Source organism: Paraburkholderia sp. CNPSo 3281, assembly GCF_024206515.1.
In the GTDB taxonomy this organism is placed as follows: Bacteria; Pseudomonadota; Gammaproteobacteria; order Burkholderiales; family Burkholderiaceae; genus Paraburkholderia; species Paraburkholderia nodosa.
Window position 1 is genome coordinate 1 of the sequence record NZ_JAMBPS010000055.1, and the last position, 51365, is coordinate 51365.

A 51365-nucleotide genomic window follows, 5' to 3' on the forward strand; every position below is an offset into this window, starting at 1 on the left:
CCTTCCCGAAAAGCGGTTTCGTCGCCGTACCCGGCATCGGCGAGCACAATGCCCGGTCCAATACCGGATGCGACAGCCTCGCGGAGTTGGGCCAGCGCAATCTGTGGCTTGGTTTCGAAGGCGAGATCGTCGGGGATGCCCGCACGACGCGCTCGCTCCCGGTCTTCAATCCATTCCTTGGGGACATACAGCTGCCAGGCAATTGGCAGGCTGCCGCGTTGCGTCGCGATCGACAGGCTCACGGCGATCTGGCAGTTATCCTGTTTGCCCAATTGCCCGCAGTATTGCCGCGCTACGCCGACCGAATGCTTGCCTTTCTTCGGGAAGCCCGTGTCGTCAATAATCCAGTAATAGCCAGTCTCTTCAGCAGCGTGCAGGCCTAACGCGGGCATCACCCATTCTCGTACCCGCTGCAGGACCGCCCGGTCAGACCATTCTGCCTTGGCCACAAAATGGTGGAGTGACTGATGTTTCGCACTCGCGTGAAGTGGGTCAATATGCGCGGCCATCGGCTCGACGCTCTTGCGTGACAATGGCATCACCAAGCCCGAACAGTAACCCTTGAGGCCGGCATGGCGATCGGCGTGCCCTAACGCCTGCGCCAGATGTTCAGATACTCGTCAAATTCATCGACATCTTCTCTCATCACGATCGCCCGAAATATGTATTATTCAATAATACCAGGTATCGTTTCGCTGCAGATGTTTTTTATGACACAGTAGTACTAGGTCTTGCACGTAGTTCCTACTTCTACCACCGGGCACGACTGCTTGTCGCTGACAAATATGCTGGCGTGCGTCGCGCTATCACAGAGATCTTTGAGCACAATCACCGTTGCTACGGCTATCGCCGGATACGCGCGGCACTGGGCAGGCGGTAGGCCTTCATATCGGAGAAAGTCGTGCGACGTTTGATGAGGCAGGAAGGGCTGGCTGCTGCCATTGCCAAACGGCGTCGTTACGGCTCCTACCTGGGCGAAATAGGCCTTGCGCCCGAGAACATCGTTAATCGTGATTTCCGAGCGGCAGCCCCGAATGAGAAGTGGCTCACCGACATTACCGAGTTCCAGATTCCGGCTGGCAAGGTGTATCTCTCGCCATTGATCGACTGCTTTGATGGGCTCGTTGTCAGTTGGTCTATCGGCACGCGGCCGGACGCCGAACTTGTAAATTCCATGCTGGACGCAGCCATCGAGACAGTGACCGACAGCAACGTCAGACCTGTAGTCCACTCCGATCGTGGTGCGCACTATCGCTGGCCTGGATGGCTCACACGGATGCGCGAGGCAAGGCTGATTCGCTCGATGTCACGTAAAGGATGTTCGCCAGATAACGCGCCTTGCGAAGGCTTCTTCGGGCGGCTGAAAACGGAGTTGTTCTATTCTCGGGACTGGCAGGCCACCACCGTTGAGCAATTCATTGAGGTAGTCGACTCCTACATTCGCTGGTATAACGCAAAGCGCATCAAGGTCTCGCTTGGCTCGCTCAGCCCGCTCGATACCGGGAGAGTCTCGGAATTGGGGCATAAAACCAGTCCAAGAATTTAGCCGCACCCCCTGTGGGTCAGTTTTACATCGGCGCTAACAGAAAAGAGATAACAGGCTTGCCAATCCAACCACTCACGACGCTCCATCGGCCATAGCGAGTTGGACAATCGGAAGCGGTACCATTCGCGCCTGTCGAATCACACACCAAATGAGGCAAACTTCGCTGCGCTGCCTGCGAATAACTTGGCAGCGTGACTGCCTCGGGCGTACCCACCAAGACTGCCCGAGGTAGTGAGGTCACTTCTAGCGGGCTGAATTTCGAGGCCTCGGCCTCGACGCTGGAACACTGCCCATCTCACACGAGCGATTGCCGCTCTCCTGGCACCCGACCGTCGCAGCTATCCCTCTCGTAGCGCAGGCCGGAAAGCGCTCGGAAAGCTCTTGGCAGTCGGTCTAATTAGCAATGCCGGTGTCATGGTGTAAGGACACCCTCATCGATTAAGAATGAGCCATTCCGCATAAGGTCACCCAATCACGGGATGGGTGCAATAGTAAATACAAATGAGAATCACTGTTATTTTCGTTTTGAGATGGCTTACATTATTATTTCCAGCCGATGCGATAACTCTCAGGGGGAAGAGCGGTCACCAAAAGATATGCGGGGCGGCTGGTCTAGGGGTGGCTGTACTTACTGGAATTCGCCCAAACGTGAACTGTTGGAAGCAGCATCCCAAAAAGGGGGGCATAGTGAAGAAGTCAAAATTCACCCAGCAACAAATTATCGCCATATTGGACTCGCGTGCGGCATTCGAATCGATTCCTGCTCTTTGCAAGGAACATGGAATTAGTAGGGCGACATATTATTTATGGATCAGGCGGTATCTCGATGATTCCAGCCATGGGAATTCAAAGGCCCACGAGCTGGAGATGGAGAATATCCAGTTGCGACAAGTTTGCCAAAGACTGGAAATCGAGAATAGGGCGATCCGAAATGCACTGAATTTAAAACCTTAACGCCGTCTGCCAGGCGAGAGGTCGTGGAAAAGCTCCTTGACGTACCAATCACGATTTCTCGAGCCTGTCAAATTGTGGGCCTCTCGCGGGCGGCGTATTACAAGAGGCCACGCAAATCCTCTAGCAGGGATGACGAGATCGCCAACGCATTGCGAAGAATTTTAACCGAGCGTCATGACTGGGGATTTAGGAGATGCTTTGATGAGATGCGCAAGCAGGGATTTTCATGGAACCATAAACGGGTGTACAGAATATATTGTGAAATGGGGCTAAACCGTAGATTTCTCAAAAATTCGGAATCAATTTCCCTGCCGGTTGTGGCAACACACGATGCGGCATCCGATGGGTAGTTGTCGGCCTCGACGGGATAACCCGGAAGGGGAGGGCTTGCCTGCCAGGAGTATGTGCTTGCAACTATTGAATGTACCACTTGGCAATATGATTGTCTGCAAATTTTTTTAAGTTCAAACCAGAGGTCTACGGGAATGAATTGGAAGAATTTTTTAATCTTAAAAGAGACGATGCGTTTGATGTTCATTCAAGAAGTCGGCGCACGCAGGTTTATAGTAATAGGCGCAGGAATTGAACTTGTCACTCAGGCTCTGTTCGTTCTGGGTCCATTTACGTTGAAATTCGCGGTCGACGCGTTGTCGCGACGGGACTCAACTGAAGGCCTTGCGCTCGTAAGCGCTTTTATAATATTTTGGTCCTTGTCGGCGATTGCCTCGATTGCAACGTTAACATATACGACGAGGATTGTTCATGAACTTTGCGGTTATATATTCAAAAAGGTCCTGCGCATAAGAATACCGGACTTGGCAAAAGGCTCGCTAAATGAAAGCGGCAGGGTGACTGGCACTTTGGAACGTCTTCCCTATAGTCTCCAGGTAATTATAGAAGGTTTATTGTGGAAGGTAGTCCCGGTCGTCGCGCAAATCGTAGTTTCCATTGCCCTCATAGCTACGCTCCTTCCAGCGCAGTATTTCGTAGTTATGTTGCTTGTTTTTTTTGCTTTTTTATTCTTCTCTTATATAAATTCGAAGCGATACGAGGAGAGTGCGGCAGAAACCAATGAAACCGCCGGAATTTTATCGGCGACAGTGTCAGACGTTCTTCGAAATTCTCAAAAAATACTTAGCAATGGCGCAATTCCATATGAGATTGACTATATTTCATCGAAAGTCAGGGGGCGCGTTCTCGCGAACTGGAACCGATCAAAATTGCTTGCCAAGGCTGCCGTAGTTCAATATAGCGTAGTATCTATTGGATTATTGGTCCTTTTTGCCATGTGCGTGAAAGATGTGTCTCAAGGTTCGATCACGGTTGGCGACTTTGTACTATTGCAGGCCTACGCTTTTCAATTTGCCATGCCGTTGGGTGCGTTCGGCTTCGTGATCCGCCAATGTGGAAGCGCTTTGGCGAATATTGGTGAAATAATCTCGTCTATTTCTTCGGAGAGTAGTCCGCCTGTCCAGAATTCCGGCGGGAATGACACTCCGTGTTCACTAAAAATATGTAATCTTTCATTTGATCGGGGCAAGCAAAATTTCGCACTGAAAAATATCAACCTGACTGTACAGCGCGGTACGTTCGTCGCAATCGTCGGGCACAATGGTAGTGGCAAATCGACGTTTGCCAAGATTATGGCAGGTTTGCTTGATCCCTGCTGTGGCTTCGTTGCATACGACGGAGTGAAAATTCATGGCGTCGACCCGCTCGAACGGTCGAGGTACGGTTTGTACGTGCCTCAGGAGGCGATGTTGTTGAATCGGACCATTGGGGAGAATGTTAAATACCATCCGTCAAATCTCAACGATGAAGACGCAAAGAAATATCTTAGTGATCTCGATTTTTATAAAAATGGGGCGCCGATAGATCTGACTGTGAGCGTCGGTGAAGGGGGGAGCAAGTTGTCGGGAGGGCAGGTGCAGAAGGTTGAAATATCGCGATTGATGGGAATCAATGTTCCGGTTTTTATTCTTGATGAGACGACGTCCGGGCTAGACGCCGCAAGCGACGCTCGTGCGATAGCTCTGCTACGCGCTCGATTCAGCGGACGATCTACCATTGTTTTGATTACTCATCGGGTTGCTCACGCCGAAATTGCGGACGAGGTCGTTTTCTTGTCTGATGGAGCGGTAGTAGCAAACGGACCGCATGTTGATTTAATGGAAAACTGTGCTCGTTATCGTGAATTCTGGCAGCAGTCGAAGCGATCGGACTTAAACTCAATCGCTGTCTGAGGGGAGCTGGTCTGCGATCTCACTAGATGCTCTTCGCCCCCGCTTCGATCGATGATGCTTGAAGTGCTATTTCCGGTCTCGGCGGCTCGGTAATCGATCAGGCGTGTTGTAGTGACGAATCAGCCTTGACGGGGACGATCCGCGTGATCGAATGAGTAACATACCGCCCGGGACTAGCGCGGGAATTCTGAAAAGTCCACTGGGTAAGGCAACTCGAAGTGTTACACGGCGGATTCGCGTGTAAAACACGTGTAACCCTTTAGTGAGCCATTGTAGATGTGATTGGCCTCGCTGAATCCTCCCCGCGCGCGCCCTGGATCATCCGCTGCGCATTCTGGGATAAAGTGCCGTTGCATGCATCGCGCATTCGCGCGGGCCGTGCGCCATAGGAGGAGTTTGTCATGGCCGAATACGGGCAACATCCCTCGTCCGTGCTGACGCTCAAGAGCGCCCACGACTTCGACACGACGATCGCGCGCCTGAAGACCGCGCTGGCCAAGGCGGGCGCGGATATCTTCGCCGACGTCGACCAGCGCGAAGCCGCCGAGACCGCGGGGCTCAGCCTGCGCCGCACGCGTCTCATCCTGTTCGGCAATCCGAAGGCGGGTACGCCCGTCATGGCGGCCAACCCGCACGCGGCGGTGGAGTTGCCGCTGCGCATGGTGGTCTGGGAAGACAACGAAGGCCACACGCGGCTCGACTATCGCGACGTCTCGCAGACGCTTGGCCCGCTCTATGGCATCGACACTGAAGTGCTCGTGCCGCTGCAGCGCATGGTGGGGCTGCTGCAGACCGCCGTGCAATAAGCGGTAAACCCGCTGCGCGCCTCACACCAGTACCTGCGGCCGGCGCCTGAGCGCCCATCTTCGGCGGGCGCTTAAAAAATTGACAGGTGCGGCGCGCTTCGCTTAACGTAGGTGCCTTGCGACTTCACCCGGCAAGCGGGCGAAGCGCGTAGCCCGCCGCTGCCTCGATCCGCCGATGACCTCCCGCGCAGAAGACCCCGACGATCCGCCACGCGATCGCGCCGGGGTGTCCGATTCGACTTCCGCATCTTCATCGACGCCATCGCCTGCCGTCTCCCGCACGCAGCAAGCGCTACCCGAAAATCCGCACGACGCCGATGTCGAGCAACACTGGCGGCGCAATCTCGCGGTCTGCGTGGTGGGCTCGTTCACGACGCTCGTCGCCATGACGCTGATGCTGCCGTTCCTGCCGCTCTACGTGGAGGAACTGGGCGTGCACGGCCACGCGGCGATCGTGCAGTGGTCGGGTATTGCGTACAGCGCGACGTTTTTCACGGCCGCGCTCGTCGCTCCCGTGTGGGGGCGCCTCGGCGACCGCTACGGCCGCAAGCCCATGCTCGTGCGCGCGAGCCTCGGCATGGCGATCACGATGTCGCTCATCGGCATGTCGCGCAATATCTGGCAGCTCGTCGCGCTGCGTTTGCTCGCGGGTTTCGCGGGCGGTTATTCGTCGGGCTCGACCATCCTCGTCGCCACCCAAACGCCGCGTCACCGTTCGGCGTGGGCGCTCGGCGTGCTGTCGTCGGGCATCATGGCCGGCAATCTCATCGGACCGCTGCTGGGCGGATCGCTGCCGCCGCTCATCGGCCTGCGCGCCACGTTCTGGGTCGCGGGCGCAACGATCTTCGCGGCCTTCATCGCGACCTGCGTGTTCGTGAAGGAAGCGCCGCGCCCCGCGCGCGTCGCGCATGCCGCGCAGAAGGGCGGCTGGTCGGCGCTCCCCGACAAGCGCCCGATCGTCGCCATGCTCGTGACCGGCATGCTGCTGATGCTCGCCAACATGTCGATCGAACCGATCATCACTGTGTACGTGGCGACGCTCGTGCACGACCCCGCGCGTGTGACTTTCGTCGCGGGCCTCGCGATGTCGGCGGCGGCGCTCGGCAGCATCGTCGCGGCGTCGCGGCTCGGGCGCGTTGCGGACCGTGTGGGGCACGCGAAAGTGATCGTCGGGGCGCTCACGGCCTCGGCATTGCTGCTCGTGCCGCAGGCGTTCGTCACGGCGGGCTGGCAACTCGTCGCGCTGCGTTTTCTCATGGGCGTCTCGCTTGCTGCGCTTCTGCCGTGCATCGCGACGGTCATTCGTCACAACGCGCCGGACCATGCCGCGGGCAGCGTGCTCGGCTATTCGGTATCGGCGCAATTCACGGGGCAGGTGCTTGGCCCGCTGATCGGCGGCTTCGTCGGCGGGCATCTGGGCATGCGCGCCGTGTTCCTCGGCACGAGCCTGCTGATGCTGGCGGGCGCGCTGTTTACGTGGCGCGCGGTGGGTTTCGCCCGGCGCGCGTAACGCGGCGGCCAGCCCGCGCGCAGGCATTGAAAGTGTGAGAGGCGAGGGCGGCGGATCTTGCGCGCCGCCGCCTCAGGTTCATCGGCGCTCGCTCACCGGGCGCGGGTCAGTGACCAAAAAACACGTCGCAGTCGGGACGCGGCCAGCACATCTTGCCCGTGCGATGGCCTGAGGCGCTGTGCGTATCGGGCGTGCCGCCATACGACATATCGGTGCTGGCCTGAGCCGAAGCATCGGCGTCGTCGGTCATCGTCTGATGCGCGCGCTCCTGCGAAACGGGTTCGTCCTTCGCGCGCGCCGTGCCGGGCGCAACGGCTGTCACAGCCGCCACGCATGTGGCGATCAATGCCAGGCGTAATGTCATATCAACCTCCTTTCTCGAGTTCGTGAGTGCGCCTTCGCGGCAATGACGAAGTCACTGCGGGATAACGGCGGAGTGGCTCCGCGGCGAAGGTGCGCGCGAGCAAGACGCAAAGCCTTAAGTCGCACACTCATCTGGAAAGTCGGGATGCCTGCGCGCAGCGCACGGCTGCCGAACGTCTTAGCTCACTGCTCACGAAGGAAGCGCGCCCACGCATTCGGGGGCGGCACAGCGCGGCGCGGCGCAAGAAGAAGGGCGCGCGGGCGCAGAGAACATCCGCACTGTGCTTTCAGTTATAGCTCGCGCCCCAAGGAGTGCAATCGGCTCAATCCCGGCCCCTGCGCACGGACCGAATCCAGGGCCGAATCCAGAACCCTGCACACACCGTCCCTCCAGCGATTCTTTCGATTCTGAAAATAACTGAAAGTATTTGGAAATTAAACGGTCGCCGTGTAGTCATCCTGCGATGTTGTAATGCGCTCGCTCTGATGTAAGGCGCATTGGGGCCTGTCGGCAGGATGGATGGGCGCCGTCTGAACGCCGCGGCGGCAGGGCGCACTGGTGCGCGCCGTCGATCTGATCGACGGCCGGCGCGAGGTTCGACCGTCGGCACGCGCAAGTCGCGCGCGTGCAGGACGGCCGGCCTCGCGCCGTTGTCACGTCGTGTGGCTCTCGCCGCGTTGCGCGCCAGCTTCGATGTTCGCTGGGTGCTCGCGGCGTTCGGCTTTTCCTTCTCGTGGTATTACGCAAAGAAAGATCGCATCATGTCCGAGCTTTCCACTTCGCCTACACCGTCTTCACCCAAACCGCGCAGCGCGGCGAGCCCCACGCGGCTCGTCCTGCGCGCCGCCGCCGCCGTGATCGCGGTCGGCGCACTGGGTTTTTGCGCCTACGCCGTGGCGTTTCCGGCCAGCGTGCCCGATGCCGTGGGCGAGGTCGTCGAGAACCTGACGGGCGCGAATCCGCACCCGGTGGTGCTGCAGCGCCCGCCAGTCGCACCGCTTTCGGCGATGGCGCAGCTCGGCAAGCAGCTCTTTTTCGATCCGGCGCTCTCGGGCTCCGGTCAGCAGTCCTGTGCGTCGTGCCATAGCCCTGACCGTTCCTACGGTCCTCCCAATGGGCACGACGTGCAGATTGGCGGCCTCGCGATGAACCAGCAGGGTTATCGTCCGCCGCCTTCGCTCATGTATCTGTACCGTCAACCGAACTTCAGCATCGGGCCCGACCAGGGCGAAGCCGACGACGCGCCGACGGTCGCCCAGCAGGCCACGGCCGCAGCCGACGTCGTGAAGTCGCAGAAGGTGGCGGGCGGCGCATCGACTTCCGTGGAGATGGTGCCGCAGGGCGGCCTGTTCTGGGACGGCCGCGCCGACACGCTGCAGCAGCAGGCGTATGGCCCGCTGCTCAATCCCGTGGAAATGGCGAACACGAGCATCGAACAGGTGGCGACGAAGCTCGAAAAGGCGCCGTATGCGAAGCACTTTACGGAGCTGTTCGGAGACCGGATCTTTGGCGACCCGAAGCTGGCCGTAGCGGAGGCGATGTTCGCCATCTCGCGCTACCAGGTGGAAGATCAGTCGTTCCATCTCTATAACAGCAAGTACGATCGCTGGCTCGAAGGCCATGCGCGCCTCTCGCAAGCCGAGCTGCGCGGCCTGCGCCTCTTCAACGACCCGAACAAGGCGAACTGCGCGGGCTGCCACCTCTCGAAGCCCGGCAAGGACGGCCTGCCGCCCATGTTCACCGACTACCAGTACGAGGCGCTGGGCGTGCCGCGCAACAACAAGCTCGCGCAGAACAAGGACCCGCACTTCTTCGATATGGGCGTATGCGGCCCGTTCCGCTCGGACTTCAAGGACCAGACGCAGTACTGCGGCATGTTCCTCACGCCCACGCTGCGCAATTCGGCCACGCGCACGGTGTTTTTCCATAACGGCGTGTACCACAACCTCGACGACGTAATGGCGTTCTACAACGATCGCAATACGGACCCGGGCAAGTTCTATCCGCACGGCCCCGACGGCAAGATCGACAAGTACGACGATATTCCGCCGCAGTTCCAGAAGAACGTGGACGTGAAAGATGCGCCGTTCGACCGCAAGTTCGGCGACAAGCCGGCGATGACGCAAAGCGACATTCAGGACATCATCGCGTTCCTCAAGACGCTCAACGACGATCCGCAGCCGTCGAAGCAATGAGCGAGGCGGGGCAACCCGTCTTCGACAAGTAAAAGGGCGTGTCCGGCATTCGCCAGGACACGCCCTTTTTTATGGCGGATGCTGCACTAACCCTTACTTGTCCCCATGGGCAAGATGAATCGTGACGATCACGGAGGCGTCGTCGAGCGCTTCCAGCGCGTGCGTTTCGCCGCCACCGAGCAGCAGCATGTCGCCGGCGTGCATGGTGCGCGGGTCGCCGTTCACGAAGAAACGGATCACGCCTTCCACGCACTGCACCGTGATCTCGCCGGGCACGCTGTGCTCGGGAAGGCGCTTGCCCGCGGGCAGCACGATGCGCATGACTTCGAGTTGCTGCGCGCGGATCAGGGTAGTCGACTTCGCGTTCTTGAGCGCGCCGCCTAGCGGACGCACGTCGAAGACCTCACCCGGCGCGGCATGGGGGACGGCCATGACAGCCTCTCAAACGAGCTTGGCGTTGAGCGTGATCTTCGCGTTGTTGGCGAAGAGCTTCGACACCGGGCAGTTCTCCTTGGCGCCCTTCGAAAGCTCGTCGAACTTCGCTTGATCGATGCCCGGAATCTTCGCGGTCATGTCGAGCTGGCAGCTCGTGATGGCGAAGCCTTCGCCCACCTTGTCGAGTGTGACGGTCGATTTTGTCTCGATGCTCTCGGCCGTGAAGCCCGCCTGGGTGAGAAAGAGCGAGAACGCCATCGTGAAGCAGCCCGCGTGCGCCGCGCCGATCAACTCCTCGGGGTTGGTGCCGGGACCGCCTTCGAAGCGCGAGGCGAAGCCATACGGCGCTTCCTTGAGCACGCCGGTTTGCGTGGAGATCGTGCCCTGACCGTCCTTGATGCCGCCGTGCCATTTTGCCGATGCCGTCTTTTGCATGATGTCGCTCCGCGAGGTGGGGTGAGGGACGTGCAGGGCGCGCAATTTGCGTACCGCCGCAAGCCCCGCGTGGTTGGGTTCAGGGTTGCTTCGGCGGCGTTTCGCCCGCGTACCAGGCGGCCGCCGCGTCGATTTCCTCGGGCGTCATGTTGCGCGCGATGTTGCGCATCTGCTCGGAAATGTCGTTATGGCGCGTGCCGTTCGCGAACGCGAGCAACTGCGCCTTGGTGTACGCGGCCGGCAGGCCGTCGAGCCACGGGCTGCCGATCTTGCTGTCCACGCCGCCGTGGCAGGCCGCGCACGCGGGAATATTGCGCAGCGGCGCGCCGTGCGCCACGATGGCGGGTGCGCCGCCATGCAGGTGCGCGATCGGCTGCAGCGAGGCGTAGTAGGCGGCGAGGTCGCGCATGTCCTCGTCGGACAGATCGCGCGCCATGGGCGACATCACCGCGTTCTGGCGGGCGCCGGTCTGGAAGTCGTGCAGTTCCTTGAAGACCACGATGGCGAACTGGCCCGCCAGATTCGGCGAATTGGCCATGCTGATGCCGCGCGGGCCATGGCACATCGTGCAGCGCAAGGCGAGCGTCGCGCCGCGGCCAACCGAGAGCGTCGTCGCGCCGTCGAGCATGTGCGGCGTCAGTTCGACCTGGCTCAGCTGGTAGCCCGGCGGCACCGCCGACCCGACCGGGTGCCACTCGCGCGGCACGCCGGCCGCGCTGCAGATCGCCGTCCAGATGCCCTGAAAATACGGGTCGCTCTTCGCGGAAGGCAGCCAGATGAAGCCGATCAGCACGGAGACGACGAACACGACGATCGCCGTGCCCACGCCCGCGCGAAACCACACATTGCGAAACGAGAACAGGCGTTCGTCGCTCATCGCTGTGCTCCAATCGGGATCGCGGGCACGGCCGTTTCGGGCGTCGCCAGCAGTTGCGCGATCGGGTAGCCATAGTTGGTGATCGTGAGCGCGATCATCAGCACGACCCACAGCCCGAAGCTATTGAGCGCCACCGGCAGCGTGGCCGACTCGTGCACCGGCTTGCTGAAGCGATATTCCTCGGGCGCGGCCGCCTCGCTGCGATGCCCCTGGAGCAGCACGGTGAAGAACAGCACCGCCGAGATCACGAGGATCAGTCCGCCAATGGCCGAGAGCACCACGAGTGCGCCCTGGCCCGCGAGCGCCGGGTCGCTGTAGTCGTAGTAGGCCATGCGCCGCGGCATGCCCATAAGGCCGACCAGGTGCCACGGAAAGGTCGTCACGATCATCCCGATGAACCACAGCCACAACTGCCAGCGCATGAGGCGCCAGTTGTTGAGCGCGCGGCCCGTGATCTGCGGCCACAGGTCGTAGGCGATGGCGAAATACATGATGACGATCGCGCCGCCATAGATCAGGTGAAAGTGGCCCGTGATCCACTGCGTGTTATGGATGGTCTGGTCGAGCTGGTAGCTCATGTTGATGAGGCCGCCCGCGCCGCCAAAGCCGAGCATGACGAACGAGAACGCCACGGCCAGCATTTGCGGGTTCTGCCACGGCAGCTTCGCGATCCAGCCGAACGGGCCCTTGCCGCCGCGCAGCCGCCCGGCGATTTCGACCGACGCGCAGATCGTGAACACGGTGAGCAGCGTGGGCACCGAGACGAGCGCCGTGAACACCGACTGCACGAACTTGAAGCCCGAGCCCACCTGCGGATCGGTGAAGAGGTGGTGCAGGCCGATCGGCATGGCCACCACGAGAAACAGGATGAACGAAATGCGCGCCATCACGTCGCTGTAGAGCCGGCCGCCAATCGCGCGCGGAATGATCGTGTAGTAGGCGATATAGGCGGGCACGAGCCAGAAGTAGACGATGGCGTGCAGGGTCCAGGAGAAGAACACGCGCGCGAGACCCGCGTCGATCGTATTGCGCCAGCCGAAGGCCACGGGCAGGATCTGGAACAGCACTTCGATGGCCGCGCCCACCGCGGTCCAGCCCCAGAGATACGCGCCCGCCGTGGTCGCGAACATGGCGAGCGGCAGGGGTTTGCCGCGATTCTCACGCTTCCATTTCGCGGTGTTTATGCCCATCAGCGCGACCCAGACCCACGAGCCCACCACGACGAGCACGACGCCCAGGTAATAGAACACGTTGCCGATCATCGGCGGGTAGAACGTATAGAGCACGGAGGCGAGGCCGAGCGCCACGGGTACCGAGGCCGTGACGGCGCCGAGCGCGAGCAGGATGAAGCCGAGCCAGGCCCACTTCACGCCCACGAGCGGGCGCTTGAGCGCCAGTTCGCTGACCGCGTAGCCGAAGCCCATGGCGATGAGCGTGGGAAACACGTAACCCATCACGGTGCCGTGTTCCGTGACCGAGCGGTAGTAAAGCTCGGGGTCGTTGAGCCAGGGGTGCAGCGGGCTGCGCACGAACATCTGCCACGCGCCGAGCAGCAGCGCCACGCCAAAGACGATGAACGCGAGCCAGAAGTGGGCGAGTACGAGTCGCTTGTTATTTAACACAGCTGAGTCTCCGCGCTGAATTGCCTGCCTGGTTCGCCATCTGCATGAAGGCGTCCTTGTCGATGACCTTCACGTGGGCCCACATGCCCTGGTGGCCAGTGCCGCAGTATTCGTGACACGGCATGAGGTGGTCGGCGGGTTTGTCGAAGGTCGTGCGGAACGTTGAGATGTAGCCCGGCTCGACCATCGAGTTCAGGTTGGTGTCGGTAACGAGAAAGCCGTGCACGACATCGGCGCTAGTCGCGCGAAACGTAATGGGCGTGTTCGCCGGGACGAGGATGCATTGCGGCGTGAACGAGTATTGCTGGGCGAGAATGCGCACCGTCACGGAGCCGTCGGTTTCCACGGCGCTGCCCAGGTTCGACTCGACGAATTCGCCGGACACGTGCAGCATTTCCGGATTGACGAGTTCCACGCGCGAGGGCGGCATCATGGCCCAGTGCAGGCCCGTAAACACCACCACGGCCACGAGCAGGGAGACGAACGCCACCATGACCGTCGCCCAGCGGCGCTCGACGCGCGCGGCGACTTCGGCACTGGCATGGTTATCGAGCGGATTCGACATGAGGCCGGCCTTTTCTTGTCTGTCTGAGCTATTGGATGACGCCGCGCGGCAGGAACACGACGAAGTAGAAGATGAACCAGAGCGCGGCCACGATCGCCGTGGCAATGCCCGCTACCGCGAGCGCGCCGCCCGGGCCGCTGGCCACGATCTCGTCGACCTGTTCATGTTGCGGGCGCTCGCCCGGTTGTTCGGGTACGGGAGTTTCGATCATCGCAGCCTCAGAAAAGCGGCGCGGAACGCAGCGCGTTCACTTCGTGTACGGAAACCGGCGTGCCGTGATTGCCCCACGCCGTGCGGATATACGTGACCACGGCCGCCACTTCTTCATCGGAGAGCGACTGCGCGAAAGGCGGCATGCCATAAGGCATGGGGTTCTTTCTCGTGCCCGGCGCATAGCCGCCATTGAGGACCATGCGGATGGGATTGACGGCCGAGTTCATCTGGATCGACTGGTTGTCGGCGAGCGGCGGGAAATGCGGCGGCTTGCCCTGGCCTTCGGTCGCGTGACACACCGCGCACTGCGACTCGTAGATCTTCTTGCCGAGCGGCACGAGGCGGGCGGCTTCCTCCGTCACGAAGGTGCTCTTGGGCGACTTGTCGACCTCGTTGTTGCGGCCCGGCAGCGACTTCAGATACACGGCCACGGCGCGCACGTCGTCTTCGGTGAGGTACTGGAAGCTGTCATAGACCACTTCGGCCATCGGGCCGTACACGGCGCCGCGCTTCGACACGCCCGCGTGCAGCAGATCGACGATGTCCTCGATGCTCCAGTCGCCAAGGCCCGCTTCCTTGTTCGAGGTGAGCGAAGGCGCGTACCAGTTCTGCACGGGAATCAGACCGCCCTCGAACGCCTTCGAGGGCGAGTTGCCGCCCAGCGCGTTGATGGCCGTGTGGCACATCGTGCAGTGGCCGAGGCCTTCCACGAGATAGGCGCCGCGATTCCATTCGGCGGACTGCTTCGGGTCGGGCTTGAACTCGCCCTGGCGGAAGAACAGCGTGCGCCAGCCGAGCAGCAGCGCGCGCTTGTTATACGGGAAGCGCAGGTCGTGCGCGCGGTTCTCCTTGCGCACGGGCTGGGTGGAGAGCAGGTACGCGAAGATGGCGTCCGAGTCCGCGCGCGTGACCTTGGTATATGACGCGAACGGCATGGCCGGATAGAGCAGCGTGCCGTCGCGCGACTTGCCCTCGTGCAGCATGCGGTAGAACTCGTCGGCGGTCCACGAGCCGATGCCGAAGGTCTTGTCCGACGAGATGTTCGGCGTGTAGAGCGTGCCGAACGGCGTTTCCATCGGACGCCCGCCGCCGAACATCTGCTCGGAAGGCACGGTGTGGCACGCAATGCAGTCGCCGGCGCGCGCGAGATATTCGCCGCGCGCGATCAGTTCGGCGTTGCTCGCCACCGGCTTCGCGTTGGCCGTGGCTGCCGCTGCGGCGGCGCTCGCCGCGTCCGCTGCGTTCGCGCTGGGCGCGGCCGTTTGTGCGAGCGCGACCGCGGCGCCCATGCAGAGCGTGGCGGCCGCGAGCGAGAGGCGCGTCGCGAGTGGCTTTGACGATGACGGGAGAAGGGATCGAAGTCTGCGCACGTCGAGGCCCCGGCTAGTTATGGACGCTGCCGCACGCGAGCGGCAGCGGCGAGGCCGCCGCCGGCGTCGTATCGGTGGGCGCGGGTTGCGACGAGAGCCAGGCCGCGATCGCGGTGATGTCGCGGTCGGCGAGACGGGTGGCGATGTCGTGCATGCAGTCGGGCGCAGCGGCGCGGCGCGTGCCGTAGCGGAACGCGCCGAGCTGCGCGCTGATGTAGTTCGCATGCAGGCCCACGAGGCCCGGAATGGCCGGCTGCATGCCCGTGAGCGAGGCGCCATGGCAGCCTGCGCAGGCGGGCACGTTACGCTTGCTGTCGCCGTTCATGACGAGCGTTTTGCCGAGCGCGAGCGTGGCGGCGTCGACCGTGGGTTTGGCGGGCGGCGGATAGGGCGGGTGCTGCTGCGAGAAGAATTCCGCGATCTGCTTGAGGTAGGCGTCGGGCAAATACGCCAGCAGATAGTTCATGGGCGGGTAGCTGCGGCCGCCGTCGCGGAAGGCGACGAGCTGGTTGAACAGATAGCCCGCCGGCTTGCCCGCGAGACGCGGAAAGTAGTCGTTGTCGGTGCCTTCGCCGTGTGCGCCGTGACAGGCCGCGCAACCCATCACGCGGGCCTGCATCGTGTCAGGCGCGGGCTCGGCGGGCGGCGCCGCGAAGAGCGGCGCCCATGGCAGCGCGAGCGCAAGGATGAGTAAGGCGATGCGGGTTCTCAATGATTCCCTCGTTGCGGATGGTAACGACACAAACGCGTTGCGATTCGATATCAGTTGAGGCGTCGTCCGTGGGGGATTCTCATTGTCCAAGACGGTCGGGCGCGCACCTTTTCGAGGAGATTATCGGAGAACGCCGACTTGTGCAGCCAGGATGTGCAAATAAATTCGCCGGATTATTGCAGTGCGATATGTTTGCTAACACAACGATGTGCGGTTCTCCCCGCGGGTCGGCGCGTCGCGAATTGCATTGGAATGCGAAATAAAGTAAGGATCGTTCACGGAGCGATTTCGTGTGGTGTCCGGGCCTGCACAGGTGGCGTCCATCATGCGGTCGTAGGATGTCCCTGGTCGCATGCGTGCGTGCTTTTCCGGTGGTTGTCCGACAACGTATAATGCAACATGACTTACGCACGCATATCGAGCCAAGGAGATCCACATGGCGGAGTCGCTTGCCACGCCCATCGCCGCGCGTAGCCGCAATCTCGCCGAGCAGGTCGTCAACTTCATCAGCGCGCAGATCGCCGCGCGCGCGCTCAAGCCCGGCGACAAGCTGCCCACCGAAAGCAACCTCATGACGCAACTGGGCGTGAGCCGCACGGTGGTGCGCGAGGCCATCTCGCGTCTGCAAGCCATGTCGGTGATCGAAACGCGTCACGGCATTGGCAGCTTCGTGCTGGAGCCGCGCCGCGAGCCGCTCGATCTCGACGTCGTGCCGGCCAGCACGCTGGACGACGTGCTTTCCGTGCTGGAGCTGCGCATCAGTCTCGAAACGGAGGCCGCGGGCCTTGCCGCCCAGCGTGCGAGCGAGCGCGACCTGGCCGGCATGCGCGCCGCGCTCGACACGCTCGACGTCGTCATCCGCACGGGCGGCGACAGCTCGGGCGCCGACCTCGAATTCCACATCTCGGTGGCGCGCGCCACGGGCAACCGCTATTTCGTCGACATCCTCACGCAGATGGGCGCGGCGTTGATCCCGCGCCGTCGCGTCGATTCGGCTGGCATCGCGCATCGCGATCCGCAGGCTTACGCCGAGCTGGTGAACCGCGAGCACGAGAGCATTTTCGACGCCATCGCCCGTCACGATTCCGAAGGCGCACGCGCGGCCATGCGCATGCATCTTTCGAGCAGCCGCGAGCGGCTGCGCCGCGCGGCGGCCGAGTCCGGCGAAAGGGCATAGCGCGTTGCAGCGCGTAGCGTGCATCGAAAAACAGCGGCCGCAGGTTGAACTGCAGCCGCTGTTTTCATTTGCGATGCGCGCAAGGCGCTGATGAGGCAACTCAGCCGCGCATCATCTCGCCGTTCTTGCGCCGCCAGAGATCGAGCGGATTGGCGTCCGCCAGTGCCTGCGGCAGCAGCTCGGCCGGGAAGTCCTGATAACACACCGGCCGCAGGAAGCGTTCCATCGCGCTCGTGCCAACCGACGTCGCGCGGCTATCGGAGGTGGCCGGGAACGGGCCGCCGTGCACCATCGCGTGCGTGACTTCCACGCCGGTCGGGAAGCCGTTCACGAGCAGGCGGCCGGCCTTGCGTTCGAGTATCGGCACGAGGCGCATCGCGGCGGGCACGTCGGTGCGGTCCATCTGGATCGTCGCGGTGAGCTGGCCCGCGAAGTGCTCGGCCACGGCGAGCAGTTCGGCTTCGTCCTTGCAGCGCACGAGCGTCGAGGCCGGGCCGAACACTTCGTCTTCGAGGGCGGGCTGCGCGAGGAAGGTTTGCGCGTCCGTCACGAAGAGGGCGGCGAACGCCTGGTTCGGGCCGCTCGCGCTCTGGCCTTGCGCGAGGGCGCTGACGCCCTGGGTTTCGGCCAGCCGCCGCGCGCCTTCTTCATACGCCGCATGGATGCCCGCCGTGAGCATGGTCTGCGCGGGCTTGACGCCTAGCGCCTGCGCGGCGGCCTGCGCGAACTGGTCGAGCGCCGGACCTTCGATGCCGATTGCCAGACCCGGATTCGTGCAGAACTGACCCGCGCCGAGCACGAGCGAATCGACGAAGCCCTGCGCGATGGCCGCGCCACGCGCCGCGAGCGCCTCGGGCAGCAGGAACACGGGATTGATGCTGCTCATTTCCGCGTAGACCGGAATGGGCTCAGGCCGGTTCGCGGCGATGCGCATGAGCGCCGTGCCGCCCGCGCGCGAGCCGGTGAAGCCCACGGCCTTGATGGCCGGGTGCGCAACGAGCGCCTCGCCCACGGTGCGCCCCGCGCCGACGATGAGCGAGAACACGCCCTCGGGCAGTCCCATCTCCTGCACGGCCTGCTGGATCACGCGGCCCACCATCTCCGAGGTGCCGAGGTGCGCGCCGTGCGCCTTGACGATGACCGGGCAGCCCGCCGCCAGCGCCGCGGCCGTGTCGCCGCCCGCCACCGAGAACGCGAGCGGGAAGTTGCTCGCGCCGAACACGGCGACCGGGCCGAGCGCGATTTTCTGCAGACGCAGGTCGGCGCGCGGCAGCGGCTTGCGTTCGGGCAGGGCGGCGTCGAGCGTGGGCGTGAGCCACAGTCCCTGGCGCACTTCCTGTGCGAACAGCTTGAGTTGACCGACGGTGCGGCCGCGCTCGCCTTCGAGGCGCGCCTTGGGCAGGCCGGTTTCCGCGTGGGCGCGTTCGGTGAGCGCGTCGCCGAGCGCGGCGATGCCGTCGGCGATACGTTCGAGGAACGCCGCGCGCACGGCGAGGGGTAGCGTGCGGTAGGCGTCGAACGCCTCTGCGGCGAGCTTGCAGGCGGCGTCGACGTCGGCGGCCGTGCCGCTGCCGAAGGCCGGTGCGGGGATCGCTTCGCCCGTGGCGGGATTGAAAGCCGCGAGCGGCTTTTCCGAGCCGCGCACCGCGCGGCCTCCAATGAGCATGTCGCCAGTGATTTGCATATCGTCTCCGAGCATCGTTGCAGTGAGTTAAGTCATCGTACAACCATAATACGCCAGTTCATCGCCGCCGCCCACCCGCGGCAGGCACCTGTACCAGACAAAGAGCGCTGCAGGCGCGCCAATTCGAGCTTTATCGGTTATGATTCCCGTTCCGGAGCAGGGTAAACACGACATTGGCTCCCTCGACAGCCGAGCTTAAAATGTCATCAGACAACGTACCACGACACATCTAATCCGCGCGCCGCCAGCGCCTGAAGGAGACAACCCCGATGTCCGTCCCTGCCAACCGTTATGAGGACCTGCTGGAGTCAGCCAGCGCGAAGGTCCTGCGGCACGTGCTCCCGCTCTTCCTCATCATGTTCATCGCGAACTATATCGACCGTGTGAATGTCGGCTTCGCCGGCGCGCACATGAAAGCCGATATCGGTCTTTCGGCGGCGGCGTATGGGTTCGGCGCGGGGCTGTTCTTCGTGGGCTATGCGATTTTCGAGGTGCCGTCCAACATCCTCATGCAAAAGTATGGCGCACGCGCCTGGCTCACGCGCATCATGGGTACGTGGGGCGTCGTGGCGGCCGCCATGGCGTTCGTGCACAACGACACCTCGTTCTACGTGCTGCGGTTTCTGCTGGGCGTTGCCGAAGCCGGTTTCTTTCCCGGCGTGATCTATTACTTCGCGCAGTGGCTGCCGCAGAAAGAACGCGGCAAGGCGGCGGCGGTGTTTCTCGCAGGCTCGGCGTTCGCCTCGGTGCTCTCGGGTCCGATCACGGGCGCGCTGCTTTCCGTGCGCGGCCTGGGTCTCGCGGGCTGGCAGTGGATGTTCCTGATCGAAGGCGGCTTTTCCATCGTGCTGTGCGGCGTGAGCTGGGTGTTCCTGAAGTCGCGCATTCGCGATGCCCACTGGCTCACGAGCGACGAGCAGGGCGCGCTCGAAACGTACCTGGTGCGCGAGCAGGCCGAGCGCGAAGCCGCCACGGGCGCGCACGTGCCGGTGCTGCGCCTCTTGAAGGACCCGCAGATCGTGCTGTTCTGCTTCCTCTACTTCGCCATCCAGCTCACGATCTACGCGGCCACGTTCTGGCTGCCCACGATCATCCGCAAGATGGGCGGCCTCACCGACTTCCAGGTGGGCCTCTACAACGCCATTCCGTGGCTGATCGCCATCGTCGCGATGTACTGCTTCGCGCTGCTCTCGGCGAAGTACCGCTTCCAGCAGGCGTGGCTTGCCGTCGCACTCGTGATCGCGGCCTGCGGCCTGTTCGCTTCGACGTCGTCGGACCCGGTGTTCTCGTTCGTGGCGATCTGCTTCTCGGCCATCGGCTTCAAGGCGGCTTCGTCGCTGTTCTGGCCGATGCCGCAAGGCTATCTCGACACCCGCGTGGCCGCCGGCGTGATCGCGCTCATCAATTCGCTCGGCAACCTGGGCGGGTTCTTCGCGCCGGCCACCTTCGGCTATCTTCAACAGCATACGGGCTCGATTACGGGCGGCCTCTACGGCCTTGGCGTGACCTCGCTGATTGCCGCCGCCGCCGCGTTCCTCGCCCGTAACAAGCCGTCGCGCCGTGCCTTCGCCGACGATTCGGTCCGCAGCGGCGCGCACTGAGCCCGCGCGCAACCCTCAATCGAGAAGGAAACCCACACCATGAACCAGCCGAACCCCGAACGCTTCTTCGTCTACGTCGCGAATTCGAAAGACGGCGACATTGGCGTGTTCCATCTCGATGCGCGCAATGGCGCGCTCACGCCGCAAGCGCGCGTGGCCGCGCAGGACAACGTGATGCCGATGGCGCTCTCGCCCGATCGCCGCCGCCTTTACGCGGCCACGCGCGGTGCGGACAAGCGCATCAACGACTACGCCATCGACGCGCAAAGCGGCAGTCTTGCGCCGCGCGTGCAGACGCCGATCGAATCGAGCCTCGCGTATCTGTGTGCCGAGCCGAAGGGGCGTTTCCTGCTGGGCGCTTCGTACGGCGAGCATCGCCTGAGCCTGTATGGCGCGCAGGATCTCGAGAATGGGCATGGCGCGCCGCTGCAGGTGATCGGCGAGATCGAGCATGCGCACGCCGTGATCGTTTCCGCCGACGGGCGCTTCGCCTATGCGTCGTCGCTCGGCAGCGACCGCGTGTTTGTTTTCGCGCTGGAAGACGCGGGGCGCCTCGTCGAGACCGGCACGGTCGATCTCGGGGCGGGCTTCGGTCCGCGGCATCTGCGCTTTTCGCCCAACGGCGACGTGCTGTACGTGCTGAGCGAATTCCGCGCGACGGTGGCGGCTTTCGCGCGCGACGCCGCCACGGGCAAGCTCACGGCGCTGCACGTCTCGCCGCGCGCGCCGGTGCTCGCGCATCTGAACGACGGCTTTGCGCGCCCGAGCCCCACGGACCCCGTGCAGCCCGACCCCGCCGTGCTCGCGAAGCTCGTCTGGGCCGCCGACATCCACGTCTCGCCCGATGGGCGCTTCGTCTATGTGTCCGAGCGCACGACGAGCCAGATACTCACGCTGCGCGTCTCCCAGGACGGCGCGCTCGATTACGTGGGCGCGACCGCGACCGAGACGCAGCCGCGCGGTTTTCGCATCGACCCGACGGGCCGTTTTCTCGTGGCGTGCGGAGAAAAATCGCAACACGTGTCGGTCTACGCGATCGATGCGGCGAGCGGCGCGCTCACACCCGTCTCGCGCGGCGAGGGCGGCAACGGTGCGAACTGGGTGGAGATCGTTGCCGCCAGCGCTTGACCGGTTCAACCCAAAGTTTCGATTGTCAGGGCCAAGCGCCGCACTTTTACAGGTAATCCGTTCATGTCTACACAAACCGTTCAACCGAACGCCACGCCCGTTGTGACCGAGTTGCGCGTCGTGCCCGTGGCGGGCCGCGACAGCATGCTCCTGAACCTCTCCGGCGCGCACGGTCCGTTCTTCACGCGCAACGTCGTGCTGCTGCGCGACAGCGCGGGCAACACCGGCATCGGCGAAGTGCCGGGCGGCGAGGCGATCCGCAAGACGCTCGAAGACGCGCGCGCGTTCGTGGTCGGCCAGTCCATCGGCAATATGCAGTCGGTGCTCAATACCGTGCGCAAGCAGTTCGCCGATCGCGACTCGGGCGGCCGCGGCCTGCAGACCTTCGACCTGCGCACCACGATTCACGCGGTCACGGCGCTCGAAGCCGCGCTGCTCGATCTGCTCGGCCAGCATTTGAACGTGCCCGTTGCCGCGCTGCTTGGCGAAGGCCAGCAGCGCAGCGAAGTGGAGATGCTCGGCTACCTGTTCTTCATTGGCGATCGCAACAAGACCGATCTCGCCTACGCGAGCGGCGCCGATGGCCGCGACGACTGGGAGCGTCTGCGCACCGAAGAGGCGATGACGCCGGAAGCCGTCGTGCGCCTGGCCGAAGCCGCGCAAGCGCGCTACGGCTTCAACGACTTCAAGCTCAAGGGCGGCGTGCTGGCGGGCGACGCGGAAATGGAAGCGGTCACGGCGCTGGCCGAGCGTTTTCCCGAAGCGCGCGTGACGCTCGACCCGAACGGCGCGTGGTCGCTCGCGGAAGCCATCCGCCTGTGTCGCGACAAGCATGACGTGCTCGCCTACGCGGAAGATCCGTGTGGCGCAGAGAACGGCTATTCGGGCCGCGAAGTGATGGCGGAATTCCGCCGCGCCACCGGCCTGCCCACGGCCACCAACATGATCGCGACCGACTGGCGCCAGATGGGCCACGCGATTCAGCTGCAATCGGTGGACATTCCGCTCGCCGACCCGCACTTCTGGACCATGCAGGGCTCGGTGCGCGTGGCGCAGATGTGTAACGACTGGGGCCTCACGTGGGGCTCGCACTCGAACAACCACTTCGACATTTCGCTCGCGATGTTCACGCATGCAGCCGCCGCGGCGCCCGGCAAGATCACGGCGATCGACACGCACTGGATCTGGCAGGACGGCCAGCGCCTCACGCGCGAGCCGCTGCAGATCGTGGGCGGCAAGGTGCAGGTGCCGCACAAGCCGGGCCTCGGCATCGAAATCGACATGGACGCGCTGGAAAAGGCGCACGCGCTCTACAAGGAGCACGGCCTCGGCGCGCGCGACGACGCGATCGCCATGCAATACCTCATTCCCAACTGGAAATTCGACAACAAGCGTCCGTGCCTCGTGCGCTGAACGCCGTCTTCGACTGAACACCTCTACTGACTTCGCAACAGGATCAAGACCATGACCACGCCGCAAGAACTCAAGCAAATCGTCTCCGAAGGCCTGCTTTCGTTCCCCGTGACCGACTTCGACGCGCAAGGCAACTTCCGCGCGAGCACCTACGCCGAGCGCCTCGAATGGCTGGCCCCGTATGGCGCGAGCGCGCTGTTCGCGGCGGGCGGCACGGGCGAATTCTTCTCGCTCACGAAGAGCGAATACTCGCAGGTCATCAAGACCGCCACCGAAACCTGCAAGGGCAAGGTGCCGATTCTCGCGGGCGCGGGCGGCGCGACGCGCGTGGCCATCGAATACGCGCAGGAAGCCGGGCGCAACGGCGCGCAGGGCATTCTGCTGATGCCGCACTACCTCACGGAAGCGTCGCAGGAAGGCATTGCCGCACACGTGGAGCAGGTCTGCAAGGCCGTGCCGAAGATGGGCGTGATCGTCTACAACCGCGCCAATTCGAAGCTCAACGCCGATATGCTCGAGCAGCTCGCGGACCGCTGCGAGAACCTCATCGGCTTCAAGGACGGCGTGGGCGAGATCGAGGCGATGGTGACGATCCGCCGCCGTCTTGGCGACCGTTTCTCGTACCTGGGCGGCCTGCCCACGGCCGAAGTCTACGCAGCGGCATACAAGGCACTGGGCGTGCCCGTGTATTCGTCGGCGGTGTTCAACTTCATTCCGAAGACGGCCATGCAGTTCTACCGTGCGATTGCCGCCGACGACCACGCGACGGTGGGCAAGCTCATTGACGAATTCTTCCTGCCGTACCTCGCCATTCGCAATCGCCGCGCGGGCTACGCGGTGAGCATCGTGAAGGCGGGCGCGAAGCTCGTGGGCCGCGACGCGGGCCCGGTGCGCGCGCCGCTCACCGACCTCACGGAAGAGGAAGTAGCGCAGCTCGACGTGCTGATCAAGAAGCTCGGCGCGCAGTAACGCTGTTGGTGTTCACGCCATGCTCGCGCCAGCCGGCGCGCGCGGCATGTCTGCTTGCGACAGGGCCGTTGCGGCCCTGTTTGCGGATGAAGGGCGAATTCGCTCGGTCAGGCGTTGTCGCCGAACAGGTCCAGATTGGCGCGCTCGCGCTTTTTGCCGTCATTGCCTTCGGTCTTGCGGGCGCGGCGCGCGCCCTTTTCGCGGCGCGGTTTGCCAAACACCTCGTCGGGCGTGAAGCCGAATTCGGCGATTGCCGCGCGCACGTTGGCCAGTGCCTCGTGCGCCGCTTCGGCGCGCACCGCTTCGATGCGCTCGTCGAGTTCGCGCTTCTGGGCGAGCAATTCGCGGTAGGTAGCCATCGATAATTCTTGTCGAGTGAAAACGAGCCGCTGATTTTACGCGTTGTGCAGGCTTCGCGTGGGCTTTACACCGCAATTTCCGGCATCAAAGATACGCGGCGAGCAGCGCCACCACGACGCCGGATAACCCCATCAGCAAGGCCGCGAGCCAAAGCGACCCGTGCGCGGGCGCGCGCACCGAGGCGGGCAGGCGTTTTTTGCCGCTCACCATCGGGCCGACCAGATTGTGGCCTTTCACGAGCGCATAGACCGCAATCGCGCACACGTGCAGCACGACCGCTGCCGCGAGCAGATCCCAGCCCCACGCGTGCAGGCCGGCGATCGCGTTGGCGATTTTTGCGGGCACGATTTCGCTGAGCGGGCCTTCGTCGGCGATGTCGTTGTTGTCGTAGAGACCGGTGAGCGTTTCGACCAGCAGCAACGCGAGCAGCAGCAGAACCATCCAGCCGCCGGCCGCGTTGTGGCCCACCTGGACGTCGGGCTCGCGCCGCCACAGATGGCGCAGATGCTCGATCGCCTTGCGCGGCGAGGCGACGAAATGCGAGAAGCGCGCGGTCTCGCTGCCGAAGCACCCCCACAGGATGCGAAACAGCACGAGCGCGAGCAGCGTCTCGCCGAGGCGCACGTGCATCTGCATCCAGTTCATGCGCTGTGTGACGTAAGCGGCCGCCACGAGCACGACGGTCAGCCAGTGGAAAAGCCGCGTGGGCAGGTCCCAGACAGGCACGCGCCGCTCAGGGCGATCGGGGTGCTCGGGACGGTCGCGGGTTGCGGATGTCGTGGGGTTCATGATTCGAGGCGGGCGGCCGGGCGTAGCGCTCAAAGGCATCATAGGCCAGGAATGCGCGCGCGATGTATGGCGCAACCCGCTCAACTGCGATGCCCTCAGCGGTTACGTGGCGTCGCGCGGCGACTTCGGCGATACTTGCCGCTCGCCTTACATCCCTTGCAAGCCGATTCCGCAGATGGAAAAAAACCGACTCGAAGCATTCAGCGATGGCGTGCTCGCCATCATCATCACCATCATGGTGCTGGAACTCAAGGTGCCGCATGGCGACGATCTTGCTGCGCTCGCGCCGCTCTGGCCGGTTTATCTGAGCTATGTGTTGAGCTTCATCTACGTGGGTATCTACTGGAACAACCATCACCACATGCTGCAGGTGGCGCGCCGCGTGAACGGGTCGGTGCTCTGGGCCAACCTGCATCTGCTGTTCTGGCTTTCGCTGTTGCCGTTCACCACGGGCTGGATGGGCGAGAACGAGTTCGGGCGCTGGCCGACCGCGCTCTACGGCATCAACCTGCTGTTCTGCGCGCTGGCTTACGTCGTGCTGCAATTCACGCTGGTGCGCTATCACGGGACGCAAAGCCCGCTTGCCATTGCGCTGGGCAATGACGTGAAGGGCAAGATTTCACCGGCGCTGTATCTGGCGGGGTTTGCGCTCGCGGCGTTCGACTATCCGCGCATTGGCGCGGCCTTCTACTTCATCGTGGCGTTGCTCTGGCTCGTGCCCGATCGACGCATGGAGCGGCTCGCCCTCGCGGCCGGCGAAAAGAAGGAAGAGTAAACGGCACTGGGGCCGGCGCGCATGCGGCCGGCCCCTTCGAGCATCACATCGTCATCAGCCTGCCAGGTGCTTGCGCTTGGCGAGTTCCTGAGCCTTGGCATAGTCGGCCTGGATCACAGGCAGGCCTTCCGTGGCGGCCTTCTTGAGGCCCGCATCGCGGCCCGAGGCGATCTCCGCCTGGAATGCCGAAAGCGTCTTCTGCTGGCCGGCCAGCGCGACCTGCTCGATATACGTCTTGTCGAAGTCCGCGCCGCGCAGATCGTTGATGCTGCTGATCACCGCCGCATCCGGGTCGTTGCGCGGCACGTCCACGCCGCGCGGGCTCGCCGCGCGCATCGAGTCGGACAGCTTCGAATAGTCGGCCACCAGTTTTTCCGCAAAGGCCTTCACTTCGCGATCGGTCGAGCGCGAGTCGGCAATGCGCGCGGCATCGCGCTGCGTGGCGACGGTTTGCGTGCCGTCCGCGATGAAGGCCTTGTCAGCTTCGTGAAGCTTGCCGGGTGCGGCCGAAGTCGAGGCAGAAGCCGCGGAAGGCGCGGGGGTCTGCGCATGGGCGCTCAGCGTAACGGCGCAAAGGCTGGCGGCCGAAGCCGCGATGAGCGAGGCAAGCGAGAGGCGAGTCATGTGAACTCCTTTCTGCGTAGTTGGTATCGATTGCACGCGCAGGGCCTTGCGTAATGCGGCTTTCCGTGCTCTGCGCGGGACCGTTGTGGCGTGGCGCCTTGCTGCTCAACGGTCTGGGGAATTCTATGAAGTCGCTCGCCGTTCAGGTGAAACGATTGCTTCGCTTGTGTAACGGTTGGTAAGAGAGCATGCGACAGAAATAACGATCGGCGTATTCACATCGACGTCATGCGTTTATGCCAATACGGCGTTTTCCATTCGCGTCAACCGGAGCACAATGTCCCTCGCGCTATCGTTGCCGCTACTGCGAAAAGTCCCACGATCTGGGCACGAACGCGGTTTGAGTCTCACGAGCTTGCGCATCAGCGCACGCAAAAAAACGTAGGCCAACGAGGAGGAGACAGGATGGACGACGAGCTGGTTGCAACCGCATCCACCACAAAATCGACTGCCGCAGCCACCACCGCCGCGAATTTTCGCTGGCGCGTGCTGATCTGGCTGCTGTTTGGCGGCATCATCAACTACCTCGATCGCGCGAATCTCGCGATCGCCGCGCCCGGCATGATTCACGACCTCGGGCTCACGCGCACGCAGATCGGCCTGCTGGGCACCGTGTTCGCCTGGACCTACGCCGTAATGCAGTTGCCGGCAGGCTGGATCATCGACCGCTTCGGCGCGAAGCGCGCCTATGCAGTGGGCATGATCTGGTGGAGCGTGGCGACGTGGCTCACCGGCGTGGTCGGCTCGATCTCGGGCCTCATCGTCATGCGCGTGCTGCTCGCCGTGGGCGAGGCGCCGTGCTGGCCGACCTCCGCGAAGATCACGGCCGCGTGGTTTCCCGCCAAGGAGCGCGGCTTCGCCACCGGCATCTGGGATTCGTCGTCGAAGTGGGGGCCCGCGCTCGCGCCCGCCGTGCTCGTTGCGTTGATGATCGCGTTCGGCTGGCGCTCGCTCTTTCATGTGACGGGCGCCATCGGCATCGTTTTCGCCGTGCTGTTTCTGTTTCTCTATCGCAACCCCGCGCAAAGCAAGCGGCTCACGCGCGAGGAATTTGCGTATATCGAAACGGGCGGCGGCGGCCACGAGCGCTCGCTCACCACCGCGCCCATTCGCTGGCGCGCGCTATTCGCTTCGCGCAGCGTTTGGGGCATGATCTTCGGCTACTTCTGCGCGATCTGGCTGTGGAATATCTTCCTCGTGTTCCTGCCGCTCTATCTGCTCGATCGCTTTCATATTTCGTTCGCACAACTGGGCATCTACGCGAGCATTCCGTGGTTCGGCGGCGCGGCGGGTGAGATCGCCGCGGGCTGGATCGCGAAGAAACTCGTGGATCGCCACGTGGCTTCGCCCATGGTCGCCAAGCGCATGCTGATCGTGGTGGGCGCCATTGGCGCGGGCGTGTGCGCGGCGGCGCTGCCACTCGCCGGCACGATAGGCGCGAGCGTCGCGCTGATGACGCTGGGGCTGGCGTTCATCGCCGCCACCATCGGCAACGCGTGGGCGCTCGCGGCGGACATCGCCCCGTCTTCGATGGTCGCTTCCGTGAGCGCGATCCAGAACTTCGGCGGCTATTTCGGCGGGGCGTTCTCGCCGGTCGTGGCGGGCTTTATCGTCGACCGCACGGGATCGTACTCGCTGGCGTTCATCATGGGCGGCGCGATCGCAGCCTGCGCGGCGCTGTTCTACTGGTTCATGGCGCGCAGCACGGTGGGCCAGTCCGCGGACGCAGCTTGAGGAGATCAACGTGAACGCCTACGAACGCTTTCCCTGGCGCGCGCTATACGACGCCGGGATCGAGCCGAATCCTCGCCAGGACTATACGAACGGTCTCGACATGTTCGCGGCGGCGCTCGCTCGCGCGCCGCACGAAAGCGCGCTGCTTTACTTCGACGGCAGGCTCGACTGGCAGGCGCTCGACGCATGGAGCGACCGCATCGCCTGCTTGCTGCTGGACGAAGGCGTGCAGCGAGGCGACCGTGTGGCGCTCTATCTGCAGAACGTGCCGCAGTTCGTGATGGCCTTGCTCGGCATCTGGAAGGCGGCCGCCGTGATGGTGCCGGTCAATCCGATGAACCGCGCGCGCGAACTGAGACTGTTGCTCGACGATTCGCAAACGCGCGTGCTGATCTGCGACGCCGCGCTCGAAGGCGAAGTCGTTCGCGAAGTGATGGCGAGTATCGAAGCCGAAGGCAAAGCCGCGCCGCGCGTACTCACGACGCGCGCGCGTGCGCTGCAAACACGCGACGATCCACGCGTGTTCGGTGCACAGCGCGAGCCAAGCGGGGCAGGCGAGGGCGCACGCGATCTTTTGCAGGCAGCGCAGGCCGTGCAGCCAGGGCGCAAGCCGCCGCCGGTCGCGCTGGCGGCGAGCGACGCCGCCATGCTCGTCTATACCTCGGGCACAAGCGGCCGCCCGAAAGGCGCGATCTGCACGCACGGCAACTTCGCGTTCAATTCGCAGACCTACCGCGATTTCTGCGGCCTGCGCGAAGGCGGCCCGATACTCGGCGTCGCGCCGCTCTTTCACATTACCGGCCTGGTTGGTCACATCGGCGCGGCGTGGATTGCGCGGGCACCGCTCATTCTCACGCACCGCTTCGACCCGGCGGCCACGCTCGACGCCATCGAGGAACACCGCGCGGAATTCACGATTGGCGCGATCACCGTGTTCATCGCGCTGCTGCATCACGCCGATGCGACCCGCGAGCAACTCGCGACGCTCACGAAGATCTATTCGGGCGGCGCACCCATCGCGCCCAGTGTGGTGGAGGCGTTTCGCGCGAAGTTCGGCCACGTGATCCGCGGCGCGTATGGGCTCACCGAAACGAATTCGCCCACGCACATGGTGCCGCTCGCGCGGACGGCGCCCGTCGATTCGCGCAGCGGCGCGCTGGCCATGGGCGTGCCCGTGCCGGGCGCCGAAGCGGCGATCGTCGACGATGACGGTCACAGCATCGCTGCCGGTGAAACGGGCGAAATCGTTTGCCGCGGACCGATGGTCGTGCCCGGCTACTGGAACAACGCGGCGGAGACGGCCAATGCGTTCCGTGGCGGCTGGTTCCATACCGGTGACGTCGGCTTCATGGACGAAGCGGGCTGGTTCTATCTCGTCGACCGCAAGAAAGACATGATCAATGCGGCCGGATACAAGGTCTGGCCACGTGAAGTGGAAGACGTGCTTTACGGCCATCCCGCCGTGCGGGAAGCTGCCGTGGTGGGCGTGCCCGATCCGTATCGCGGAGAGACCGTGAAAGCCGTCGTGAGCCTGCGTGCGGGCACGGTGGCCGACGCAGCGGAACTGATCGCGTTTTGCAAGGCGCGCATGGCTGCGTACAAATACCCGCGCATCGTCGAGTTCCGCGACGAATTACCGAAGACGGCCACTGGGAAGATCTTGCGGCGGGAATTGCGGTAATGGTTGCGCGGGCAACTTGATGAGGTCGAAGACTGATGCGCCCCGAGACTGGCTCGGGGCGCGTGACACGACTCGCTAACGGGCTAGCGGGCGTGCGCTTCGGTGCCTTATTGCACCAGGCTGCGCAGCGCCCTGGCGGCAGCGACCATGTTGGTCAGCGCCGGAATCACCTCGGCCCACTGACGCGTCTTCAGCCCGCAGTCAGGGTTGACCCACAGGCGTTCTGCCGGAATGCGCCCGGCGGCCTTCTGCATCAGTTGCACGATGTGCGCTTCGGTCGGGATGTTCGGCGAGTGTATGTCGTACACGCCGGGCCCGATTTCGTTCGGATACTTGAAGTTGTCGAACGCGTCGAGCAGTTCCATGTCCGAGCGCGAGGTCTCGATCGTAATGACGTCCGCATCCATATCGGCGATCGACGCGATGATGTCGTTGAACTCCGAATAGCACATGTGGGTGTGGATCTGCGTTTCGTCTTCCACGCCGTTCGCCGTGATGCGGAACGATTCCACAGCCCAGCGCAGATACTCGCCCCACTGCGCGCGGCGCAGCGGCAGACCTTCGCGCAGCGCGGCCTCGTCGATCTGGATCACGCCCACGCCGGTCTTTTCCAGGTCGAGCACTTCTTCGCGAATGGCGAGCGCGAGCTGGTAGCACGAGACCGAACGCGGCTGGTCGTCACGCACGAAGGACCAGTTGAGAATCGTCACGGGGCCGGTGAGCATGCCCTTCATGGGCTTGTTCGTGAGCGACTGCGCATAGGTGATCCACTCCACCGTCATCGCCTTCGGGCGGCTGATGTCGCCGAACAGAATGGGCGGCTTCACGCAGCGCGAGCCATACGACTGCACCCAGCCGAACTGGCTGAACGCGTAGCCGTCGAGCTGCTCGCCGAAGTATTCGACCATGTCGTTGCGCTCGGCTTCGCCGTGCACGAGCACGTCGAGACCCAGTTGCTCCTGCTCACGCACGCTACGCTCGATTTCGGTGCGCATGGCGGCCTGGTAGCCCGCGTTGTCGAGCGCGCCGCTCTTGAACTGGCTGCGCGCCTGGCGGATTTCCGCCGTTTGCGGGAAGGAGCCGATTGTGGTGGTCGGGAATGCGGGCAGCTTCAGGCGTGCGGCCTGCTTCGCGGCGCGCTCGGCGTAAGCGTGCTGACGATTGCCGAGCCGCGCGTCGATGCGAGCGATCGCGGCCTTCACTGCGGGGTTGTTCACGCGCGGCGACTGGCGGCGCGCTTCAACCGCAGCAGCGTTCGCGGCGAGAACGGCTGCGACCTTGTCGCGGCCGGCATTCAGCGCCGTGGCCAGCACCTTCACTTCGCCGAGCTTTTGCAGCGCAAACGCGAGCCACGAACGGATTTCAGCGTCGAGCTTCTCTTCGCTCGCGAGATCCACCGGCACGTGCAGCAGCGAGCACGACGGCGCGATCCAGAGGCGCTCGCCCAGTTGCTTCGCGAGCGGCTCGAGCCAGTCGAGCGTGGCGTTCAGGTCCGTCTTCCAGATGTTGCGGCCGTTGATCGCGCCCACCGAAAGCACGCTCTGGGGCGACAGCTTTTGCGCGGCCAGCGCGACTTCGGCGCGAGCGTTGATCGCGTCGATATGCAGACCATCGACGGGCAGCGAGCACGCGAGGTCGAGATTGTCCTGCAGTTGGCCGAAGTAGGTGGCCAGCAGCAGCTTGACGCTGCGCAGCTCGAACCCTTCGTACGCCGTCGCAAACGCGGCGCGCCATGCCGGATCGAGTTCCGTCACGAGAATCGGCTCGTCGATCTGCACCCATTCGACGTCCATCACGCGGAAGTAGTCGAGCAGGGCCCGATAGACGGGCATGATGCGCGGCAGCAGCGCCAGCTTGTCCGAGTCGTCCTTGGCCTTGCCGAGCCACAGGTACGTGAGCGGCCCGATGATCACCGGCTTGGCCTTCACGCCCAGTTCGCGGGCTTCGCGCAGTTGCTCGGAAAGACGCGAGGTGTCGAGGTTGAACTGCGTATCGGCCGTGAATTCGGGGACGATGTAGTGATAGTTCGTGTCGAACCACTTCGTCATTTCGCCGGCCGCGACGCCGCCGCAGCAAGCGGCATGGTCCTCGGCGCCTGCCGCCGAGCGGCCACGCGCCACGCGGAAGTAGTTGTCGAGCTTGTCGCCGTGGAAGCCCTGCATGCGCTCGGGCAGGTTGCCGAGCGTGAAGCTCATGTCGAGCACCTGGTCGTAGAACGCGAAGTCGCCGGCGGGCACGAGGTCGAGATCCTTCTGGTTTTCCCAGTGGCGCGCGCGCAGTTGCGCGCCGAGCGCCTTCAGTTCGTCGCGCGAGGATTCGCCCTTCCAGTAGCGTTCCAGACCGAATTTGAGTTCGCGTTTCGCGCCGATGCGCGGAAAGCCGAGATTGTGCGTGGTGACCATGTGCGGTGCCGTCCGAAATGAAAGTTCTGAAAACGATCCAGGGTGGCTGCGATCATAGAGGTATCCGACGATGAAGAAAAATGGCATTATTTCATCCATCCATTAATTTTCTTCATCTGTCGCCAGCCTGGCGCGGGTTCTCCTTTTTTATGCTCGAACGCGTTCATCTAGTCATCGTCCGCGAAGTCGCCCGCCAAGGCTCGCTCACCGCAGCGGCGGAGTCGCTTTTCCTCACGCAATCAGCGTTGAGCCATACGGTCAAGAAGATCGAGCAGCAGCTCGGTACGCAAATCTGGGACCGCGAGGGGCGCAGCCTGCGGCTGACGCAGGCCGGGCAATATCTGCTCTCGTTGGCCGAACGCCTCTTGCCCCAGTTCGAACTCGCGGAAGAGCGCATGAAGCAGTACGCCGCGGGCGAGCGCGGCACGCTGCGCATCGGCATGGAATGCGCCCCGTGCTACCAGTGGCTGCTTAAGGTGGTCTCGCCGTACCTGGCGCGCTGGCCCGACGTCGACGTGGACGTGAAGCAGCGTTTTCAGTTTGGCGGCATCGGCGCGTTGATCGGCTATGACATCGACGTGCTGGTGACGCCCGATCCGCTCATCCGGCCCGGACTGCGTTTCGATCCGGTGTTCGACTACGAACAGGTGCTGGTGGTCGCGGAAAACCATCGGCTCGCGAACGTGCGCTACGTGAAGCCCGAGCAGCTCGTCGACGAAACGCTCATCACGTATCCCGTGGATACCGACCGGCTCGATATCTACAACCAGTTTCTGCGGCCCGCAAGCATCACGCCGCGCCGTCACAAGACGATCGAAACGACCGACATCATGCTGCAGATGGTCGCGAGCCATCGCGGCGTGGCTGCGTTGCCGCGCTGGCTCGCGGAAGAATACGCAGACCGCATGCCGCTCGCGATCGTGAAGCTCGGCAAGCAGGGCATCGCGAAGCAGATCTTTCTCGGCACGCGGGAAGGCGACGCCGTGGTCGATTACCTGAAATCCTTTGTTGATTTCGCGCGCGACCCGGTCTGGCAACAGCCCCGTGTGCGAGGCTGACGCCGCCCGGCGCACGCGAGCTTGCGGCAATGGACGCGTGTGCCGGCCTGATTACGTTTTGAAAATGAAAGGAACGCCGCGCAAGTTCGTATATTGATCGTTCAATTAACTTAAAGCCGCTGTTCATCGGCGCTCGCTGGAATCGCTTGTCGCTTCTGCGCAATTGCTCGTCGCAATTGCTACGTTAGTCCGCTTTTTGCCGGACAACCATGTGTCATGAGACTTCATGACCCTGCGACGCAGTTCGATTCCTGAGGAGATGACGATGTGCCGATTCCCCCTGCTTAAGACAGGCGCGCTCGCGTGCGCCGCGATCCTCTGCACCAGCGCCTATGCGGCCGATCCCGCCGCGTGCAAGGACGTGCGCTTTGCCGACGTGGGCTGGACCGATATCGCGGCGACCACGGGCGTGGCATCGACGATTCTCGGCGCGCTTGGCTATGCGCCGACGAAAACGATCGCTTCGGTGCCGATCACGTTTGCAGGGCTCAAGAGCAAGCAGATCGATGTGTTCCTCGGCTACTGGTCGCCGACCATGGACCCGATCATCGAGCCTTTCGCGAAGTCGGGCTCGATCAAGGTGCTCTCGACGCCGAATCTCACGGGCGCGAAATATACGCTTGCCGTTCCCGATTACGTCTACCAGGGCGGCCTCAAATCGTTCCAGGACATTGCGAAATACGCGGACAAGCTGCAAGGGCGCATCTACGGCATCGAACCCGGCAACGACGGCAACGCGCTGATCCAGAAGATGATCGGCGCGAACCAGTATGGGCTCGGCAAATTCAAGCTCGTCGAATCGAGCGAGGCGGGGATGCTCGTGCAGGTGAACCGCGCCGTGCGCGAGAAGCAATGGATCGTGTTCCTCGGGTGGGAGCCGCATCCCATGAACGTGCAGATGAAGATCGACTATCTCTCCGGCGGCGATGCGGTGTTCGGACCTGACTATGGCGCGGCGCGCGTGCTGACCGCAGAACCGCCCGACTATGCGGCGCGCTGCCCGAACGTGGCCAAGTTCGTGTCCAACCTGCAGTTCACGACCGCCATCGAGAACCATTTGATGGTGCCGATCGCCAACAAGGAGGACCCCAACAAGGCCGCCGCCGACTGGCTGCGCAGCAACCCGCAGGTGCTCGACAACTGGCTCGCCGGCGTGACCACGCTGGACGGCAAGCCGGGCCTGCCTGCCGTGCGCGCCTCGCTGGGCGTGCACTGACGCGCCGTTGTCCGCGGTGAGAGCCGCGGACACCCCTGCGGTACATCCCTATTTGCGCGGCAATTTTGGTTGATTAGCGTTCAAAAGAGGAGGAGGCAGATGGAGCAAGCAGGAATCGGTACCCATGGCGCAGAGGAGAGCGCCGCACGAGGCGGTCATGGCCATGCGCTGCAGCGCGGCCTCACATGGAAAGATGCGTTCTGGGTGACGAGCGGCGTGCCCGCGGGCGTGCTGTTCACGATCGGCGGCGTTTGCGCGACCATCGGCCAGCCGGCCTGGGCCATCTGGATCGCGTCGATCACGATGGGCCTCGTGCAAAGCGCCACTTATGCCGAGATTTCAGGGCTCTTTCCGCACAAGTCGGGCGGTGCTTCGGTGTACGGAGCAATCGGCTGGGTCCGCTACAGCAAGATGATCGCGCCGGTTTCCGTGTGGTGTAACTGGCTCGCGTGGTCGCCCATGCTGGCTCTGGGCTGCGGACTCGCCGCGAACTACGCGCTCGCCACGCTGTTCGCGCCCGAAGCGGCGATCCTGCAGTGGCACTGGACGCTCGCCAACCTGGACTTCATCAAGCCGGGTCTCACGCTGCGCATCAACGCCACGTTTCTGATCGCCGCGGCGTTCCTGCTGATCACATTCCGGCTTCAGCACAGCGGCGCTTCGAAGGCCGCGAAAACGCAGAAGATTCTCGGTATCGCTTCGCTCACGCCGCTTTTGATCGTCGGCCTCGTGCCCTTCATCACGGGCGATATTCCCGCAAAGCATCTCTTTCCGCTGCTGCCGCTCGGGCACGACGCGCACGGCAATCTCAGCGCGGCGGTGTTCGGCACATGGAACGGGCAGGGCGTGGTCATGGCGCTGGGCGCGATGTTCATGGCGGGATGGGCATCGTACGGCTTCGAAACGGCGGTGTGCTATACGCGCGAGTTTCGCGACCCGCGGCGCGATACGGCGCGGGCGATATTCTGGTCGGGCGCGCTTTGCCTCGTCGTGATGACGCTCGTTCCGCTCGCGTTTCAGGGCTCACTGGGCACGGCGATGATGCTCGATCCGCGCATTGGCGACGGCACCGGTGTGGGCGCCGCGATGGCCGCGATGGTGGGCGGCGGCGCCTGGGTGGGCAACGCCGTGGTGGTGATGCTGATGCTCTCCATCTTGCTGATCGTGATGACGTCGATGATGGGTTCGTCGCGCACGCTCTATCAAGCTTCGGTGGACGGCTGGCTGCCGCGTTACCTCTCGCGCGTGAACGAGCACGGCGCGCCGACGGCGGCGATGTGGACCGATCTCGGTTTCAATCTCATCCTGCTCGCGATGTCGGACTATATGACGGTGCTGTCGATCTCGAACGTCTGCTACATGTTGTTCGTGTTCCTGAACCTTCAGTCGGGCTGGATTCATCGCATGGACCGTGGCGCGTGGACACGTCCGTTTCGTTGCCCGACGTGGCTGCTCGCGCTGGGTGCGCTGTGCGGCTATGCGAACCTTGTGTTCGTGGGCGCGGGCGCCAATCTGCAAGGCGAGGGGACGCTGCGCGATGGCCTCATTGCCATGCTGCTGATCGTGCCGGTGTTTGCTTTCCGGCATTACTGGCAGGATCGCGGGCGGTTTCCGGCGGGCAGTGCGCTCGATATGGAAGTGAGCGTGCCAGTGCGCAGCCGGTGGTTGAGTCTCGCGCCCTATGGTGCGCTCGTTGCGGCGGCGCTGACAATTGCGGTTTCGCATTGGCTGGCCGCGTCGGTTTGAGTGGGCTTCAGTGTTGGCGGCATCGTGCGGGCGGGTTGCTCGCGTGGTGCCGCGTTTTTTGGCGCGCTTTTCGCGTAATTGATCGCACGCTGCATCAATGATGCTTGATGACGCCCAACGTGACCGTGAAATCGCTGGTTGCATACGAGCCAATCATGCTCAATTGCGCGACCGGGTTGCTGTGCGCGTCCTCGAGCGTCAGCACCCCGCCGGTGAGGCCGTTGACGGGACCGGATACGAACGTACCTTGCGTAGCGGGAGCGTGCAGCTTGATGACGTCGCCCTTCACGAAGCCCGCTATCACGCCAGCGAAGGCCCCGGGGTTGAGCAGAATCAGCTTGCCCGTGTTGCTGGCGAACGTGATGGTTTGCGAGCTTGCAAGCCAAGCCTCGGTGTGGTCAGGACCGCGCCTGGGTCGAGCGTCAGCACCTGGTTGGCTTGCACGCCATAAGTCGCCGTCAAGAGACCCGATGCGGTAGCGCTCCCGTAGAACTTCAGCCGTTGTACGGTCCCGCCACCGATCACCACGACGCCGACGCCATCGATGCTCGCAACGTCGTTCGGCCCCGGCGGCTGCGTCGCGGCTGCACCGTTGACGGTCCAGTTTGCCGCAGACGCAAAATCCCCGGCCGCGCCTGGGGCCGAGCTATAGACGGCCATGCTCGATCTCCTGATGCGCCGCAGATGAACGCTCCGCTCCCTAAGCCTAAAGATTGCGGTGCGTTTTCGCGTCCATCATCTGGTGGAGAACGTGAGCCGGCGCGCAGATCCTGCGCGCCGGCTCTGGCCCGTCGGCGTTGCTTAAAGCGTCACGCTATGCGCGTACTTTCTCCCTGCGCGACGTGCCTTCCGCCGCGGAAAAACGCGCCCCCCGCGCCGGCTTCCCATTCGCCACGAAATACGGCGCACCCGATCGCGCAAGCGCCTCACGCCCGCGTATCCGGTCCGCGATCTTCTCCGCGATCATGATGGTCGGTGCATTGAGGTTGCCGGTGGTGATGCGCGGCATGATCGACGCGTCCACCACGCGCAGGCCATCGAGTCCATGCACGCGGCCTTCACCGTCCACCACGGCCATGTCGTCGTAGCCCATCGCACACGAACACGACGGGTGATAGGCGGTCTCCGCGCGGTTGCGCACGAAAGCATCGATCTCTGCGTCGGTCTTGAGCGCCGCACCGGGGCTCAACTCGCGTCCGCGAAACCGGTCGAGCGCGGGCTGCGCAAGGATTTCGCGGGTGACGCGGATCGCGTCGCGGAACTCGCGCCAGTCGAGCGCCTCGGCCATGTAGTTGAAGAGAATCGACGGATGCTGGCGCGGATCGCGCGAGCGCAGTTTCACGCGCCCGCGGCTCGGCGAGCGCATCGAGCCCACGTGCGCCTGAAAGCCGTGCATCTTGATCGCATTGCTGCCGTTGTAATTGATCGCAACGGGCAGAAAGTGATATTGAAGGTTCGGCCACGGGTCGTCGTCGCGCGTGCGAATGAAGCCGCCCGCCTCGAAATGATTGCTTGCGCCAATACCGGTGCCGCGCAGCATCCATTCAAGGCCAATAGCCGGTTGATTGCGCATGAGGAGCGCAGGGTAAAGCGACACCGGCTCCTTGCACTCGTACTGCATGTACATTTCCAGGTGGTCCTGAAGATTCTGCCCGACGCCCGGCAGATCGAGCACAACGGGAATGTCGAGCTCGCGCAGCCACGCACCGGGGCCGACACCCGAGCGCTGCAGGATCTGCGGCGAGGCGATCGCGCCCGCACACAGCAGCACTTCGCGGCGCGCGTAGCGGGTCACGCGCGCGGGCCCGTCGAGAAAGACCACGCCACACGCCCGCTTGCCGCTGAACAGAATGCGGTCCGTCACAGCGTGCGTGACGATATCGATGTTGGGCCGATGCCTGGCCTGATCCAGATAGCCTCGTGCGGTGCTCGCGCGCCGGCCTTTGGCCGTCACGGTGCGGTCCATCGGCCCGAAGCCTTCCTGGCGGTAGCCGTTGAGGTCGTCGGTGCGCGCATAGCCCGCCTGCACGCCCGCCTCGATCATGGCCTCGAACAGCGGGTTCACGCCCGGCTTGCTCGTCGTCACATGAACGGGACCTTCGCCGCCGTGATAGTCGTTCGCGCCGATGTCGCGCGTTTCGGCCTTGCGGAAATAGGGCAGGCAGTCCAGATAGCTCCAGTCTTCAAGCCCCTTGCGCTCGGCCCAGCCGTCGTAGTCGAGCGCATTGCCGCGGATATAGCACATGCCGTTGATGAGCGACGACCCGCCCAGCCCCTTGCCGCGGCCGCATTCCATGCGCCGGTTGTTCATGTGCGGCTCGGGATCGGTTTCGTAGGCCCAGTTGTAGCGGCGGCCCTGCAACGGGTAGGCGAGCGCCGCGGGCATCTGCGTGCGGAAATCGAAGCGGTAGTCGGGGCCGCCCGCTTCGAGCAGCAGCACGGTCGCGCCGCGGTCCTCGGTGAGGCGCGCGGCAAGCACGTTGCCCGCCGATCCCGCGCCGATGATGATGTAGTCGTATTCTTGCGCTGCCATGCAGGACTCCCTCAGAAAACGGGCTGATACGGTCCCAGTTCCACCTGGACGGATTTGATGCGCGTGTAGTGCTCGAGCGTGGTGATGCCGTTTTCGCGGCCCACGCCCGACTGCTTGTAGCCGCCCACGGGCATTTCGGCAGGCGACTCGCCCCACGTGTTGATCCAGCAGATGCCGGCTTCGAGCCGATGAATCACGCGATGCGCGCGCGAGAGATTTTCGGTCACGACGCCGGCGGCCAGGCCGTAAAGCGATTCGTTGGCGCGTGCGATGACTTCGGCTTCGTTGGCGAAGGCGAGAATGCTCATCACCGGGCCGAAGATTTCCTCCTGCACGATGCGCATGTCGTCGCGGCAACCGGAGAACACGGTGGGCTGCACGTACTGGCCGCGCGCGAAATCGCCCTGCGTGAGGCGCGCGCCGCCCGCGAGCAGCCGCGCGCCTTCGCGCTTGCCGCTTTCGATAAAGCCGAGCACCTTATCGAGCTGCGCGGCGCTGGCGAGCGGGCCGAAGTTGGTGGCGGGATCGGTGGGGTTGCCCACGCGGATGCGCTTCACGCGTTCGAGCACGCGCGCCTCGAACGCGGCGATCACCGATTGATGGACGAACACGCGCGTGCCGTTGGTGCAGACCTGGCCGGCGCTAAAGAAGTTGGCGGTCACTGCGATGTCGGCGGCGCGCTCGAGGTCGGCGTCTTCGAAGACGATGAGCGGCGACTTGCCGCCCAGTTCCATGGTGACTTCCTTGAGCGTGGAGCCGCCCGCGGCCGCCATGACCTTTTTGCCCGTTTCGACGCCGCCCGTAAACGAAATCTTCTCGATGCCGGGATGCAGGCTCAGCATGGCGCCTACGCGGCCGTCGCCATGGACCACGTTGAACACGCCGGGCGGCACGCCTGCCTCGATATAGATCTCGGCGAGCTTCGAGGCCGAAAGCGGGGTGATCTCGCTCGGCTTGAAGATCATCGCGTTGCCGGCGGCAAGCGCGGGCGCCGATTTCCAGCAGGCGATCTGCAGCGGATAGTTCCATGCGCCAATGCCCGCCGTGACGCCCAGCGGCTCGCGCCGCGTGTAGACGAACGAGCTTTCGCGCAGCGGAATCTGCTGGCCTTCGAGCGCGGGTGCGAGGCCCGCGTAGTATTCGATCACGTCGGCGCCGGTGGCGATGTCCACACTGCGCGTTTCGGTGATGGGCTTGCCCGTGTCGCTCGTTTCGAGCGCCGCGAGTTCGTCGTTGCGCTCACGCAGCAACTCGACCGCGCGCCGCAGCACGCGCGAGCGCTGCATGGCCGTCATGGCGGCCCAGACGCGCTGGCCGTTACGGGCCGACTGCACAGCGCGGTCGATATCGGCGGCGCTCGCGTGCTGCACCGTGGCGAGCCGCGTGCAGGAGGCGGGATCGTAGGTGTCGAATGTTTCGCCGCTGGTGGCGTCGGTATAGGTGCCGTCGATGAAGAGGCGTTGCAGGGGAAAGAGGGGCATCGATTGGCTCCAGGCCGGGTTACTTGGCCGACTTGCCTGAGCGCGGCTTGGCGCGCGCTTCGAGCAGCAGGTCGATGTAGTCGTTGGCCACGCGCAGCGCGGCCTTCGTGTCGAACGGTTCGCCCGTGAGCGCGCCGCGCAGCCAGAGGCCGTCGATCAATGCAGCGAGTCCGCTTGCGGCGCGCCGGGCCGCGGCGCCTGGCAACACCTTCTCGAACTCCGCGCAGAGGTTCGAATGGAGCCGCCGCGTGTTGACCCGCTGCAGCCGGCGCAGCGCGGGCTGATGCATGCTCTCGGCCCAGAACGCGAGCCATGTCTTCATGACGGGTGCGTTCACCTGCGAAACATCGAAATTGGCCGCGACGATGGCGCGCAAGCGCGCACGCGGTTCGTCTTTCGCGGCGAGGCGACGCCGCACCGTGGCCTCCCAGAGGTCGTGCAGCACGTGGCGCATGGTGGCTTCGAGCAGGCCGTCCTTACCGCCGAAATAGTGACTGACGATGCCAGTCGAAATCTTCGCGTGCTGCGCGACGGTGGCGAGCGTCGTGCCCGAGAGACCCGACTGGTCGATCGATTGCAGGGTGGCGTCGATGAGTTGCGCGCGCCGCACGTCGCGCATTCCGATCTTGGGCATGGGGACTCCGGACGATTCGGGAAGGTTTCCACTCTAGGTATTTTTTATTGAATGTTCAATCAATAAAAACGTAGAAATGGCGGGATCGGCGGATTTTACAAAGTCCGCGTCGGATTACCGATGATCGCGTCGGCGGAACCCCTCGCGAGGGCCGCCAGATAAAGGATTGCGCCTGTTTTACAGGGTTTTTTTCTTCGCTGGCGTGTCGCGTTAGCGCCAGCGCGTGTCGTGTCTGCGCAAGTCGGGCGAGATTTGGACTTGTACGTTTTGATCCACCGCGCAGGGCGCCACGCGTTGCCGGCGCGGCCCGACAACCTGTATCGCCAGACCAGAGAGACCCGACACCATGAGAAAACTGAATCCGGTGGCACTGAGCGGCATTGCGGTGGCATTGAGTGCTGTCTCGACCGCAAGCCATGCCCAAAGCAGCGTCACCCTGTACGGGATCATCGACGCGGGCGTGACGTACGTGAGCAATGCGGGCGGCTCGCATCAAGTGAAATTCGACGACGGCATTGCGCAGGCGAACCGCTGGGGCCTCAAGGGCACCGAGGAACTCGGCGGCGGGTTGAAGGCCGTGTTCCAGTTGGAGAGCGGCTTTCACCTTGGCAACGGACAGATCGCCAACGGCGGCTCGCTTTTCGGCCGCCTGGCTTATGTCGGACTCCAGAACGATTGGGGCACGCTCACGTTCGGCAATCAGGCCGATATGACGCAGGAGTTCGTCTACCTCTACAACGTCACGGCGTGGGCGAGCGGCTACGCCATCAACCAGGGCGACTTCGACCGCATGAACGGCGACCATCTGCCGAACGCCGTGAAATTCATGTCGAACACGTTCGGCGGATTCCAGTTCGGCGGCATGTACTCGTTCAGCAACACGCCCGGCGACTTCCACACGGGCAGCGCCTGGAGCGTGGGCGCGCAATACCAGAACGGCCCGTTCGCGATGGGCACCGCGTACACGCAGTTGAACAACCCATCTGGCATTTACGCGTTCGACCCGTACAACATGATCGGCGTGCGCACGTTCTTTGGCAGGCCGACCGTCAGCGTCGATCCCGCCACGGGCGCAGTGAGTTCGCTCTACTCGGAGACGCCGTTCCCCGTGGACAAGCAGGCCACCTTCGGCGCGGGCGCGAGCTACGCCATCGGCGACGTCACGCTCATGGGCGCTTTCACGTACACGCAGATCAAGGCGTTCGGCGAGAGCGAGCACATGCAGGTGGGCGAAGGCGGCGCGAACTGGCAGGTGACGCCCGCGTTCAGCGTGGCGGGCGGCTACCAGTACACCCACTTCGACGGCCACCACTGGAACCAGCTTTCGGCGGGCCTGCATTACCTGCTTTCGAAGACCACGGACGTCTATCTCTCGGGCGACTGGCTCAAGGCCTCGCAGGGGGTGGACGCGGTGATCGGCTACAGCTTCACGCCGTCTTCCACCACGACGCAGGCCGACGTGCGCGTTGGCTTGCGGCATTCGTTCTGAGCGGGCAGGCGGGTGTTTTTCCGCCGCACAACCTCGGGGAAACCCCCGGTTAAACGCTGGCGAAACGTCCGCCGGCGTCGCCCGCAGCCCTGGCTGGCGAGGCCGTCCAACGGCGATGGCGTTTTTGTTCTATCGGCTGCCATGGCCTCTTTGGTCTACTTGCATCCAAGCTCATCCATGCGCTCAGCGCGAAGGGAAGTCAGATGAACGTCAGCGTTTTCGACCTGTTCAAGATCGGAATCGGTCCGTCCAGCTCGCATACGGTCGGCCCGATGGTTGCCGCGTGCCGCTTCGCGTCCCATATCGAGGACGCCAATCTGCTCGCCTTTGTGCGCCGCGTCAAAGTCGAGCTGTATGGCTCGCTCGGCGCGACGGGCAAGGGCCACGGCACCGACAAGGCCGTGCTGCTCGGCCTCGAAGGCAACTTGCCCGACTCGGTCGATCCCGACCAGATCGAGCCGCGCCTCGCCGCCATGCGCCGCGAGAAGTCGCTCGTGCTGCTCGGCAAGCAGACCATCCGCTTCGACGAAAAGGAGTGCATCGGCTTCTTTCGCAAGACGATGGGCGGCGCGAACACGCTCCACCCGAACGGCATGCGTTTCCAGGCCTTCGACGAAAACGGGCAGCTGCTCGTCGAAAAAGAGTACTACTCGGTGGGCGGCGGTTTTGTCGTGAACCGCGACGGCGACCGCGTGAACGGCGTGCGCAGCGGACGCGAGGTGCCGTATCCGTTCCGCACCGGCGACGACCTGCTGCGCGTGTGCAAGGAGAGCGGCCGCTCGATCGCCGAAGTCACCTTCGCGAACGAGTGCGCGGCACGCTCGCCGGAGGAAGTGCGCGAAGGGCTGCTCGTGATCTGGCGCGCGATGGCCGCCTGCGTGGAGCGCGGCTGCAAGATGCATGGCGAGCTGCCCGGCCCGATGCATGTGAAGCGCCGCGCCGCCGATCTCTCGGTGCATCTGCGTTCGCGCTCCGAGGAGTCGCTGCGCGATCCGCTTTCGATGCTCGACTGGGTCAATCTCTACGCCATGGCCGTGAACGAAGAGAACGCGGCGGGCGGCCGCGTCGTCACGGCGCCCACGAACGGCGCGGCGGGCGTGATTCCCGCGGTGCTGCACTACTACGTGAAGTTCGTGGCGGGCGCAAACGAAGACGGCATTGCCAACTTCCTGCTCACGGCCGCGGCCATCGGCATCATCTACAAGGAAACGGCGTCGATCTCGGGTGCGGAAGTGGGCTGTCAGGGCGAAGTGGGCGTGGCGTGCTCGATGGCCGCTGCGGCGCTTGCTGCCGTCATGGGCGGCACGCCGGGCCAGGTGGAGAACGCCGCCGAAATCGGCATGGAGCACAACCTCGGCATGACCTGCGACCCGGTGGGTGGCCTCGTGCAGATTCCCTGCATCGAGCGCAACGCGATGGGCGCGATCAAGGCGCTCAACGCCGCGCGCATGGCGCTCAAGGGCAACGGCGAGCATTACGTCACGCTCGACAACGTCATCAAGACGATGCGCGAAACGGGTGCCGACATGAAGACGAAATACAAGGAGACGTCGCGCGGTGGTCTCGCCGTGAACGTCATCGAGTGCTAACTGAAGCTAATGGTAACGCGCAACAAGGGGTCTGCGAGATGAGCCGCTATTCGATATTCAGTCTGTTCCGCAACGGTTTGTCGTATCACGAGAACTGGGAGCGGCAGTGGAGAAGCCCGGAGCCGAAGAAGGAGTACGACGTGGTGATCGTCGGCGGCGGCGGGCATGGTCTCGCAACGGCCTATTACCTCGCGAAAGAGCACGGCGTGAAGAACGTCGCGATTCTGGAGAAGGGCTGGATCGGCGGCGGCAATACGGCGCGCAACACGACCATCGTGCGCTCGAACTATCTGTGGGACGAGTCGGCGGCACTCTATGAAAAGGCGATGAAGCTCTGGGAAGGGCTCTCGCAGGACCTCAACTACAACGTGATGTTCAGCCAGCGCGGCGTGATGAATCTCGCGCATACGCTGCAGGACGTGCGCGACACCGAGCGCCGCGTGAACGCGAACCGCCTGAACGGCGTGGACGCCGAGTTCCTCACGCCCGAGCAGATCAAGGAAATCGAGCCGACCATCAATCTGAACAGCCGTTACCCCGTGCTGGGCGCCTCGATCCAGCGTCGTGCGGGCGTGGCGCGCCACGACGCCGTGGCATGGGGCTTCGCGCGCGGCGCGGACCAGCACGGTGTGGACATCATTCAGAACTGCCAGGTGACGGGCATTCGCCGCGACGGCGCGCGCGTGACCGGTGTGGATACGTCGAAGGGTTTCATCAAGGCGAAGAAGGTCGCTGTGGTGGCGGCGGGCAACACCACGACGCTCGCGGACATGGCCGGCGTGCGCTTGCCGCTGGAAAGCCACCCGCTGCAGGCGCTGGTGTCGGAGCCGATCAAGCCGGTCGTGAACACCGTCATCATGTCGAACGCGGTGCACGCCTATATCAGCCAGTCCGACAAGGGCGATCTCGTGATCGGCGCGGGCGTGGACCAGTACACCGGGTTTGGCCAGCGCGGCAGCTTCCACATCATCGAGGGCACGTTGCAGGCCATCGTCGAAATGTTCCCGGTGTTCTCGCGCGTGCGGATGAACCGGCAGTGGGGCGGCATTGTCGACGTTTCGCCGGACGCCTGCCCGATCATCAGCAAGACCGATGTGAAGGGTCTCTATTTCAACTGCGGCTGGGGCACAGGCGGCTTCAAGGCGACGCCGGGGTCGGGCTGGGTGTTCGCGCACACCATTGCGAAGGACGAACCGCATCCGCTCAACGCGCCGTTCTCGCTGGACCGTTTCTATACCGGCCATCTGATCGACGAACACGGCGCAGCCGCCGTCGCGCACTAAAGAGAGACCACAACATGTTGCTGATCGAATGCCCGTGGTGCGGTCCCCGCGCCGAAGTCGAGTTCACGTGCGGCGGCGAAGCCGACATCGCGCGCCCGCTCGAGACCGACAAACTCACCGACGAGGAATGGGGCGACTACCTCTTCATGCGTCACAACCCGCGCGGCGTGCACAAGGAGCAGTGGCTGCACGCGCAGGGTTGCCGCCGCTGGTTCAAGGCGACGCGCGACACCGTCACCTACGAGATTCAGTGTTACGAGACCTTCGGCGCAGCAAATGAGGCGCAAGGCAACAAGCAAGGGAGCACGCAGCGATGAGCCAGAAGAACCGCCTTGGCGCCGGTGGGCGCGTGAACCGCGCGATTCCGCTGAACTTCACGTTCAACGGCCGCACGTATCAGGGCTTCCAGGGCGACACGCTCGCCTCGGCGCTGCTCGCCAACGACGTGCATTTCGTCGCGCGCAGCTTCAAGTACCACCGCCCGCGCGGCATCATGACGGCGGACGTGGCCGAGCCGAACGCCATCGTGCAACTCGAGCGCGGCGCGTATACGGTGCCCAATGCGCGCGCGACCGAAGTCGAGTTGTATCAGGGGCTCATCGCGACGAGCGTGAACGCCGAGCCTAGCCTCGAAAACGATCGCATGGCGATCAACCAGAAGTTTTCGCGCTTTCTGCCGGCGGGCTTCTACTATAAGACCTTCATGTGGCCGCGCAAATGGTGGCCGAAATACGAGGAAAAGATTCGTGACGCCGCGGGTCTCGGCAAGGCGCCCGAAGTGCGCGACGCCGACCGCTACGACAAGTGCTTCGCGCATTGCGACGTTCTCGTGGTCGGCGGCGGCCCCGCCGGTCTCGCGGCCGCGCATACGGCGGGCGCAACCGGCGCACGCGTGATTCTGGTGGACGACCAGCGTGAACTGGGCGGCAGCCTGCTGTCGTGCAAGGCCGATATCGATGGCCGTCCCGCGCTCCACTGGGTCGAGAAGATCGAAGCCGAACTCAAGCAGATGCCCGACGTGAAGATCCTGTCGCGCAGCACGGCTTTCGGCTATCAGGATCAAAATCTCGTGACCGTTACGCAGCGTTTGACGGAGCATCTGCCGGTGTCCACGCGCCAGGGGACGCGCGAGCTGTTGTGGAAAATCCGCGCCAAACGCGTGATTCTCGCGACGGGTGCGCATGAGCGTCCCATCGTGTTCGGCAACAACGATCTGCCGGGCATCATGCAGGCCTCGGCGGTATCGACTTATATCCATCGCTATGGCGTGTTGCCGGGCCGCAATGCGGTCGTGTTCACGAACAACGACGCGGGCTACCGTTGTGCGCTCGACCTGAAGGCATGCGGAGCGACCGTCACAGTCGTCGATGCGCGTACGCAGGGCAATGGCGCATTGCAGACCGCCGCGCGCCGCCAGGGCGTGAAGGTGATGTACAACGCCGCCATCAACTGTGCGCACGGCAAGCAGCGCGTGAGTTCAGTCGATGTGGTGGGCTACACGAACGGGCAAGCGGGCGCGCAGCAGGCTACGCTCGCATGCGATCTCGTTGCCGTGTCGGGCGGCTTCAGCCCGGTACTGCACCTCTTCGCGCAGTCGGGCGGCAAGGCGCACTGGAGCGACGCGAAGGCCTGCTTCATGCCGGGCAAGCGCGTGCAGGAGGAAGTGAGCGTTGGCGCGGCGGTGGGCGAATTCGGCCTTGCCCGCGCGCTCACGCAGGGTGTGGACGGCGGCATCGACGCGGCGAAGTCGCTCGGCTTGCCGATCAAGCGGCCCGCTGTGCCCAGGGCCGCCGAGGTCGAGGAAACGCCGCTGCAGGCGCTGTGGCTCGTAGGCAGCCGCAAGGATGCGGCGCGCGGGCCGAAGCAATTCGTCGACTTCCAGAACGACGTATCGGCAGCGGACATTCTGCTCGCCGCGCGCGAAGGCTTCGAGTCGGTCGAGCACGTGAAGCGCTACACGGCCATGGGCTTCGGCACCGACCAGGGCAAGCTCGGCAATATCAACGGCATGGCGATTCTCGCCAGCGCGCTCGGCAAGACGATTCCCGAAACCGGCACGACGACGTTCCGCCCGAACTACACGCCCGTCACGTTCGGCACGTTCGCGGGGCGCGAATTGGGCGACATGCTCGACCCGATCCGCAAGACCTGCATTCACGAGTGGCACGTGCAGCATGGCGCGGAATTCGAGGACGTGGGCAACTGGAAGCGCCCGTGGTACTACCCGAGGAGCGGCGAGAATCTGCACGCGGCCGTGAAGCGCGAGTGTCTCGCGGTGCGCAACAGCGTCGGCATTCTCGATGCTTCCACGCTGGGCAAGATCGACATCCAGGGGCCCGACGCCGCGAAGCTGCTCAACTGGGTGTATACGAACCCGTGGCTCAAGCTCGAAGTGGGCAAGTGCCGTTATGGCCTGATGCTCGACGAAAACGGCATGGTGTTCGACGACGGCGTGACGGTGCGCCTCGGCGAGCAGCACTACATGATGACGACCACCACGGGCGGCGCGGCGCGCGTGCTCACGTGGCTCGAACGCTGGCTGCAGACCGAGTGGCCCGACATGAAGGTGCGTCTTGCTTCCGTCACCGACCACTGGGCGACGTTCGCCGTGGTCGGCCCGAAGAGTCGCAAGGTACTGCAGAAGGTGTGCAAGGACATCGACTTCGACAACGCCGCGTTCCCGTTCATGTCGTATCGCAACGGCACGGTCGCGGGCGTGAAGTCGCGCGTCATGCGTATCAGCTTCTCGGGCGAGCTGGCCTATGAAGTGAACGTGCCGGCCAATGCAGGCCGCGCCGTATGGGAAGCGTTGATAGAAGCAGGCGCCGAGTTCGACATCACGCCGTACGGCACGGAAACGATGCACGTACTTCGCGCGGAGAAGGGCTACATCATCGTGGGCCAGGACACGGACGGCTCGGTCACGCCTTTCGACCTCGGCATGGGCGGTCTCGTCTCGCAGACGAAGGACTTCCTCGGCCGCCGCTCGCTCAAGCGCTCGGACACGGCCAAGGAGAACCGCAAGCAGTTCGTCGGACTGCTGACCGATGAAGCCCAGTATGTTCTGCCCGAAGGCGGCCAGATCATCGCGCCCGATGCGCAGGCGCGCTCCGACGGCACGACGCCGATGATCGGCCACGTGACGTCGAGCTACTACAGCCCGATCCTGCAGCGTTCCATTGCGCTTGCGGTCGTGAAGGGCGGCTTGAACAAGATGGGCGAACGCGTGGTGATTCCCATGGCCGATGGCCGGCGCGTGAGCGCGCAGATCGCGAGCCCGATTTTCTACGACACGGAAGGAGTGCGTCAGCATGTTGAATGAAACGAAAGACCCCCTGCCGGTCGCGGAGCGCGTCGTCGGCGTGCGCCTGGAGTCGCCGCTCGTAGGCGCAGCGGACCTGATCAAGGCGCAGGAGGGACGCGCCTCGAAAGCGTTCGCCATGCGCGAATCGCCGTTCCGCGACCTCGTGAACGTGCGCGGCGAACTGAGCGATCCGGCGTTCGTCGCGGCGTTCGCCGGCGTCGTGGGCTGCGAGCCGCCTGCCGCGCCGAACACCGTCGCGCGCGGCGAGCATTACGACGTGCTTTGGCTCGGACCCGACGAATGGCTCGTGCGCTCACTCGCGCCTGTGCAAACCGGCATGCTCGAAGCGAAGCTCACCGCCGTGCTCGGCGACGCCTATGCGGCGGCCGTGGACATCGGCAGCGGCAACACGGTGATCGAGATCGAAGGCACGCGAGCACGCGACGTGCTCTCGCGCGGCTGCCCGCTCGACCTGCATCCGCGCCTCTTCAAGCCAGGTCAATGCACGCAGAGCGTGTATTTCAAGGCTTCGATCGTGCTGATTCCCACGGGTGAGGACCGCTTCGAGATCGTCGTGCGCCGCAGTTTCGCCGATTATTTCTGCCGCATCATGGTCGACGCCGCGGCGTCGGTCGCGCCATGAAGATCGTCGATGCAGCGTTCGAGCCGGCGCTCGGCGCGCTGGGCGCAATCGGTGCGCTCGGCGCTCATGATGAGCCGCGCGGGCGCGGCTGGAGCGTATTCGTCGAAGCGTTGAGCGTGCCGGCGCGCATCGGCATCTATCCGCACGAGCACGGCTCCCCGCAGCCACTCGTGATCGACGCGCAACTCGGTTACCGCTGCATGCCGCGCGAAAAGAACGCGACGGGTGAAGCGGGCGACTGGATCGACTACGACGGCTATTGCACGCGCCTTGCCGACTTTCTCGGGCGCAAGCCGCACACGCGGCTGCTCGAAACGCTGGTGGCGGACATGGCGGCGTTCTCGTTTCGCGAATGGCCCGCGCTGGAAACGCTCAGGCTCGCGGTGCACAAGCCGAAGATCCGGCCGGGCACGCGGCGCGTGGGCGTGGCGCTCGATTGGACACGCGCCGACTATCGGCAATGGATACGGGCTGACGGGGGCGGGCAGCCATAGCAGGCAGGACGCGTAGCCCGATGTCGGCGCAAAGCAAGGGCGCGTCGCTTTTTGCACATCGTCGTATGCGGCGGGCAGGCTACGCTCGAAGCATCGTTGCCTTGTGCGGAATCTGCACGAGGTGACGCCATCTAGTGAGCAGCGTTGCGAGCTGCATCGAACAGGAGACAGCGAGATGAGCGGTAATCGAGGCGTCGTGTATCAAGGGCCGGGCAAGGTCGAGGTGCAGAACATCGCGTATCCGAAGATGGTCGATCCGAGCGGACGCTCGATCGGCCATGGCGTCATTCTGAAGGTGGTCAGCACGAATATCTGCGGCTCGGACCAGCATATGGTCCGCGGGCGCACGACCGCGCCCGTCGGTCTCGTGCTGGGCCATGAGATCACCGGCGAAGTGGTGGAGGTGGGCAACGACGTCGAAACGCTGAAGATCGGCGACCTCGTTTCCGTGCCGTTCAATGTGGCCTGCGGGCGCTGTGCGATGTGCCGCGAGCAGCACACGGGTGTTTGCCTGAACGTGAACCCGTCGCGCGCGGGCGGCGCTTACGGCTATGTCGACATGGGCGGCTGGATTGGCGGTCAGGCCGAATACGTGCTCGTGCCGTATGCCGATTTCAACCTGCTGAAGTTTCCGGACCGCGATCAGGCGATGTCGAAGATCCGCGATCTCACTTGCCTCTCCGACATTCTGCCCACGGGCTATCACGGCGCGGTCACGGCGGGCGTGAAGCCGGGCTCGACCGTCTATATCGCGGGCGCGGGTCCGGTGGGGATGGCGGCTGCGGCTTCGGCGCGTTTGCTCGGCGCGGCCTGCACGATCGTCGGCGACATCAATGCCGAGCGACTCGCGCATGCGAAGGCGATGGGTTTCGAAGTGGTCGATCTGTCGAAAGACGCGACGCTTGGCGAGCAGATCGAGCAGATTCTCGGCAAGCCGGAGATCGATTGCGCTGTAGATTGCGTGGGTTTTGAAGCCCACGGGCATGGCGCTTCCGGTCACTCGGAAGAGGCGCCGGCCACGGTGCTCAATTCGCTGATGGAAATCACGCGGCCCGCAGGGATGATCGGCATTCCGGGGCTGTACGTGACCGATGATCCGGGCGCACGCGATGTGGCCGCGCAGCATGGTAGCCTGAGCATCCGGTTCGGGCTTGGCTGGGCCAAGTCGCATACGTTTCATACGGGGCAGACGCCCGTGCTCAAGTACAACCGCAATCTCATGCAGGCGATTTTGTTTGATCGGTTGCCGATCGCCAAGATCGTTAATGTGTCGGTTATTTCGCTTGATGAGGCGCCTGAGGGCTACAAGAAATTTGATGGGGGCGCGCCGCGGAAGTTTGTGATTGATCCGCATGGGTTGTTGGCGGCATAGGTTTGGTTTTTGGTTTTGGCTTTTGGCCGTTTTTTTGGGGTTTCTTGTTTTCGCGTCGGTACGCGAGCGTTGCCCCTGTGCGGGGCGGCACCTACTTTTCTTTGCCGCTGGCAAAGAAAAGTAGGTGCCGCCCCGCACAGCAATGCTCTCAACTTAAGCCTTCGCATTACGCGAGTTTGTAGGCGAGATAGAAATGGGGCTTGGCCTTTCTGGGTGGCCTGGGACAGGAGCGTGACGGCTGTATTCGACATCGGGTGCGGTGAATCACCGAGAGAACCGGGGCGAGGCTGTCCAGGCAGCGCTGGATGCGCAGAAGGCAGCCGGCAAGGATCGGCCTGA

44 protein-coding genes and 2 pseudogenes are annotated in these 51365 nt (G+C 63.8%); 26 read left to right on the forward strand and 20 right to left on the reverse strand.

Annotated features, from left to right (window positions below; all coding sequences use genetic code 11):
- Positions 1–646: pseudogene (locus tag M3I56_RS33315) on the reverse strand (IS701 family transposase); the annotation flags it as partial.
- A gap of 78 nt (positions 647–724) precedes the next feature.
- Here M3I56_RS33315 and M3I56_RS33320 point away from each other — a divergent pair.
- From M3I56_RS33320 to M3I56_RS33335, 6 genes and pseudogenes are all read left to right on the forward strand, one after another.
- Positions 725–1527: pseudogene (locus tag M3I56_RS33320) on the forward strand (IS3 family transposase); the annotation flags it as partial.
- Positions 1528–2047: 520 nt separating this feature from the next.
- Positions 2048–2500 (forward strand): transposase, encoded by a 453-nt coding sequence (locus tag M3I56_RS41780; protein WP_375541834.1) that lies wholly within the window; start codon positions 2048–2050, stop codon positions 2498–2500.
- A gap of 74 nt (positions 2501–2574) precedes the next feature.
- Complete coding sequence (locus M3I56_RS41785; protein ID WP_375541836.1) at positions 2575–2850, forward strand: IS3 family transposase; 276 nt, start codon at positions 2575–2577, stop codon at positions 2848–2850.
- Between the two features lie 135 nt (positions 2851–2985).
- A complete protein-coding gene (locus M3I56_RS33325; protein ID WP_254357622.1) occupies positions 2986–4743 on the forward strand; it encodes an ABC transporter ATP-binding protein in 1758 nt (585 codons plus the stop codon).
- Positions 4744–5144: 401 nt separating this feature from the next.
- Positions 5145–5549 carry a DUF302 domain-containing protein gene (locus M3I56_RS33330; RefSeq protein ID WP_254357623.1) on the forward strand — a complete coding sequence of 135 codons (405 nt, stop codon included), beginning with the start codon at positions 5145–5147 and terminating at the stop codon, positions 5547–5549.
- Positions 5550–5724: 175 nt separating this feature from the next.
- Positions 5725–7059 (forward strand): multidrug efflux MFS transporter, encoded by a 1335-nt coding sequence (locus tag M3I56_RS33335; RefSeq protein WP_254357624.1) that lies wholly within the window; start codon positions 5725–5727, stop codon positions 7057–7059.
- 106 nt (positions 7060–7165) lie between these two features.
- Here the strand turns inward: M3I56_RS33335 and M3I56_RS33340 are convergent, their stop codons facing one another.
- Positions 7166–7423 carry a hypothetical protein gene (locus M3I56_RS33340; RefSeq protein WP_035514085.1) on the reverse strand — a complete coding sequence of 86 codons (258 nt, stop codon included), beginning with the start codon at positions 7421–7423 and terminating at the stop codon, positions 7166–7168.
- A gap of 761 nt (positions 7424–8184) precedes the next feature.
- Here M3I56_RS33340 and M3I56_RS33345 point away from each other — a divergent pair.
- Complete coding sequence (locus M3I56_RS33345) at positions 8185–9618, forward strand: cytochrome-c peroxidase (RefSeq protein WP_254357625.1); 1434 nt, start codon at positions 8185–8187, stop codon at positions 9616–9618.
- Positions 9619–9711: 93 nt separating this feature from the next.
- On the opposite strand, the gene M3I56_RS33350 is transcribed toward M3I56_RS33345, so the two are convergent.
- The 8 genes from M3I56_RS33350 to M3I56_RS33385 all read right to left on the reverse strand — a co-directional run bounded on the left by M3I56_RS33350 (position 9712) and on the right by M3I56_RS33385 (position 15877).
- Positions 9712–10050, reverse strand: a complete 339-nt coding sequence (locus tag M3I56_RS33350; RefSeq protein WP_254357626.1) for a cupin domain-containing protein — start codon at positions 10048–10050, stop codon at positions 9712–9714.
- Positions 10051–10059: 9 nt separating this feature from the next.
- A complete protein-coding gene (locus M3I56_RS33355; RefSeq protein ID WP_042260258.1) occupies positions 10060–10488 on the reverse strand; it encodes an OsmC family protein in 429 nt (142 codons plus the stop codon).
- Between the two features lie 79 nt (positions 10489–10567).
- Positions 10568–11365 carry a c-type cytochrome gene (locus M3I56_RS33360; RefSeq protein WP_028206328.1) on the reverse strand — a complete coding sequence of 266 codons (798 nt, stop codon included), beginning with the start codon at positions 11363–11365 and terminating at the stop codon, positions 10568–10570.
- Positions 11362–12987 (reverse strand): cbb3-type cytochrome c oxidase subunit I, encoded by a 1626-nt coding sequence (locus M3I56_RS33365; protein ID WP_028206327.1) that lies wholly within the window; start codon positions 12985–12987, stop codon positions 11362–11364. Before M3I56_RS33365 ends, M3I56_RS33360 begins: the two co-directional genes overlap by 4 nt.
- Positions 12977–13552: a cytochrome C oxidase subunit II gene (locus tag M3I56_RS33370; RefSeq protein ID WP_254357627.1), complete on the reverse strand. Its 576-nt coding sequence runs from the start codon at positions 13550–13552 to the stop codon at positions 12977–12979. The genes M3I56_RS33365 and M3I56_RS33370 overlap by 11 nt, the downstream gene beginning before the upstream one ends.
- A 28-nt stretch (positions 13553–13580) precedes the next feature.
- Positions 13581–13763: a hypothetical protein gene (locus tag M3I56_RS33375; protein ID WP_028206326.1), complete on the reverse strand. Its 183-nt coding sequence runs from the start codon at positions 13761–13763 to the stop codon at positions 13581–13583.
- A gap of 7 nt (positions 13764–13770) precedes the next feature.
- Positions 13771–15054 (reverse strand): cytochrome c, encoded by a 1284-nt coding sequence (locus tag M3I56_RS33380; protein ID WP_254357651.1) that lies wholly within the window; start codon positions 15052–15054, stop codon positions 13771–13773.
- A 94-nt stretch (positions 15055–15148) separates the two neighbouring features.
- Positions 15149–15877: a c-type cytochrome gene (locus M3I56_RS33385; RefSeq protein ID WP_375541835.1), complete on the reverse strand. Its 729-nt coding sequence runs from the start codon at positions 15875–15877 to the stop codon at positions 15149–15151.
- Between the two features lie 406 nt (positions 15878–16283).
- Between M3I56_RS33385 and M3I56_RS33390 the strand changes: the two genes are divergently transcribed.
- A complete protein-coding gene (locus M3I56_RS33390; protein ID WP_254357628.1) occupies positions 16284–17024 on the forward strand; it encodes a FadR/GntR family transcriptional regulator in 741 nt (246 codons plus the stop codon).
- A gap of 100 nt (positions 17025–17124) precedes the next feature.
- Here the strand turns inward: M3I56_RS33390 and M3I56_RS33395 are convergent, their stop codons facing one another.
- Positions 17125–18708 (reverse strand): aldehyde dehydrogenase (NADP(+)), encoded by a 1584-nt coding sequence (locus M3I56_RS33395; protein ID WP_254357629.1) that lies wholly within the window; start codon positions 18706–18708, stop codon positions 17125–17127.
- A 269-nt stretch (positions 18709–18977) separates the two neighbouring features.
- On the opposite strand from M3I56_RS33395, the gene M3I56_RS33400 reads away from it, so the two are divergent.
- The 4 genes from M3I56_RS33400 (at position 18978) to kdgD (ending at position 23819) form a co-directional block, all read left to right on the forward strand.
- Complete coding sequence (locus M3I56_RS33400) at positions 18978–20309, forward strand: MFS transporter (protein ID WP_254357630.1); 1332 nt, start codon at positions 18978–18980, stop codon at positions 20307–20309.
- A gap of 39 nt (positions 20310–20348) precedes the next feature.
- A complete protein-coding gene (locus M3I56_RS33405; protein ID WP_254357631.1) occupies positions 20349–21437 on the forward strand; it encodes a lactonase family protein in 1089 nt (362 codons plus the stop codon).
- A gap of 63 nt (positions 21438–21500) precedes the next feature.
- Positions 21501–22850: a glucarate dehydratase gene (gudD, locus tag M3I56_RS33410; protein ID WP_254357632.1), complete on the forward strand. Its 1350-nt coding sequence runs from the start codon at positions 21501–21503 to the stop codon at positions 22848–22850.
- Positions 22851–22901: 51 nt separating this feature from the next.
- Positions 22902–23819, forward strand: a complete 918-nt coding sequence (gene kdgD / locus M3I56_RS33415; protein ID WP_254357633.1) for a 5-dehydro-4-deoxyglucarate dehydratase — start codon at positions 22902–22904, stop codon at positions 23817–23819.
- A gap of 107 nt (positions 23820–23926) precedes the next feature.
- Here kdgD and M3I56_RS33420 read toward each other — a convergent pair whose 3' ends face one another.
- Together M3I56_RS33420 and M3I56_RS33425 are read right to left on the reverse strand one after the other, a co-directional pair.
- A complete protein-coding gene (locus M3I56_RS33420; protein WP_254357634.1) occupies positions 23927–24178 on the reverse strand; it encodes an H-NS family nucleoid-associated regulatory protein in 252 nt (83 codons plus the stop codon).
- 85 nt (positions 24179–24263) lie between these two features.
- Positions 24264–24968, reverse strand: coding sequence for a cytochrome b/b6 domain-containing protein (locus tag M3I56_RS33425; RefSeq protein WP_254357635.1), 705 nt, complete (start codon positions 24966–24968; stop codon positions 24264–24266).
- Between the two features lie 175 nt (positions 24969–25143).
- Between M3I56_RS33425 and M3I56_RS33430 the strand changes: the two genes are divergently transcribed.
- A complete protein-coding gene (locus M3I56_RS33430) occupies positions 25144–25743 on the forward strand; it encodes a TMEM175 family protein (RefSeq protein ID WP_254357636.1) in 600 nt (199 codons plus the stop codon).
- A 54-nt stretch (positions 25744–25797) separates the two neighbouring features.
- On the opposite strand, the gene M3I56_RS33435 is transcribed toward M3I56_RS33430, so the two are convergent.
- Positions 25798–26367: a DUF4142 domain-containing protein gene (locus M3I56_RS33435; protein WP_028206315.1), complete on the reverse strand. Its 570-nt coding sequence runs from the start codon at positions 26365–26367 to the stop codon at positions 25798–25800.
- A gap of 405 nt (positions 26368–26772) precedes the next feature.
- Here M3I56_RS33435 and M3I56_RS33440 point away from each other — a divergent pair, with 405 nt between their 5' ends.
- Complete coding sequence (locus tag M3I56_RS33440; RefSeq protein WP_254357637.1) at positions 26773–28101, forward strand: MFS transporter; 1329 nt, start codon at positions 26773–26775, stop codon at positions 28099–28101.
- 10 nt (positions 28102–28111) lie between these two features.
- On the forward strand, positions 28112–29782 hold the full coding sequence (locus tag M3I56_RS33445; RefSeq protein WP_254357638.1) for an AMP-binding protein: 1671 nt from the start codon (positions 28112–28114) through the stop codon (positions 29780–29782).
- A 107-nt stretch (positions 29783–29889) separates the two neighbouring features.
- On the opposite strand, the gene metE is transcribed toward M3I56_RS33445, so the two are convergent.
- Entirely contained in the window at positions 29890–32184 is a 2295-nt protein-coding gene (gene metE / locus M3I56_RS33450; RefSeq protein ID WP_254357639.1) for a 5-methyltetrahydropteroyltriglutamate--homocysteine S-methyltransferase, read from the reverse strand.
- Between the two features lie 149 nt (positions 32185–32333).
- Here metE and M3I56_RS33455 point away from each other — a divergent pair, with 149 nt between their 5' ends.
- The 3 genes from M3I56_RS33455 (at position 32334) to M3I56_RS33465 (ending at position 36204) form a co-directional block, all read left to right on the forward strand.
- On the forward strand, positions 32334–33242 hold the full coding sequence (locus M3I56_RS33455) for a LysR family transcriptional regulator (RefSeq protein ID WP_254357640.1): 909 nt from the start codon (positions 32334–32336) through the stop codon (positions 33240–33242).
- Positions 33243–33507: 265 nt separating this feature from the next.
- Positions 33508–34458: a choline ABC transporter substrate-binding protein gene (locus tag M3I56_RS33460; RefSeq protein ID WP_028206310.1), complete on the forward strand. Its 951-nt coding sequence runs from the start codon at positions 33508–33510 to the stop codon at positions 34456–34458.
- Between the two features lie 99 nt (positions 34459–34557).
- Positions 34558–36204 carry an APC family permease gene (locus M3I56_RS33465; RefSeq protein ID WP_254357641.1) on the forward strand — a complete coding sequence of 549 codons (1647 nt, stop codon included), beginning with the start codon at positions 34558–34560 and terminating at the stop codon, positions 36202–36204.
- Between the two features lie 94 nt (positions 36205–36298).
- Here M3I56_RS33465 and M3I56_RS33470 read toward each other — a convergent pair whose 3' ends face one another.
- From M3I56_RS33470 to betI, 5 genes are all read right to left on the reverse strand, one after another.
- Entirely contained in the window at positions 36299–36493 is a 195-nt protein-coding gene (locus tag M3I56_RS33470; RefSeq protein WP_254357642.1) for a hypothetical protein, read from the reverse strand.
- Positions 36494–36537: 44 nt separating this feature from the next.
- Positions 36538–36864 (reverse strand): hypothetical protein, encoded by a 327-nt coding sequence (locus M3I56_RS33475; protein ID WP_254357643.1) that lies wholly within the window; start codon positions 36862–36864, stop codon positions 36538–36540.
- 154 nt (positions 36865–37018) lie between these two features.
- Positions 37019–38737, reverse strand: coding sequence for a choline dehydrogenase (betA, locus tag M3I56_RS33480; RefSeq protein ID WP_254357644.1), 1719 nt, complete (start codon positions 38735–38737; stop codon positions 37019–37021).
- 11 nt (positions 38738–38748) lie between these two features.
- Positions 38749–40218 (reverse strand): betaine-aldehyde dehydrogenase, encoded by a 1470-nt coding sequence (gene betB / locus M3I56_RS33485; protein WP_254357645.1) that lies wholly within the window; start codon positions 40216–40218, stop codon positions 38749–38751.
- 19 nt (positions 40219–40237) lie between these two features.
- The gene (gene betI, locus M3I56_RS33490) at positions 40238–40852 is read right to left on the reverse strand and encodes a transcriptional regulator BetI (RefSeq protein WP_254341069.1); all 615 of its coding nucleotides are present in this window, start codon (positions 40850–40852) and stop codon (positions 40238–40240) included.
- A 346-nt stretch (positions 40853–41198) separates the two neighbouring features.
- Here betI and M3I56_RS33495 point away from each other — a divergent pair, with 346 nt between their 5' ends.
- From M3I56_RS33495 to fdhA, 8 genes are all read left to right on the forward strand, one after another.
- Positions 41199–42341 carry a porin gene (locus M3I56_RS33495; RefSeq protein ID WP_254341071.1) on the forward strand — a complete coding sequence of 381 codons (1143 nt, stop codon included), beginning with the start codon at positions 41199–41201 and terminating at the stop codon, positions 42339–42341.
- 203 nt (positions 42342–42544) lie between these two features.
- The gene (locus M3I56_RS33500) at positions 42545–43930 is read left to right on the forward strand and encodes an L-serine ammonia-lyase (protein WP_254357646.1); all 1386 of its coding nucleotides are present in this window, start codon (positions 42545–42547) and stop codon (positions 43928–43930) included.
- A 38-nt stretch (positions 43931–43968) separates the two neighbouring features.
- A complete protein-coding gene (locus M3I56_RS33505; protein WP_042260300.1) occupies positions 43969–45213 on the forward strand; it encodes a sarcosine oxidase subunit beta family protein in 1245 nt (414 codons plus the stop codon).
- Between the two features lie 14 nt (positions 45214–45227).
- Positions 45228–45530 carry a sarcosine oxidase subunit delta gene (locus M3I56_RS33510; RefSeq protein WP_254357647.1) on the forward strand — a complete coding sequence of 101 codons (303 nt, stop codon included), beginning with the start codon at positions 45228–45230 and terminating at the stop codon, positions 45528–45530.
- Entirely contained in the window at positions 45527–48535 is a 3009-nt protein-coding gene (locus M3I56_RS33515; RefSeq protein WP_254357648.1) for a sarcosine oxidase subunit alpha family protein, read from the forward strand. Before M3I56_RS33510 ends, M3I56_RS33515 begins: the two co-directional genes overlap by 4 nt.
- Positions 48525–49160 carry a sarcosine oxidase subunit gamma gene (locus M3I56_RS33520; RefSeq protein ID WP_254357649.1) on the forward strand — a complete coding sequence of 212 codons (636 nt, stop codon included), beginning with the start codon at positions 48525–48527 and terminating at the stop codon, positions 49158–49160. The genes M3I56_RS33515 and M3I56_RS33520 overlap by 11 nt, the downstream gene beginning before the upstream one ends.
- Entirely contained in the window at positions 49157–49654 is a 498-nt protein-coding gene (locus M3I56_RS33525) for a dihydroneopterin aldolase (protein WP_254357650.1), read from the forward strand. Before M3I56_RS33520 ends, M3I56_RS33525 begins: the two co-directional genes overlap by 4 nt.
- A gap of 175 nt (positions 49655–49829) precedes the next feature.
- Positions 49830–51026, forward strand: coding sequence for a formaldehyde dehydrogenase, glutathione-independent (fdhA, locus tag M3I56_RS33530; protein ID WP_069267059.1), 1197 nt, complete (start codon positions 49830–49832; stop codon positions 51024–51026).
- Positions 51027–51365: the final 339 nt, after the last annotated feature.

Coding starts and splice junctions, on each gene's coding strand:
- M3I56_RS41780 (WP_375541834.1), top strand. CDS start 2,048: ATGAGAATCACTGTTATTTTCGTTTTGAGATGGCTTACATTATTATTT.
- M3I56_RS33325 (WP_254357622.1), top strand. CDS start 2,986: ATGAATTGGAAGAATTTTTTAATCTTAAAAGAGACGATGCGTTTGATG.
- M3I56_RS33330 (WP_254357623.1), top strand. CDS start 5,145: ATGGCCGAATACGGGCAACATCCCTCGTCCGTGCTGACGCTCAAGAGC.
- M3I56_RS33335 (WP_254357624.1), top strand. CDS start 5,725: ATGACCTCCCGCGCAGAAGACCCCGACGATCCGCCACGCGATCGCGCC.
- M3I56_RS33340 (WP_035514085.1), bottom strand. CDS start 7,423: ATGACATTACGCCTGGCATTGATCGCCACATGCGTGGCGGCTGTGACA.
- M3I56_RS33345 (WP_254357625.1), top strand. CDS start 8,185: ATGTCCGAGCTTTCCACTTCGCCTACACCGTCTTCACCCAAACCGCGC.
- M3I56_RS33350 (WP_254357626.1), bottom strand. CDS start 10,050: ATGGCCGTCCCCCATGCCGCGCCGGGTGAGGTCTTCGACGTGCGTCCG.
- M3I56_RS33355 (WP_042260258.1), bottom strand. CDS start 10,488: ATGCAAAAGACGGCATCGGCAAAATGGCACGGCGGCATCAAGGACGGT.
- M3I56_RS33360 (WP_028206328.1), bottom strand. CDS start 11,365: ATGAGCGACGAACGCCTGTTCTCGTTTCGCAATGTGTGGTTTCGCGCG.
- M3I56_RS33370 (WP_254357627.1), bottom strand. CDS start 13,552: ATGTCGAATCCGCTCGATAACCATGCCAGTGCCGAAGTCGCCGCGCGC.
- M3I56_RS33375 (WP_028206326.1), bottom strand. CDS start 13,763: ATGATCGAAACTCCCGTACCCGAACAACCGGGCGAGCGCCCGCAACAT.
- M3I56_RS33380 (WP_254357651.1), bottom strand. CDS start 15,054: ATGGGCGCCGCGGTCGCGCTCGCACAAACGGCCGCGCCCAGCGCGAAC.
- M3I56_RS33390 (WP_254357628.1), top strand. CDS start 16,284: ATGGCGGAGTCGCTTGCCACGCCCATCGCCGCGCGTAGCCGCAATCTC.
- M3I56_RS33395 (WP_254357629.1), bottom strand. CDS start 18,708: ATGCAAATCACTGGCGACATGCTCATTGGAGGCCGCGCGGTGCGCGGC.
- M3I56_RS33400 (WP_254357630.1), top strand. CDS start 18,978: ATGTCCGTCCCTGCCAACCGTTATGAGGACCTGCTGGAGTCAGCCAGC.
- M3I56_RS33405 (WP_254357631.1), top strand. CDS start 20,349: ATGAACCAGCCGAACCCCGAACGCTTCTTCGTCTACGTCGCGAATTCG.
- gudD (WP_254357632.1), top strand. CDS start 21,501: ATGTCTACACAAACCGTTCAACCGAACGCCACGCCCGTTGTGACCGAG.
- kdgD (WP_254357633.1), top strand. CDS start 22,902: ATGACCACGCCGCAAGAACTCAAGCAAATCGTCTCCGAAGGCCTGCTT.
- M3I56_RS33420 (WP_254357634.1), bottom strand. CDS start 24,178: ATGGCTACCTACCGCGAATTGCTCGCCCAGAAGCGCGAACTCGACGAG.
- M3I56_RS33425 (WP_254357635.1), bottom strand. CDS start 24,968: ATGAACCCCACGACATCCGCAACCCGCGACCGTCCCGAGCACCCCGAT.
- M3I56_RS33430 (WP_254357636.1), top strand. CDS start 25,144: ATGGAAAAAAACCGACTCGAAGCATTCAGCGATGGCGTGCTCGCCATC.
- M3I56_RS33435 (WP_028206315.1), bottom strand. CDS start 26,367: ATGACTCGCCTCTCGCTTGCCTCGCTCATCGCGGCTTCGGCCGCCAGC.
- M3I56_RS33440 (WP_254357637.1), top strand. CDS start 26,773: ATGGACGACGAGCTGGTTGCAACCGCATCCACCACAAAATCGACTGCC.
- metE (WP_254357639.1), bottom strand. CDS start 32,184: ATGGTCACCACGCACAATCTCGGCTTTCCGCGCATCGGCGCGAAACGC.
- M3I56_RS33455 (WP_254357640.1), top strand. CDS start 32,334: ATGCTCGAACGCGTTCATCTAGTCATCGTCCGCGAAGTCGCCCGCCAA.
- M3I56_RS33460 (WP_028206310.1), top strand. CDS start 33,508: ATGTGCCGATTCCCCCTGCTTAAGACAGGCGCGCTCGCGTGCGCCGCG.
- M3I56_RS33465 (WP_254357641.1), top strand. CDS start 34,558: ATGGAGCAAGCAGGAATCGGTACCCATGGCGCAGAGGAGAGCGCCGCA.
- M3I56_RS33475 (WP_254357643.1), bottom strand. CDS start 36,864: ATGGCCGTCTATAGCTCGGCCCCAGGCGCGGCCGGGGATTTTGCGTCT.
- betA (WP_254357644.1), bottom strand. CDS start 38,737: ATGGCAGCGCAAGAATACGACTACATCATCATCGGCGCGGGATCGGCG.
- betB (WP_254357645.1), bottom strand. CDS start 40,218: ATGCCCCTCTTTCCCCTGCAACGCCTCTTCATCGACGGCACCTATACC.
- betI (WP_254341069.1), bottom strand. CDS start 40,852: ATGCCCAAGATCGGAATGCGCGACGTGCGGCGCGCGCAACTCATCGAC.
- M3I56_RS33495 (WP_254341071.1), top strand. CDS start 41,199: ATGAGAAAACTGAATCCGGTGGCACTGAGCGGCATTGCGGTGGCATTG.
- M3I56_RS33500 (WP_254357646.1), top strand. CDS start 42,545: ATGAACGTCAGCGTTTTCGACCTGTTCAAGATCGGAATCGGTCCGTCC.
- M3I56_RS33505 (WP_042260300.1), top strand. CDS start 43,969: ATGAGCCGCTATTCGATATTCAGTCTGTTCCGCAACGGTTTGTCGTAT.
- M3I56_RS33510 (WP_254357647.1), top strand. CDS start 45,228: ATGTTGCTGATCGAATGCCCGTGGTGCGGTCCCCGCGCCGAAGTCGAG.
- M3I56_RS33515 (WP_254357648.1), top strand. CDS start 45,527: ATGAGCCAGAAGAACCGCCTTGGCGCCGGTGGGCGCGTGAACCGCGCG.
- M3I56_RS33520 (WP_254357649.1), top strand. CDS start 48,525: ATGTTGAATGAAACGAAAGACCCCCTGCCGGTCGCGGAGCGCGTCGTC.
- M3I56_RS33525 (WP_254357650.1), top strand. CDS start 49,157: ATGAAGATCGTCGATGCAGCGTTCGAGCCGGCGCTCGGCGCGCTGGGC.
- fdhA (WP_069267059.1), top strand. CDS start 49,830: ATGAGCGGTAATCGAGGCGTCGTGTATCAAGGGCCGGGCAAGGTCGAG.